The 57,671-nt window shown below is 58.2% G+C and carries 50 protein-coding genes and 1 tRNA gene (1 of these 51 running past the window's edge); 39 read left to right on the forward strand and 12 right to left on the reverse strand.

The window, feature by feature from the left end; all coding sequences use genetic code 11:
* Positions 1–113: 113 nt before the first annotated feature.
* The 3 genes from aroG to ACOYNV_RS03245 all read left to right on the forward strand — a co-directional run bounded on the left by aroG (position 114) and on the right by ACOYNV_RS03245 (position 3,740).
* A complete protein-coding gene (aroG, locus tag ACOYNV_RS03235; protein WP_422898304.1) occupies positions 114–1,193 on the forward strand; it encodes a 3-deoxy-7-phosphoheptulonate synthase AroG in 1,080 nt (359 codons plus the stop codon).
* A gap of 172 nt (positions 1,194–1,365) precedes the next feature.
* Positions 1,366–2,871, forward strand: a complete 1,506-nt coding sequence (locus tag ACOYNV_RS03240) for an ArnT family glycosyltransferase (RefSeq protein ID WP_422898305.1) — start codon at positions 1,366–1,368, stop codon at positions 2,869–2,871.
* Positions 2,868–3,740, forward strand: a complete 873-nt coding sequence (locus ACOYNV_RS03245) for a decaprenyl-phosphate phosphoribosyltransferase (RefSeq protein WP_422898306.1) — start codon at positions 2,868–2,870, stop codon at positions 3,738–3,740. The genes ACOYNV_RS03240 and ACOYNV_RS03245 overlap by 4 nt, the downstream gene beginning before the upstream one ends.
* Before the next feature lie 160 nt (positions 3,741–3,900).
* On the opposite strand, the gene ACOYNV_RS03250 is transcribed toward ACOYNV_RS03245, so the two are convergent.
* Together ACOYNV_RS03250 and ACOYNV_RS03255 are read right to left on the reverse strand one after the other, a co-directional pair.
* Positions 3,901–4,839: an alpha-E domain-containing protein gene (locus ACOYNV_RS03250; protein WP_422898307.1), complete on the reverse strand. Its 939-nt coding sequence runs from the start codon at positions 4,837–4,839 to the stop codon at positions 3,901–3,903.
* Between the two features lie 16 nt (positions 4,840–4,855).
* Complete coding sequence (locus ACOYNV_RS03255; RefSeq protein WP_422898308.1) at positions 4,856–6,283, reverse strand: circularly permuted type 2 ATP-grasp protein; 1,428 nt, start codon at positions 6,281–6,283, stop codon at positions 4,856–4,858.
* Between the two features lie 467 nt (positions 6,284–6,750).
* On the opposite strand from ACOYNV_RS03255, the gene ACOYNV_RS03260 reads away from it, so the two are divergent.
* The 10 genes from ACOYNV_RS03260 (at position 6,751) to ACOYNV_RS03305 (ending at position 15,454) form a co-directional block, all read left to right on the forward strand.
* A complete protein-coding gene (locus ACOYNV_RS03260) occupies positions 6,751–7,227 on the forward strand; it encodes a WbuC family cupin fold metalloprotein (RefSeq protein WP_422898309.1) in 477 nt (158 codons plus the stop codon).
* 66 nt (positions 7,228–7,293) lie between these two features.
* The gene (locus tag ACOYNV_RS03265) at positions 7,294–8,949 is read left to right on the forward strand and encodes a phospholipid carrier-dependent glycosyltransferase (protein ID WP_422898310.1); all 1,656 of its coding nucleotides are present in this window, start codon (positions 7,294–7,296) and stop codon (positions 8,947–8,949) included.
* Positions 8,946–9,317: an SMR family transporter gene (locus tag ACOYNV_RS03270; protein ID WP_422898311.1), complete on the forward strand. Its 372-nt coding sequence runs from the start codon at positions 8,946–8,948 to the stop codon at positions 9,315–9,317. The genes ACOYNV_RS03265 and ACOYNV_RS03270 overlap by 4 nt, the downstream gene beginning before the upstream one ends.
* 4 nt (positions 9,318–9,321) lie before the next feature.
* Positions 9,322–10,455, forward strand: a complete 1,134-nt coding sequence (locus tag ACOYNV_RS03275; RefSeq protein WP_422898312.1) for a DegT/DnrJ/EryC1/StrS family aminotransferase — start codon at positions 9,322–9,324, stop codon at positions 10,453–10,455.
* A complete protein-coding gene (locus ACOYNV_RS03280; protein WP_422898313.1) occupies positions 10,452–11,399 on the forward strand; it encodes a glycosyltransferase in 948 nt (315 codons plus the stop codon). Before ACOYNV_RS03275 ends, ACOYNV_RS03280 begins: the two co-directional genes overlap by 4 nt.
* Positions 11,396–12,319: a formyltransferase gene (locus ACOYNV_RS03285; protein ID WP_422898314.1), complete on the forward strand. Its 924-nt coding sequence runs from the start codon at positions 11,396–11,398 to the stop codon at positions 12,317–12,319. The genes ACOYNV_RS03280 and ACOYNV_RS03285 overlap by 4 nt, the downstream gene beginning before the upstream one ends.
* 85 nt (positions 12,320–12,404) lie before the next feature.
* On the forward strand, positions 12,405–13,448 hold the full coding sequence (locus ACOYNV_RS03290) for a bifunctional UDP-4-keto-pentose/UDP-xylose synthase (RefSeq protein ID WP_422898315.1): 1,044 nt from the start codon (positions 12,405–12,407) through the stop codon (positions 13,446–13,448).
* Positions 13,449–14,351, forward strand: coding sequence for a polysaccharide deacetylase family protein (locus ACOYNV_RS03295; RefSeq protein WP_422898316.1), 903 nt, complete (start codon positions 13,449–13,451; stop codon positions 14,349–14,351).
* A 495-nt stretch (positions 14,352–14,846) separates the two neighbouring features.
* Entirely contained in the window at positions 14,847–15,059 is a 213-nt protein-coding gene (locus tag ACOYNV_RS03300) for an AbrB/MazE/SpoVT family DNA-binding domain-containing protein (RefSeq protein ID WP_422898317.1), read from the forward strand.
* Entirely contained in the window at positions 15,059–15,454 is a 396-nt protein-coding gene (locus ACOYNV_RS03305; RefSeq protein WP_422898318.1) for a type II toxin-antitoxin system VapC family toxin, read from the forward strand. Before ACOYNV_RS03300 ends, ACOYNV_RS03305 begins: the two co-directional genes overlap by 1 nt.
* Positions 15,455–15,794: 340 nt before the next feature.
* Here the strand turns inward: ACOYNV_RS03305 and ACOYNV_RS03310 are convergent, their stop codons facing one another.
* Genes ACOYNV_RS03310 through ACOYNV_RS03320 form a run of 3 tightly spaced genes read right to left on the reverse strand, consistent with a single transcriptional unit; the run spans position 15,795 to position 17,988 of the window.
* Positions 15,795–16,673 (reverse strand): hypothetical protein, encoded by an 879-nt coding sequence (locus ACOYNV_RS03310; RefSeq protein WP_422898319.1) that lies wholly within the window; start codon positions 16,671–16,673, stop codon positions 15,795–15,797.
* 54 nt (positions 16,674–16,727) lie between these two features.
* Positions 16,728–17,336, reverse strand: coding sequence for a 3'-5' exonuclease (locus ACOYNV_RS03315; RefSeq protein WP_422898320.1), 609 nt, complete (start codon positions 17,334–17,336; stop codon positions 16,728–16,730).
* Position 17,337: 1 nt separating this feature from the next.
* Positions 17,338–17,988 (reverse strand): alpha/beta hydrolase, encoded by a 651-nt coding sequence (locus ACOYNV_RS03320; protein ID WP_422898321.1) that lies wholly within the window; start codon positions 17,986–17,988, stop codon positions 17,338–17,340.
* A 407-nt stretch (positions 17,989–18,395) separates the two neighbouring features.
* Between ACOYNV_RS03320 and ACOYNV_RS03325 the strand changes: the two genes are divergently transcribed.
* The 8 genes from ACOYNV_RS03325 (at position 18,396) to ybaK (ending at position 27,862) form a co-directional block, all read left to right on the forward strand.
* Entirely contained in the window at positions 18,396–19,622 is a 1,227-nt protein-coding gene (locus ACOYNV_RS03325; RefSeq protein ID WP_422898322.1) for an HD domain-containing phosphohydrolase, read from the forward strand.
* A 483-nt stretch (positions 19,623–20,105) separates the two neighbouring features.
* Complete coding sequence (leuS, locus tag ACOYNV_RS03330; RefSeq protein WP_422898323.1) at positions 20,106–22,739, forward strand: leucine--tRNA ligase; 2,634 nt, start codon at positions 20,106–20,108, stop codon at positions 22,737–22,739.
* Between the two features lie 18 nt (positions 22,740–22,757).
* The gene (gene lptE / locus ACOYNV_RS03335) at positions 22,758–23,267 is read left to right on the forward strand and encodes an LPS assembly lipoprotein LptE (RefSeq protein ID WP_422898324.1); all 510 of its coding nucleotides are present in this window, start codon (positions 22,758–22,760) and stop codon (positions 23,265–23,267) included.
* 12 nt (positions 23,268–23,279) lie between these two features.
* Entirely contained in the window at positions 23,280–24,287 is a 1,008-nt protein-coding gene (gene holA, locus ACOYNV_RS03340; RefSeq protein ID WP_422898325.1) for a DNA polymerase III subunit delta, read from the forward strand.
* Positions 24,288–24,661: 374 nt separating this feature from the next.
* On the forward strand, positions 24,662–25,918 hold the full coding sequence (locus tag ACOYNV_RS03345; protein ID WP_422898326.1) for a glutamate-5-semialdehyde dehydrogenase: 1,257 nt from the start codon (positions 24,662–24,664) through the stop codon (positions 25,916–25,918).
* Positions 25,919–25,929: 11 nt separating this feature from the next.
* The gene (locus ACOYNV_RS03350) at positions 25,930–26,409 is read left to right on the forward strand and encodes a methylated-DNA--[protein]-cysteine S-methyltransferase (protein ID WP_422898327.1); all 480 of its coding nucleotides are present in this window, start codon (positions 25,930–25,932) and stop codon (positions 26,407–26,409) included.
* Entirely contained in the window at positions 26,396–27,310 is a 915-nt protein-coding gene (gene xerD, locus ACOYNV_RS03355; RefSeq protein WP_422898328.1) for a site-specific tyrosine recombinase XerD, read from the forward strand. The genes ACOYNV_RS03350 and xerD overlap by 14 nt, the downstream gene beginning before the upstream one ends.
* A 63-nt stretch (positions 27,311–27,373) precedes the next feature.
* Positions 27,374–27,862, forward strand: a complete 489-nt coding sequence (gene ybaK / locus ACOYNV_RS03360; protein ID WP_422898329.1) for a Cys-tRNA(Pro) deacylase — start codon at positions 27,374–27,376, stop codon at positions 27,860–27,862.
* 2 nt (positions 27,863–27,864) lie between these two features.
* Here ybaK and ACOYNV_RS03365 read toward each other — a convergent pair whose 3' ends face one another.
* Positions 27,865–28,221, reverse strand: coding sequence for a dihydroneopterin aldolase (locus tag ACOYNV_RS03365; RefSeq protein ID WP_422898330.1), 357 nt, complete (start codon positions 28,219–28,221; stop codon positions 27,865–27,867).
* A 113-nt stretch (positions 28,222–28,334) separates the two neighbouring features.
* Between ACOYNV_RS03365 and plsY the strand changes: the two genes are divergently transcribed.
* A complete protein-coding gene (gene plsY, locus ACOYNV_RS03370; RefSeq protein ID WP_422898331.1) occupies positions 28,335–28,955 on the forward strand; it encodes a glycerol-3-phosphate 1-O-acyltransferase PlsY in 621 nt (206 codons plus the stop codon).
* Here the strand turns inward: plsY and tsaD are convergent, their stop codons facing one another.
* Positions 28,956–29,981, reverse strand: a complete 1,026-nt coding sequence (gene tsaD / locus ACOYNV_RS03375; RefSeq protein ID WP_422898332.1) for a tRNA (adenosine(37)-N6)-threonylcarbamoyltransferase complex transferase subunit TsaD — start codon at positions 29,979–29,981, stop codon at positions 28,956–28,958.
* 134 nt (positions 29,982–30,115) lie between these two features.
* On the opposite strand from tsaD, the gene rpsU reads away from it, so the two are divergent.
* From rpsU to ACOYNV_RS03425, 10 genes are all read left to right on the forward strand, one after another.
* The gene (gene rpsU, locus ACOYNV_RS03380) at positions 30,116–30,328 is read left to right on the forward strand and encodes a 30S ribosomal protein S21 (RefSeq protein ID WP_186412635.1); all 213 of its coding nucleotides are present in this window, start codon (positions 30,116–30,118) and stop codon (positions 30,326–30,328) included.
* A 138-nt stretch (positions 30,329–30,466) separates the two neighbouring features.
* Entirely contained in the window at positions 30,467–30,913 is a 447-nt protein-coding gene (locus ACOYNV_RS03385) for a GatB/YqeY domain-containing protein (RefSeq protein ID WP_422898333.1), read from the forward strand.
* Between the two features lie 103 nt (positions 30,914–31,016).
* Complete coding sequence (gene dnaG, locus ACOYNV_RS03390) at positions 31,017–32,753, forward strand: DNA primase (protein WP_422898334.1); 1,737 nt, start codon at positions 31,017–31,019, stop codon at positions 32,751–32,753.
* Positions 32,754–32,815: 62 nt separating this feature from the next.
* Positions 32,816–34,759, forward strand: coding sequence for an RNA polymerase sigma factor RpoD (gene rpoD, locus ACOYNV_RS03395; RefSeq protein ID WP_422898335.1), 1,944 nt, complete (start codon positions 32,816–32,818; stop codon positions 34,757–34,759).
* A gap of 14 nt (positions 34,760–34,773) precedes the next feature.
* Positions 34,774–34,850 (forward strand) — tRNA-Ile (locus tag ACOYNV_RS03400).
* Between the two features lie 446 nt (positions 34,851–35,296).
* Positions 35,297–36,637, forward strand: a complete 1,341-nt coding sequence (locus ACOYNV_RS03405) for a DNA cytosine methyltransferase (protein ID WP_422898336.1) — start codon at positions 35,297–35,299, stop codon at positions 36,635–36,637.
* A gap of 56 nt (positions 36,638–36,693) precedes the next feature.
* Positions 36,694–38,214 (forward strand): ATP-binding protein, encoded by a 1,521-nt coding sequence (locus ACOYNV_RS03410; protein ID WP_422898371.1) that lies wholly within the window; start codon positions 36,694–36,696, stop codon positions 38,212–38,214.
* The gene (locus ACOYNV_RS03415; protein WP_422898337.1) at positions 38,211–40,466 is read left to right on the forward strand and encodes a Z1 domain-containing protein; all 2,256 of its coding nucleotides are present in this window, start codon (positions 38,211–38,213) and stop codon (positions 40,464–40,466) included. The genes ACOYNV_RS03410 and ACOYNV_RS03415 overlap by 4 nt, the downstream gene beginning before the upstream one ends.
* Before the next feature lie 2 nt (positions 40,467–40,468).
* On the forward strand, positions 40,469–41,464 hold the full coding sequence (locus ACOYNV_RS03420; RefSeq protein WP_422898338.1) for a PD-(D/E)XK motif protein: 996 nt from the start codon (positions 40,469–40,471) through the stop codon (positions 41,462–41,464).
* A gap of 57 nt (positions 41,465–41,521) precedes the next feature.
* A complete protein-coding gene (locus tag ACOYNV_RS03425) occupies positions 41,522–42,364 on the forward strand; it encodes a DUF3387 domain-containing protein (protein ID WP_422898339.1) in 843 nt (280 codons plus the stop codon).
* Between the two features lie 48 nt (positions 42,365–42,412).
* Here ACOYNV_RS03425 and ACOYNV_RS03430 read toward each other — a convergent pair whose 3' ends face one another.
* Positions 42,413–43,516 carry a phosphoserine transaminase gene (locus ACOYNV_RS03430; RefSeq protein ID WP_422898340.1) on the reverse strand — a complete coding sequence of 368 codons (1,104 nt, stop codon included), beginning with the start codon at positions 43,514–43,516 and terminating at the stop codon, positions 42,413–42,415.
* Positions 43,513–44,766, reverse strand: coding sequence for an ATP-grasp domain-containing protein (locus ACOYNV_RS03435; RefSeq protein ID WP_422898341.1), 1,254 nt, complete (start codon positions 44,764–44,766; stop codon positions 43,513–43,515). The genes ACOYNV_RS03430 and ACOYNV_RS03435 overlap by 4 nt, the downstream gene beginning before the upstream one ends.
* 561 nt (positions 44,767–45,327) lie before the next feature.
* Between ACOYNV_RS03435 and ACOYNV_RS03440 the strand changes: the two genes are divergently transcribed.
* From ACOYNV_RS03440 to typA, 3 genes are all read left to right on the forward strand, one after another.
* The gene (locus tag ACOYNV_RS03440; RefSeq protein ID WP_422898342.1) at positions 45,328–46,887 is read left to right on the forward strand and encodes a class I adenylate-forming enzyme family protein; all 1,560 of its coding nucleotides are present in this window, start codon (positions 45,328–45,330) and stop codon (positions 46,885–46,887) included.
* Between the two features lie 499 nt (positions 46,888–47,386).
* Complete coding sequence (locus tag ACOYNV_RS03445) at positions 47,387–49,459, forward strand: YgiQ family radical SAM protein (RefSeq protein WP_422898372.1); 2,073 nt, start codon at positions 47,387–47,389, stop codon at positions 49,457–49,459.
* A 130-nt stretch (positions 49,460–49,589) separates the two neighbouring features.
* The gene (gene typA / locus ACOYNV_RS03450; RefSeq protein WP_422898343.1) at positions 49,590–51,434 is read left to right on the forward strand and encodes a translational GTPase TypA; all 1,845 of its coding nucleotides are present in this window, start codon (positions 49,590–49,592) and stop codon (positions 51,432–51,434) included.
* Positions 51,435–51,509: 75 nt separating this feature from the next.
* Here typA and ptsG read toward each other — a convergent pair whose 3' ends face one another.
* Genes ptsG through ptsP form a run of 3 tightly spaced genes read right to left on the reverse strand, consistent with a single transcriptional unit; the run spans position 51,510 to position 56,023 of the window.
* Positions 51,510–53,297, reverse strand: a complete 1,788-nt coding sequence (gene ptsG, locus ACOYNV_RS03455; protein ID WP_422898344.1) for a PTS glucose transporter subunit IIBC — start codon at positions 53,295–53,297, stop codon at positions 51,510–51,512.
* Positions 53,298–53,326: 29 nt separating this feature from the next.
* Positions 53,327–53,464 (reverse strand): hypothetical protein, encoded by a 138-nt coding sequence (locus ACOYNV_RS03460; RefSeq protein ID WP_422898345.1) that lies wholly within the window; start codon positions 53,462–53,464, stop codon positions 53,327–53,329.
* A gap of 15 nt (positions 53,465–53,479) precedes the next feature.
* Positions 53,480–56,023 carry a phosphoenolpyruvate--protein phosphotransferase gene (ptsP, locus tag ACOYNV_RS03465; protein WP_422898346.1) on the reverse strand — a complete coding sequence of 848 codons (2,544 nt, stop codon included), beginning with the start codon at positions 56,021–56,023 and terminating at the stop codon, positions 53,480–53,482.
* A gap of 236 nt (positions 56,024–56,259) precedes the next feature.
* On the opposite strand from ptsP, the gene ACOYNV_RS03470 reads away from it, so the two are divergent.
* The 4 genes from ACOYNV_RS03470 to ACOYNV_RS03485 form a co-directional block, all read left to right on the forward strand.
* Positions 56,260–56,550 carry a hypothetical protein gene (locus ACOYNV_RS03470; protein ID WP_422898347.1) on the forward strand — a complete coding sequence of 97 codons (291 nt, stop codon included), beginning with the start codon at positions 56,260–56,262 and terminating at the stop codon, positions 56,548–56,550.
* Positions 56,453–56,854 (forward strand): HDOD domain-containing protein, encoded by a 402-nt coding sequence (locus ACOYNV_RS03475; protein WP_422898348.1) that lies wholly within the window; start codon positions 56,453–56,455, stop codon positions 56,852–56,854. Before ACOYNV_RS03470 ends, ACOYNV_RS03475 begins: the two co-directional genes overlap by 98 nt.
* Positions 56,855–56,887: 33 nt before the next feature.
* Positions 56,888–57,130, forward strand: a complete 243-nt coding sequence (locus tag ACOYNV_RS03480) for a hypothetical protein (RefSeq protein WP_422898349.1) — start codon at positions 56,888–56,890, stop codon at positions 57,128–57,130.
* 457 nt (positions 57,131–57,587) lie between these two features.
* On the forward strand, positions 57,588–57,671 hold the 5' portion of the coding sequence (locus ACOYNV_RS03485) for a hypothetical protein (protein ID WP_422898350.1). Its footprint extends 261 nt past the window's final position; only the first 84 of its 345 coding nucleotides appear in the window; the start codon lies at positions 57,588–57,590; its stop codon lies beyond the right edge, outside the window.

The following is a 57,671-nucleotide window of genomic DNA, read 5'->3' on the forward strand; positions in this document are numbered from 1 at the left end:
TGCAGGGAGGCTTCGCGCTGTCGCCGTGGTTTGAACTGCGGTTTTTAGGTTAAACATTATCTTCGAGTAAAATCGGCCCCTTTACGACCAGTTATTCCGCCAGAGGAAGTTTCATGAGTCTGCCAAGCAAGCCGAATACCGATGACCTGCGTATCAGGGAAATCAAGGAGTTGATGCCGCCGGCGCACGTTTTCCGCGAATTTCCCGTCGGGGTCCAGGCGGCGCAGACAACCTATAGCGCGCGCCAGGCGATACACCGCATTCTGCATGGTGCCGACGACCGTCTGCTGGTGGTGATTGGCCCCTGCTCGATTCACCATGTCGAATTGGCCATCGATTACGCCAGGCGCTTGCAGAACGAAGTGCCGCGTTTCGAGAAGGATCTGCTGATCGTGATGCGCGTCTATTTCGAGAAACCGCGTACGACGGTGGGCTGGAAGGGGCTGATCAACGACCCGCGCATGGACAACAGCTTTCGCATCAATGAGGGCGTGCGTCTGGCGCGTCGCCTGCTGCTCGAAATAAACGACCTGGGGTTGCCTTGCGCCACCGAGTTCCTCGATACCATCATGCCGCAATACACTGCCGATCTGATCGCGTGGGGCGCCATCGGGGCGCGTACCACCGAATCACAGGTGCACCGCGAACTGGCCTCGGGCCTGTCGTGTCCGGTCGGCTTCAAGAACGGAACGGATGGCAACGTACGGATTGCCATCGATGCCATTCGCGCCGCGCAGTCGCCGCACCATTTTCTTTCGGTGACGAAAGCCGGACACTCGGCAATTGTGTCCACGTCGGGCAACGAGGATTGCCATGTCATCCTGCGCGGCGGAAAAGAGCCCAATTTCGACGCCGCCCATGTCGATGCCGCCGCCAAAGAGATTGCCTCGGCCGCACTGGCCGCACGCCTGATGGTCGACTTCTCGCATGCCAACTCCAGCAAGGACTTCAAGCGGCAGCTTGCGGTGGCCAGGGATGTCGCGGCGCAACTGGCGGCTGGCGAGGAGCGTATCTTTGGCGCAATGGTCGAGTCGCACCTCGTCGAAGGGCGCCAGAATCTGGTGCCCGACAAGCCGCTCGAATACGGCAAGAGCATTACCGATGCCTGCCTCGGATGGGAGGACTCGGTCACCGTCCTGGAAATCCTGGCGCAGGGTGTGCGCGCTCGCCGCCTGGTCAAGGCGGCGCAGTAATGTTCGAAGCGCTTTCAACGTGCCCTAACGGAAATCCCCTCGGGGGACAGAGTGCGCAGAGGCACAGAGTTCACAGAGAGAAGCAAAACGAAAAACCTCATGGAATATTCTCCGTGCTCTCTGTGTCTCTGTGCACTCCGTGTTGAAAGAGTTGCGTTTTTCGCCGGACCGTATGTCCTGGTTCTGGCTGCTGGTGCTGGTTGTCTTTCGCCTGTGGTTCGCCGGCGCCTTGCCAATGACCGGCGACGAGGCCTATTTCGTTTTTTGGGGCGAACACCCGGCCGGCGGATATTACGATCACCCGCCGATGGTCGGCTGGTGGTTGAGCGGACTGCTGAGCATTTCCCGTGATGAATGGTTTCTGCGCCTGCCGGTACTGGTATTACCCCTGATTCTGGCCGGGGGTGGCTGGTGGCTGGTGCGTCCGCACGGTAGCGAGCGTGCGCGCATGGCGGCGCTACTCATTCTGCTGCAGCCGGTCAATGTGTGGAACGTGCTGATCACCACCGATACGCCGGTGATCCTGTTTACCATGCTTTCGCTGCTGGCTTATGTGGCGGCCTTGCGTGCTGATCCTCGATCACGTCGTGTGCTGGTCTGGCATGCCGTTGCCGGAGCGCTGCTTGGCCTGGCTTTCCTCGGCAAATATTTCGCCGCCTTGCTCGGCATCGCCTATCTGGCGCATGTGCTTTTCATCCGGCGCGATGCTGCTCGCTGGGCGGGGTTTGCGCTGTTGCTCGTCGCCGCATTGCCGGCGCCGTTGTACAACCTGTGGTGGAACAGCAGCCACTGCTGGGTAAACATTCTTTTCAATTTCATGAATCGTCATCAGTCAGCCGGTTTGTCGCTGAACAACCCCTTGCAGTATCTGGCTTCGCTCGTCTATCTGGCAACGCCGTGGGTATTGTTTGAACTCTGCCGGCAGAGGAAGAAGGTGGTTCAAGCCGTGCGCGAGAATCGAGAAACCGGCGCCGTCTTCTGGCTCATGCTGATTCCTTTGGCACTGTTGGCCCTGATGTCGCTGGGGCGGTCGGTCGGGCTGCACTGGCTGGTTTCCTTCGTTCCGCTGCTGGCCGTGCTGGCCGCCAGCGTGTTGCCGCTGGCCGTTCTGGCAAGATTGCTGAGATGGTCGGCGGTGTTTGCTGTCCTGCATGTGCTGGCAATCGTGGTGATTGCTGCTCTGCCAATGCAAACCTGGAAGAACAACAGGCTCTACGACGGCATCGTGCTGACCGTACACGCCGACGAGCTGCTGGCGAATTTGCAGCCATACGCCAGTGATTACCTCTTCGCCATGGACGGCTATTCTCCGGCGGCCACCCTGGCCTATCACGCCCGGCGTCCCTTTGCCGTTTTCGGCGAAGGTTCCTTTCATGCGCGGCAGGACGATTTCATCACCGACTGGCGGGCGCAGGACGGGCGCAATGTGTTGATTCTGCGCAAGAGCGAGCCGAAAATGGACGAATACGCCGCCTTCTTCAACCATGTCGATTCACGCGAATTCGAGCTGTACGGTACGCGCTATTACATCTTGCTCGGGCAGCGCTTCAATTACGCCGTGTATCATGACAAAGTGTTGACCCGCATTCGCGATCGCTTCTACCGCATCCCGGCGTGGCTGCCGCAACGTGGCTGCGCGTTTTGCGAACGCTATTTCCCGGAAATGAACGAACAATGAGCGGAATACGGCCCTACCTCAAACTGCTGCGCCCGCATCAGTGGATCAAAAGCGGTTTCGTCTTCGTCGGGCTGCTGTTCGGTCACGCCTGGCAGGATGTGCTGCTGGTGCACAGCGTTCTGTTCGCCGCCGCCGCCTTTTCTCTGGCCGCTTCGGCGATCTATGTGATCAACGATCTGGCCGACCGCGAACGCGACCGGGAGCATCCCGAGAAGTGCAAGCGCCCGCTGGCGGCCGGCACGGTGAGTGTGACGCAGGCGCTGCTGCTGGCCGGCGCCTGCATGCTGTCGGCGCTGCTGCTGGCGTACGCCGCGTCAACTACGGTACTGCTTATCGTGCTGGTTTATGGCGTGCTCAATGTGGGCTATTCGATGGGCCTGAAGCATTTCGTGTTGCTCGACGTGTTCATCATTGCGGCGGGTTTCATGCTGCGCATTCTCGCCGGCACGCTCGGTGTCGGTATCGCGCCGTCGCACTGGCTGCTGCTCTGCGGCCTGATGCTGACGCTCTTTCTCGGCTTTTCCAAACGGCGTGCCGAGTTGAATGCAATGGCCGGTCGTGGCGGCAGCCACCGTCAAGTGCTGGATGATTACGACCCGGTGTTGCTCGACAAACTGATCAGCATTTGCGCGGCTGGCGCCATCGTTACTTACAGCCTGTACACGGCGAGCGCCGAAACGGTCGCCATGCACGGCACCACGAGCCTGATCTACACCGTACCTTTCGTCATGTACGGCATTTTCCGCTATCTCTTCCTGCTGCACCGTCAGGGTGGTGGCGGTGATCCGGCCGCCGCCCTGCTGCAGGATTTCCACCTGCTGGGCGCGTTTGGCGGCTGGCTTGTCACCGTGCTGGTGCTGCTCGGCTGAGGGGTCGTGAAAATATAAAAAGCCCACCGCAGAGGCGCGGAGGCGCAGAGGAAACGCAGAGTAACCCCATTGTTTTTAAAGGTTTTCTCTGCGAAAACTCTGCGGCTCTGCGCCTCTGCGGTGGGTGTTAAGCATGGTGCCTGAGGCCTGTCTCCGCGCCTCAAGCCGCTGGCATGAGGAAGTCGCGGCCGATGCCTTCGCCGAGATCGTAGATGCGATCCATGAAGTCGGCGAGGTATGAATGCAAGCCTTGCGCCAGAACGTTGTCGATGCGCGCGTAATGAATATGTGAGTAGAGCACGCCGGCGCAGCGCTCGGTTTCGGCCGATTGGGCGTTGGTAATCGCATTCAGTACGCGCACGATGCCGCCGGTGCAGGCGTGCAGCGAGCGTGGCATATCCTTGCGCAGCATCAGCAGTTCGGCAACGCGGGCCGGGGTGATCACGTCGCGATAAACCTTGCGATAGACCTCGAAGGCCGACAGCGAGCGCAACAGCGCTCCCCACTGGTAGAAGTCGGTGGTGCCTTCATCGCCGTTGGTACGCAGCACGTGGTATTTCACGTCGAGAATGCGTGCCGTGTTGTCACCGCGCTCGATCAATCCGCCGAGGCGAATGAAATGCAGCGCTTCATCCTGCAGCATGGTGCCGAAGGTGACGCCGCGCGTCACGGCTGAACGCAGTTTGACCCAGTCGAAGAATTCGCCAATGCCGGCCGAGAGGATCTGCTCGAATTTCTGCTCGCGCAACTCGATCCAGGTGGCATTGCAGCTTTCCCACGTTTCGGCGGTCAGCGTGCCGCGCACGGCGTGGGCATTCTCGCGCGCCGAGCGCAGGCAACTGTAGATCGACGATGGATTTTTCGCATCCGATACCATGAAGCGCAACACGTTCTCGGCATTCACTTCGTCGTAGGCGTCGGAAAAAGCCTTCTCCAGGCTGTTCAGCGCCAGGATGGCGCCCCAGTTCTGGTTTTCGGCAGTAACCGATTGCGGAACCAGCGACATCTGGTGCGTGACGTCAAGCAGGCGGGCGAGGTTTTCGGCGCGCTCGGTAAAGCGTGCCATCCAGTAAAGGTGATCGGCGGTGCGGCTTAGCATTTCAGTTCTCCCTGCCTTAGTTTTCCAGCACCCAGGTGTCTTTGGTCCCGCCGCCCTGCGACGAGTTGACGACCAGCGATCCTTCGTTCAATGCCACGCGCGTGAGGCCGCCGGGCACCATGTCGATGTTTTTTCCGGAGAGGACGAAGGGGCGCAGGTCGAGGTGACGCGGCGCCACGCCTGACTCGACAAAGGTCGGGCAGTTGGACAGCGCCAGCGTCGGCTGGGCGATGTACTTCTCCGGTTCGGCGATGATGCGCGCCCGGAAACGCTCGATTTCCTTTCTGGTCGAGGCCGGGCCGATCAGCATCCCGTAGCCGCCGGCGCCGTGTACTTCCTTGACCACCAGTTCGGGCAGGTGCTCAAGCGCGTACTTAAGGTCATCCGGTTTTCGCAGCATCCAGGTCGGCACGTTGTTGAGCAGCGACTCCTCGCCCAAGTAGAAGCGCACCATTTCCGGCACGTAAGGGTAGATCGATTTATCGTCGGCGACCCCGGTGCCAATGGCGTTGGCCAGTGTCACCTGTCCGGCCCGGTAGGCCGAGAGCAGGCCGGGAACGCCGAGCATGGAATCCTTGCGGAAGGCGAGCGGATCGAGAAAGTCGTCGTCGAGCCGGCGGTAGATTACGTCGACCCGCTGCGGTCCCTGCGTGGTGCGCATGTAAACCGTATCGTCCTTGGCGAACAGATCGCGTCCTTCGACCAGTTCGATGCCCATCTGCTGCGCCAGGAAGGTGTGCTCGAAATAGGCGCTGTTGTAGGCGCCCGGCGTGAGCAGCACGACGGTCGGATTGGCAACACCCTGCGGCGCAACGGTGCGCAGGTTTTCCAGCAGCATGTCCGGGTAATGCTGGACCGGAGCCACCTTGTGCCGCGAGAACAGTTCGGGGAACAGCCGCATCATCATCTTGCGGTCCTCGATCATGTAGGACACGCCCGATGGCACGCGCAGGTTGTCTTCCAGCACGTAGTATTCACCCGCGCCAGCCCGGACCAGGTCGACGCCGGCAATATGGGCATAGATGCCGGCCGGCACATCGACGCCCATCATTTCCGGACGGAACTGCGCATTGTCCAGCACATGTTCGCGCGGGATGAGGCCGGCAGCAAGGATTTCCTGGCCGTGGTAGATGTCGTGCAGGAAGGCATTGAGCGCCTTCACGCGCTGGCGCAGGCCAGCCTGAAGCGCCTGCCATTCGGCTGCGGGAATGATGCGTGGAATGATGTCGAAGGGGATCAGCCGTTCCTTGCCTTCATCCTGCGACGACTCCTCGCCATAAACGGCAAAGGTGATGCCGACACGATGAAAGGCGATATCGGCTTCGGCGCGCTTGCGTGCGATTCGCTCGGGTGAAGTAGCCGCCAGCCAGTCGGCATAGGCGCTGTAATGCGGCCGCAGGGCGCCTGCCGCGTCGTACATTTCATTGTAAAAATTTATGCTCATGATTTCCGCCGGTGCAGTGGGTCTGATTACCTATCAGCAGAAAGCATGCCAAACGAAATCTCCCCGGAAAGGCCGGGTTTTCAGTCTGTTGGTGAAGCGCGATGCACCACTATTGTGCGGGTGCGCACCAAACGAGGAAAAATGCCGAGAGGTTGTGAAAATATCAAGAATCCACCGCAGAGGCGCGGAGGCGCAGAGGTTTCGCAGAGAAAAGCTTTAAAAACAGAACGCTTTCTCCGCGTTTTCTCTGCGCCTTAGCGCCTCTGCGGTAGGTGTATAGGCATTTTTTTCACAGCCTTTGAACCGGGAGCCAAGGCCTTGCTGGATTGCAGGTCGATGGCTTCGGTCGGTTAGATGCAGCCACAGCGCATGACAATTCGGGAGGCCTCAAAATCCGAGGCTGATGAGCACAACAGGGTAAAATGTCGGGCTGAAATAAACTCGAACAATCTCTGTGACCAGGTCAAATGAAACAAATCGCTGCTTCCCGGCTCATTGAACTCATCAAGGCAGCAAAGGCTTCGCCACGCCGCCGCGCTAATCTGAACCTGCATGAAACGCTGGCCGACCCAATCCAGCGGCTGGCCATTGCGATGGAGCCGGATACGCTGATTCGTCCGCACCGCCATCCACATACCTGGGAGTTGCTCATTCCTTTGCGTGGGCGCTTTATCGTCCTGTATTTTGACGATGCCGGCATCGTCACCCAGCGTGCAGTTCTGGGGGAGGAGGCGGCTGTAATTGAAACGCCAGCCGGGCAATGGCATGCCGTATTGTCCCTGGATGAAGGCGGGGTGATTTTTGAAGTCAAGCACGGCCCGTATACGCCGATTGTCGAAGCCGACTTTGCCCATTGGGGTTCGGCCGATGTTGCACCGCAAGAATCCGCGTTGCTGGGTTGGTATGGGTCGGCCAAGCCTGGAGATGTTTTTCTTGAAAATTAGAAGAAATGTTCCTGGAAGAGATTTCCGAGAGCCGATGAGTCGCCTTTTTGCAACGGGTTTCCCGTTGTGCTGAAAAATCCTGGCCAGTTGCCAAAAAATCTTTTTGTATTGTTCTGGGCGATTCTCGTTATTTTCTGGTTTGCCACGCTGGGGCAGAGAGCCTTGATTCATCCGGATGAAGGCCGCTATGCCGAGCTGGCTTTGGGCATGCTCCAGAGTGGTGACTGGATTACGCCGCGCCTGAATGGCATTCTCTATTTTGAAAAGCCGGCTTTACAGTACTGGATGGGCGCACTCAGTTTCATGGCCTTCGGCATCAACGAATTTGCCGCCCGCTTCTGGCCCGGGCTGACTGGCATGCTGTCCGTATTGACGGTGGGACTGACGGCTCGCCGCTTATGGACGAGTGAGCCGTCCGGGCACTATGCGGCGCTGGTCATGGCCGGATCATTCTGGGTGGTGGCCAATAGTCATTTGCTGACGCTGGATACGGGAGTGATGTTTTTCCTGACGCTGACGCTTTGTGCATTCCTCTGGGCGCAGCAGGACAGTGCTTCACCAAGGGAAAGGCGATATGGCATGTGGGTGGCGTGGGCGGCGATGGCCGGTGCGACCTTGTCAAAGGGATTGATCGGCTTGCTGATCCCGGGCTCCGTTCTGGTGATCTACAGCCTGATCAACTGGCAATGGGCGGTGTGGCGACGAATGCAATGGCTGCCGGGCATGGCAATTTTTCTTCTGTTGTCCGCGCCCTGGTTCTGGCTGGTTTCGGAACGAAATCCGGGTTTTGCGCACTTCTTCTTCATTGAAGAGCACTTCGAGCGCTTTTTGACGACCGCGCATCGCCGTGTAGAACCGTTCTGGTATTTTGTACCGATTTTGCTGGTGGGTTTTTTGCCCTGGACCTCCCTGCTGCCACGCCTGATCCGCGAGGCCTGGCCGCGTCGGCAGGGGTCAGCATTTCAGGTTGAAAGGTTCTTGCTGATCTGGGCCATCTTTGTTTTTGCTTTTTTCAGCAGATCGAACTCCAAACTGCCTTCCTACATTCTGCCCATGTTTCCTGCCCTGGCTTTGTTGCTGGGCCAGACACTGGCGCGCGCCAGGCCGGCAGAGCTGAAAAAGCATTTGCTTGTTCCGGTAGTTATATGGGCGATGGTTGCCTGCGCCTACCCGTTTACGGATCGCTTTGCGTCGTCCGGTGCAACCTTGCCGCTCCTGCAGCATCTTGCAATTTATCTCGCGGTGGGCGGCGCCGGGTTCTTGTTGTGTGCTGCGCTGGCCTGGCATTTTCTCTCCAGCGAGCGAACTTTGCCTGCTGTCATGCTATTGGTTGCCGGAAGCCTGTGGGGCGTGCTGATAGGCAGCGCCGGCTATGATGAATTCGGGCAGATCAAAAGCAGCAAAAGGGTTGTTGAACAGGTCAGGCCTTATCTTCGCCCGGATATGGAAATTTTTTCCGTGCGCAATTATGAGCAGACCTTTCCGTTTTATCTGCAGCGGCCGGTGATTCTGGTCGATTATCGGGATGAGTTTGCTTTCGGGCAGAGGGTCGAGCCGAACAAATCCATACCGACCGTGGGCGAGTTCATTGAGCGTTGGCAGGCTGCTCCACACGCCATGGCCATGCTCGATGAGCGAATTTTCCATGACCTACAGCAGCAGGGGGTGTCAATGAAACCGGTGTATCAGGATGTCCGCCGCATGGTGGTGATCAAGCCATGAAGCTGCTGGAATTCGGGTTGATTCTGTTCGGGGTTTTATTGAATGCCTTTGCCCAGTTGCTGCTCAAGGCGGGGGTGCGCCAATTCGGGCATTTCGAATTTTCCCTGGAAAATACCTGGCCGGTCGCCAGTGCCCTGGCGACCAATCCGCCCATTCTCGGCGGCTTGTGCTGCTATGTAGTCAGTGTGGTGGTCTGGATTCTGGCCTTGTCGCGCGTCGATGTCAGCATCGCCTATCCGATGCTGTCGATTGGCTATGTGGTCAATGCCGGGCTGGCCTGGTTCCTGTTCGGCGAAGCGGTCGGGCCCCAGCGGCTGGCCGGGATCGCCGTGATCATTGTCGGCGTCATTATCGTTGCGAGAAGCTGAGCCCATGGATTTATTGCCTTTTACCCGGCCGGACATCGATGAAGAAACCATCGCCGCGGTGGCCGATGTTCTGCGCTCCGGCTGGCTGACCACCGGCCCCAAGTGCCGCGAACTCGAAGCGGCCTTGTCGCTGCGCGCGGGCGGGCGTCCGGTCCGGCTGGTCAGTTCGGCGACGGCGGCTCTCGAATTTGCACTGCGTATCGCCGGGGTTCAGCCCGGCGACGAAGTCATTACCACTTCGCTCAGTTGGGTGGCGACGGCCAATGTGATTCTGGCGGTTGGCGCCACGCCGGTCTTTGTCGATATCGATCCCGTAACCCGGCTGATTGACCTCGCGCAGGCCGAGGCCTCCATTAGCGGGCGTACCCGCGCCATCATCCCGGTCGATCTGGCCGGCTTTCCGGTTGATCGCGACCGGCTGTACGACCTGGCCGGGCGACACGGGCTGCGCGTGATAGAGGATGCCGCGCAGTCGCAAGGAGCGCGCTGGCATGGGCGGGAACTGGGCAGCTTTGGCGATCTGGTAGCCTTCAGCTTCCACCCGAACAAGAACATGACCACCGGCGAAGGCGGCTGCCTGGTCATGAATTCGGAACTGGAAGCCCGCCACTTTGAAAAACTGCGGCTGCAAGGGGTGACCCGTTGCGCCGATGGCACTTACGACTGCGACCTCCTCGGGGGTAAAGCCAATCTGACCGACATCGGCGCGGCCATTGGTCTGGGTCAGTTGAAGCGGCTTGACCAGTTCAACCGGCGCCGGCGTGAACTGGCTCGCCTGTATTTTCCCCTGTTGGCTGGATTGTCCCTGGATTTGCCGCCGGCCGACTTCGAATGCAGCAACTGGCACATGTTCCAGGTGCTGTTGCCGGCCACGCTGGCCGGCCAGCGTGGCGAACTCATCCGCCTGCTGCGCGAATCCGGCATCGCCGCCGGAGTACACTACCCGGCAATCCACAAGACGTCGCTGTACAGGGAACTGGGGCTGGATACGGCCAAGCTGCCGCACACCGAGTCGGTGGCTGCCCGCATTCTGACCTTGCCGCTCTTTCCGGCCATGCAGGACGCGGATGTAGAGCGTGTCGCATCGGCGCTGGCCGTGGCGATGGGTCATCTGGGTACAGCTGAGGAAAAAGCATGAGCGCTCCGAAACTGACGGTTGTGATTCCGGTTTTTAACGAAGAAGCCACGCTGGAGGCTTTGTTTGACCGGCTTTACAAGGCGCTGGATGCTTTGAACCTGAGCTATGAAATCATCTTCATCAACGACGGCAGCCGCGACAAGTCGGCGGCCATTCTGTCAGGGCAATATCATGCTCGCCCGGAAGTGACACGGGTGATTCTGTTCAATGGCAATTTTGGCCAGCATCGAGCGATTCTGGCCGGGTTTGCTCATGCGCGTGGCGAATGCATCGTCACTCTCGATGCGGACCTGCAGAATCCGCCAGAAGACATCCATCTGCTGCTGGCCGAGATGGACAAGGGATACGACTATGTCGGCTCGATCCGTCGCCAGCGCAATGACAGCTGGTGGCGCCGAGTGGCCAGCCGCGCCATGAACCGTCTGCGCGAACGTATTACGCGTATCCACATGACCGATCAGGGCTGCATGATGCGCGCCTACAGCCGGCACATTATCGACACCATCAACCAGTGCAACGAGATGAACACCTTCATCCCGGCGCTGGCCTATTCATTTTCGCAAAATCCGACCGAGGTGATTATCGGCCACGAAGAGCGCCATGCTGGCGAGTCGAAATACTCCCTGTACAGTCTGATCCGGCTCAATTTCGACCTGATGACCGGGTTTTCGCTCGTTCCCCTGCAACTGTTCTCAATGCTGGGCATGCTGGTTTCACTGGGCTCGGGCTTGCTGGTCGCGTATTTGCTGGCGCGCCGCGTGTTTCTCGGGCCCGAGGAAGGCGGTCTGTTCACCCTGTTTGCGATTGCCTTCTTCCTGCTCGGCATTGCCCTGTTCGGGATCGGCATGCTGGGCGAATACATCGGGCGGATTTACCAGGAGGTGCGCGAACGCCCCCGTTACCTGATTGCCGCCATTTTGCAAAACAAGGAAAACCGGGAATGAGCAGCGCCGTTGTCTTCGCCTATCACAACGTAGGCATTCGCTGCCTGCGGGTATTGCTGGCCGGTGGCGTCGATGTGCGACTGGTCGTGACGCACGAGGATGACCCGGCGGAAAATCTCTGGTTCGGCTCGGTACGCCAGGTTTGCCTGGAAAACGGCATCCAGTGCATTACCCCGGCCAGCCCGAATACGCCCGAGGTCGAGGCCCAAGTGGCGGCACTGGATGCGGATTTCCTGTTCAGCTTTTACTACCGGCAGATGCTCAAAGCGCCGCTGCTGCAAGCGGCTCGGCTTGGCGCCTACAACATGCACGGTTCGCTGCTGCCGCATTATCGTGGGCGTGCGCCGGTAAACTGGGCGGTGTTGTGTGGCGAACGGGAAACCGGTGCCACGCTGCACCAGATGAATGTCAAACCGGACAATGGCCCGATCATCGACCAGTTCGCCGTACCCATCCTGCCCGACGACACGGCGCAGGAGGTCTTTGAAAAGGTGACGGTGGCGGCCGAGCTGTGCCTCTACCGGACACTGCCGAAACTGATTGCCGGCACGGTGGAGCCGCGCCAGCAGGATTTGTCGCAAGGCGCCTACTTTGGCGGCCGTCGACCGGAAGATGGCCGCATCGACTGGCAACAGAATGCCCGCCAGATCCACAACCTGGTGCGCGCCGTAACCCGGCCCTATCCCGGCGCATTCAGCGATTTGCCGGCCGGTCGGCTGGTGTTGTGGCGTACCCGGGTCGTTGCTGACCTGGGCGTGAGTGCGGCCAGCGGCAAGTTGCTGTGCTGCGCAGGCCGCATTGAAATACATCCCGCCGGCGGCGGCATCCTGCAGCTACTGGAAGCCGAATTGTCCGGTGCCCCCTTGAGTGCGCTTGACGATAGAGGTCTGCCGGATGGGATGAGATTCATTGCTCCGTAGGGGCGCGCCGTGCCCAAGGCACGGCGCGCCGTGCCCCTACGTCGTGTTCTTCGTGGTTTAACTGCTTAACTAACGGATATTACCCATGAAAAAAGTCCTGATCCTTGGCGTGAACGGCTTTATTGGCCATCACCTGACCAAACGCATTCTGGAAACGACCGACTGGGACGTTTTCGGCATGGACATGTATGCCGACAAGGTCGGTGAATTTGCGGCCAATCCGCGTTTCCACTTCTTCGAGGGCGACATCATGATCAACCAGGAGTGGATCGAATATCACGTCAAGAAGTGTGATGTCGTGCTGCCACTGGTCGCGATCGCCACCCCAGCGACCTATGTTCAGGCCCCGCTGAGCGTTTTTCAGCTCGATTTCGAAGCCAACCTGCCGATCATCAAATGGTGTGTGAAATACAAGAAGCACGTGGTGTTCCCGTCCACCTCAGAGGTGTACGGCATGTGCAAGGACAGCGAATTCGATCCGGAAAACTCGGAGCTGGTCTACGGCCCGATCAACAAGCCGCGCTGGATCTATGCCTGCTCCAAGCAGTTGCTCGATCGCGTGATTGCCGCCTACGGCCAGCAGGAAGGGCTGAATTACACCCTGTTCCGTCCGTTCAACTGGATTGGCGGCGGCCTCGATTCGATCCATACTCCGAAGGAAGGCTCCAGCCGCGTGATCACGCAATTCTTTGGCCATATCGTGCGCGGCGAAACCATCAAGCTGGTCGATGGCGGCAACCAGAAGCGGGCGTTCACTTACATCGATGACGGAATCAACGCGCTGATGAAGATCATCGAGAACAAGAACGGCATCGCCAGCGGCCAGATTTTCAATATTGGCAACCCGGATAACAACTACTCGGTTCGTGAACTGGCCACCATGATGCTGGAACTGGCCAGGAATTATCCCGAGTACGCCGAAGGCCTGGCCAAGGTGACCGTGGTGGAAACCACTTCCGGCGAGTATTACGGCAAGGGTTATCAGGACGTGCAAAACCGGGTGCCGAAGATTACCAATACCCGGCGCGACCTGGACTGGTCTCCGGTCGTGACCATGAGCGATGCGCTCAAGGAAATCTTCGACTACTACCGCAGCCAGGTTGCCAATGCCAGGGAGTTGGTGAATTAAGTGAGCTGCAAGCGGCTCGCCCTCAAGATCGACGTTGATACCTGGCGCGGCACCCGTGAAGGCGTTCCGCGCTTGCTCGACATCCTGCAACGGCACCAGGCGCACGCCACCTTCCTGTTCAGCCTCGGGCCGGACCATACCGGGCGGGCCATCAAGCGGGTCTTTCGCAAGGGCTTTCTGCAGAAGGTGTCGCGCACCTCGGTGGTCGAACATTACGGACTGCGCACCCTGCTTTACGGCACCCTGCTGCCGGGGCCGGACATCGGCCGCCGTGAAGCCGCGCTGTTGCGCTCGGTGCGCGATGCCGGCCATGAGGTGGGGATTCACTGCTGGGATCACATCCGCTGGCAGGATCATGTGGCCGGGCAAAGCGCGGCCTGGACGCAGCGCGAAATGCACCGGGCCGCCGAGCGCTTCCAGGAAGTCTTCGGCGTTCCGGCTCGCACGCACGGCGCCGCAGGTTGGCAGATGAATGACGCCGCCTATGCCTTCGAGCGCGAGTTGGGCCTTGACTATGCGTCCGATGTTCGCGGCGCGCATCCATTCCAGCCGGTCGATGAACATGGCGCAGACCTCGGCGTCCCCCAGTTGCCGACCACCCTGCCGACGCTCGATGAACTGATCGGCCTCGATGGCTTGAGCGCAGAGAACGTGCATCAACACCTGCTCAAGCTTACTGTCGGGCAGAAACAGTCGCACGTTTATACCTTGCATGCCGAACTGGAAGGAATGCGTCTGGCAGCAACGTTCGAACGCCTGCTGCAAGGCTGGCAGGAACAAGGCTATCGCCTGGCGAGTTGCCACGAACTGTTCTCCTCGCTCGACACCGCCGATTTGCCGCGCCAGCGCGTGATCAACGGCGAGATCGCCGGGCGCAGTGGTAATCTGGCGCTGCAGGTTTAGCAGGTTATTGCAGGTCGGACTTCAGTCCGACTGCGGCGCGAAAATGTCGGGCTGAAGTCCGTCCCACAAGTGCCTTCCATGAAAGCCGCGTGAGCAGTGGATCTACAGAGCTTACACATGAAGAATGGCGTAAACAAAGGCGACTCAGCAACTGCCTCCGTAGATTTCCATTTGACAGGGCTTGCAGGGCAATACGATCGATGTCATGCGGAAATTACGCCATTGTTGGCTCAGGAAGGGAGCCAACACCAAAGCCGCCGCGCCGTTCCGCCAATCGCGAAGAAATAGGGGACAGACCCCGATTTTGAGATTCATAAAATTGGGGTCTGTCCCCTATTTCTTCTATTTCTTGCCGGGCGCAGTGGCAATCTGGCGTTGCAGGGTAAGCAACCGGTTTTTCTTGATTGATCTGCTCTTCAGTCTTGCTTCTCGCGTTCAGGCCCATGACTCGCTATACTCTTACCATCGAATTATCCATAGATAAAAGGTAAGAATATGGCATCTACGGCGACGCTATCCAGCAAGTATCAGATTTCCGTGCCAAAAATAATTCGCGACGAACTGCATTGGGAAGCCGGGCAGGAGTTCGTTTTCATCCCCAAAGGCAAGGGGGTACTACTGATGCCGGTACCCGAGCTGGAGCAACTCGCCGGCATGGTCAGCGGCGCCCGGACTGAAGACTATCGCGACCGGGAAGACCGGTTCTGATGCGCGTCGTAGATACGTCGGCCTGGATTGAGTGGCTTACAGGCAGTTCGTTGCATGCAACGCTGGCACAAGAGATTCCTGAAAAAACACAGTGCGTTGTTCCCACTATCGTGCAGTTTGAATTGGCGAAATGGCTGATCCGGGAAAGCGGTGAGGCGCAGGCGGATCAGATGATCGCTTACACTCAGAAATGCGTTGTAGCTCCACTGGACACGCGCATCGCCCTACGAGCCGTCGATCTGCACCGTCAATACAAACTGGCCACTGCAGATGCCGTGGTGTATGCGACAGCTCAAGAATTCGGCGCTGAATTGCTCACTTGCGATGCTCATTTTGAAAATCTGCCGGGCGTTGTTTTTATCAAAAAGGTGGCAGCGAATCAGGCGGGCTTGTAGCGCACGCGGGCAAATTGAGGCCATCAGAGCGGGGGCGCCACGCTCCAGCCAGTGCAGGCTTTCGAGTGCATTCAGGAGTTGTGGGCAAAGACTTTCATGTGCTCTGCAGAGCTTATGAATAGGCGTCCTGCATGGCATGCGCCTGAAGACTGGCGTTATATAAGGCTCTTCAGCCATGACCTCTGTAGATCGCCATTCGGCGGTGCTTGCAGGCCGATGCGTTGTCAACCCGCTGTCAGGGGTCGAAACTTACCGTGTCGCGAAGACCGTCCTGCACAACAAAGGGGCCCACAACAAAGGGGCCAGGATCGAATCATTGATTGGTTACAAATATTTTTGGCTAGTCCTTGCATTCTTGAGCGCCAAAAATTCGTGAGAAACCACTGCCTCCTCCCGCATGCGCGGGGTAAATGCACATAAGGATGAGCAACGAATCGCTGACATTGCGGATATCGGGCGGAAAAGCTGCAAACGGTGACGCGCGGTCAAGTACACTTTTTATATAGGCAATCTCCGCTTCCTGATCTCCTGAACGAACAACGCGGTAGCCTTTTAGGGATCCGTCCGAATTCAGTGTTATTTGTACCAGTGCTTTGCGTGACCCTCGTACTCGCGGATCATTCTTGACGAAGGCGGCACTGCGGTTCAGTTTGCGGACAAAGGCATCGAAATACATCTCAAGACTGAAGGGTTCGATCATTTTGCCAGTGGCGGTCGGCTGAACCAACGCCTCGTCATCACCGTTGCCCTGCGGATTCCGCCCCATCTGCCGTGCCATGGCCAGGGCCCTTTTTGATAGCTCCCGGCCGGTTGGCGGCTTGGCTTGCGCGGCCAGTTCGTTGAGGAATTTATCCATGTCCGCACGTTCAGCGCTAGACCATGAACGGGCTGCCCACACCCCGGTGGGGGCACTCAATTTTCGTTTTTCTACCTGTTTACCTGATGAGGCGACTTGTTTTTTAGCTTCACTTTTCGGCGCCGCCTCTTCATGTGAGGAAGGCGGAACCCTCAGCAGGGGCTTGGCGGGCGCGACAATGGCGGCGAGAAGGCGCGGGTGATTTGCCTTGGTCGAATTGTCGGGATTCGTTGCCGGCCCGCTTGTCGGGTCAGACGAGGAGAAACCGAGGAAAAGAACGGCTGAATGAAGTAGCAGGGAGATTGCGACAGCCAGCCGGAGCGACTGCCTTGATTGCGCGTTACGGGATTCCATGTCGCGCATTCTATATAAATACCAGGAACTGACTCGTAAAACTCGAAATCCAGCCCTGCCTGGTTAATGCGACCGAACGCTGCGCGCCCATGCCCGGTAAAGCACTAGCGCTACGTGGGCATCATTTGCCGCATAAAGTTGCTGGCGCTCGCTTAACTGGTGGTTTGCCCAGTTGCTGGTCCCTGTTTTCTTTGATTTATTGAATTTCTGACCGAAGAAGTGCGCCACGGCAACTTTTGCTCCGACCGTACCCCGGTGCCCCGATCCGCGCAGAACTTCACCGAGATCAAGTACGTTAGTCAGGCTGATGTCCAGCCTGGATTTCAGAGCGCTACGGTCATTCCCCAAACCCATGCCGACTTTCAGGACACGGGGCGATTCCAGTATGATTTTCAATGCGTTCGTGACGTGCAAGCCAGAAATCGGAAATAGATACGCACGACTTTCTGTGGCCAGTTGAACAAGATGCGGGCCGGTCGATTCTTCCCCTTTCAGAAAAGTCGGTTTCGATTCCGTATCGAATCCGATCACTTCGGCGGCCATCAGCGCATCAAGAGCCTCGCGCGCAAGGCATTCCGAATCAATCAAGCTTACATCAGCAATCGAAATACCCTGATAGGATGGAAGGTCGGTTGTGCTCAGGGATGCACGATTGAAGACTACGTTGCTCAAATCAGCACTCTTCCATCCTGGCCTGAAGCCATTTCCCGAGCGCGATGATTTCCTCAAGGCAAACTGAGTGCGGCATCGGATAGGTGTGCCAATCAAGTTGATAGCCCCTGGCATTCAATGTCTCTTTCGCGCGCAGACCCAAGCCAAAGGAAACGACATCGTCCTGAGTGCCGTGAGCCGCGAAAATCGGGATGGTCTTGTTCGCATCGCTCAATTCCTCATCCAGCAGCCGTGCTGATGGAATGTAGGCCGACAGGCAGATAACCCCGGCCAGCTTCTCCGGGTAAGTTAGAGCGGTCGTATAGGCAATGGCTCCTCCCTGGGAAAATCCGGCAATGAAAATTCGCTGGCTCGGGATGCCGCGCTCGATTTCACGAACAATCAATTTCCGGATAGCTGCGCATGAATGAACTATTCCTTCTTCGTCCACGCTGCGGGATGTGCTGTCCAGCGAGATGATGTCGTACCAGGCACGCATGACGTAGCCACCGTTGCAGGTGACTGGAATCATCGGCGCATGCGGGAATATGAAACGGACAGCCGTGGCTTTATTGAGTCCCAACTCGGGAACAATGGCCTCGAAATCCGAGCCATCCGCCCCAAGGCCATGCATCCATATGATCGAGAATGCAGGGTTGACTCCAGTTTCCACTTCAATTGCCGGCAAGTTTTCCAAAACATTTTCCCTGTAAGGCTGCGGTGATGAAATCTGCAAGACAGCAGTTCGTAATAAATCCTCGTTGATGCCCTGTCGAGCATTATGGACCTCCAAGGCCTTACGGACCCTGAAATCATCAGCTTGTCAATCGACTGCCAACAGTCGATGCTCAGAAACAAGCTGCCTGTAAGCGCCGACCAATGCAAGAATAGTGATGGATTGAAGCATCGTCACATCATTGGCACACGACTTTCCCTGTGGTGCTGCAATCGTTTCTGGGGCAAATGCGCTTGGTGTTGATGGACTTCCAGTCTACTATCAATTTCTTCGCCTTCCTTATGCCCATTCATGCAGCACTGGCATTTTCATCGGGGGCGTGGGTGCAACTTTTTGAGCCTGACATGAAAATCAATCTGCAGCGTGCGATCACCTCACTGACTAATGCCCTCGATTTTGTCGGCACCGATGAATTTCAGCACGGCAAGCGCGTGGCGCTCATGTCGGCGGCGATTGCCCACGAAATGAACTGGTCGCAATCTCATCGCGTGAGAATGCTCTACGCCGGGATGCTCCATGACTGCGGCGTCTCGCGCGCCAAGGAGCACCGCGCCATTACCGAAACACTCGAATGGGAAGGTGCCCAGAAGCACTGCTTGCGGGGTGCCGACTATCTGGCGGCTTGTCCGCCACTGGCGAACTTCTCATCCATTGTTCTCTGGCATCACACTCGGTGGACCGCACTTCTTCAAGAAGACCTGTCCGAAGATGTGCGCCTTGAAGCCAATCTGATCTTTCTCGCCGACCGCACCGACGTTTTGCTGGCCCCTTATTTCGTGGGTGCGGCACTGAAGAATGAGATCCTCTGGGAATACCCCGAGGTCATCAAGCGCATCGCCGACATGGGCGGCACCTTGTTCGCACCTCTGCTCGTCGATGCTTTTCGTCGTGCGGCTTCCCGAGAATCGTTCTGGTTGGCGATGGACCCAACCTACATCGAAGACCAGATCGACGACCAGTTGCACAGTAGCCGGCCAGTCGAACTGGATACGGTCGGAGCGTTGGCCATCGCAGGATTGTTCGCGCACACTGTCGACGCCAAGAGCTCCTACACACTTGAGCATTCCACCCGTGTCGCCGGCATCGCCCGTCATCTGGCCGAGGCTTCCGGCATTCGCGGCGAACATCTCGACATGGTCGAAATTGCCGGCCTGCTGCACGACATCGGCAAGCTGCGCGTTCCGGAGGAAATCATTGACAAGCCGGGACCGCTGACGCGCGAAGAGCGTGCCTTCGTCATGCGCCACAGCTATGACAGCGGTCACATTCTGAGGAAAGTTTTTCCTGGTCAGCCGATTGCAGAGTGGGCCGCCTTGCATCACGAAAATCTGCTCGGCACCGGCTATCCATTCCATTGCCAGGCAACGGACATCCCGCTTGAAGCGCGCCTGATAGCCGTCGCTGATATTTTCCAGGCGCTGTCACAGGAACGGCCATACCGCGAACATATGGCCAAGAACGATGTAATGTCACGCATTGACAGCCTGAGTAACCAAGGGCGCATCGATCCGGAAATGGTCAAGCTGCTGCATAGCCAACTTGACCGCTGTTTTGAACTGGCGGTGGGCTAGGAGAGTTCGTCATCAGTTGCGCCAGCCCGGTTTGCGCAGGTTGGAACTGGAACTTATCTCACTGAAACCCGCGTCTCTGGCGTTTTATCCTAGAAAAGGCAGTTGACCACAGCGAACACGGCGAACACAACGGGAAATCAATGACTTGCAATATTTTCATAATTCACCCTTTGGGTGAGCCATGAAATCCTAAAAAACTGAGGCTTTTCGCTGTGCCCGCCGTGTTCGCCGTGGTTAAACTGAGGTTTTAAGGTTTATTCCACGCTGTTCCATCAGCATTCAAGCGTTTTCCAGTAAAGAATTTTTGCCCAAGGTTTGATCGGAGCACCGCATGGATCGAATCAGAAGGAGAATCGTCAGACTTCATCGCCGCTCCAGCTTCCTGATGACCAATAGATCTCGCAGCAAAGCTCCTGGCGGACGGGACCCCGCTGCAAACCGCGTATAATTCGCGGTTTAGTTCATTTCTGACCTTAGCCAGCCATGCAGGAAAAATACCAGCCCCAAGAGATTGAACTCGCCGCCCAGTTGCACTGGAACAAGACGGGTGCAGCGCGTGCAGTTGAAGACGTCAGCAAGCCCAAATACTACTGTCTTTCGATGTTCCCCTACCCCTCGGGCAAGTTGCACATGGGTCATGTGCGCAACTACACGATTGGCGATGTGCTGGCACGCTTCCACCGGATGCTCGGCTTCAACGTCATGCAGCCGATGGGTTGGGACGCTTTCGGGATGCCGGCCGAGAATGCGGCGATTCAGAACAACGTGCCGCCGGCACAATGGACCTACGCCAATATCGAGTACATGAAGGGGCAGCTCAAGCGGCTCGGCTTTGCCATCGACTGGGATCGTGAGCTGGCCACCTGCAAGCCGGACTATTACCGCTGGGAGCAGTGGCTGTTTACGCGCCTCTACGAGAAAGGCCTGATCTACAAGCGCCTTGGCACCGTCAATTGGGATCCGGAAGATCAGACCGTGCTGGCCAACGAGCAGGTGATTGACGGTCGAGGCTGGCGTTCGGGCGCGCTGATCGAGAAGCGCGAAATCCCGATGTACTACATGAAGATCACCGCCTACGCCGACGAATTGCTGGCTGACCTAGACCAGCTTGGGGGCTGGCCGGAACAGGTCAAGCTGATGCAGAAGAACTGGATCGGCAAGAGCTATGGTTGTGATGTTGGCTTCCCCTACGATGTGGCTTCGATCGGTGCAGAGGGCGTGCTCAAGGTGTTCACCACGCGCCCGGATACGCTGATGGGTGCGACCTACGTGGCCGTAGCCGCCGAGCATGCGCTGGCTGCCCAGGCTGCAGCCGGCAATCCCGAACTTCACGACTTCATCGAGGAATGCAAGCGCGGTGGCGTGGCCGAGGCTGACATGGCGACGATGGAAAAGAAGGGCATGCCGACCGGCCTGTTCGTCGTTCATCCGCTGAACGGCGAGAAATTGCCGGTTTGGGTCGCCAACTACGTGCTGATGGGCTACGGCGAAGGCGCGGTGATGGCCGTTCCAGCACACGATGAACGCGACTTTGCTTTCGCCACCCGCTATGGGCTGGAGATCCGCATGTCTATTGGCTCTCCGACCGGTGTGTATGTCGCTGTGGCGGCGCCCTGGCAGGAGTCTTATGCCGAGCTTGGCGTTTGCGTCAATTCCGAAAAATACGACGGACTCGAATTCCAGGCGGCGTTTGACGCAATCTCCAGCGATCTCGCGGCGAAAGGGCTGGGCGCCAAGCGCACCCAGTTCCGTCTGCGCGACTGGGGCATCTCGCGCCAGCGTTACTGGGGCTGCCCGATCCCGATCATTCATTGCCCCGCTTGCGGCGATGTGCCGGTGCCGGACGAACAGTTGCCGGTGATACTGCCGGAAAACGTGACGGTCACCGGCGCCGGCAGTCCGCTGGCCAAGATGCCGGAGTTTTACGAGTGTAGCTGTCCGAAGTGCGGCAAGCCGGCGCGGCGCGAGACGGATACGATGGACACCTTTGTCGAATCCTCATGGTATTTCCTGCGCTTTTGCTGCCCGGACAACGACCAGGCGATGGTTGACGAACGCGTCGCCTACTGGTGCAAGGGCGGCATCGACCAGTACATCGGCGGCATCGAACATGCCATCCTGCACCTTCTCTACTCGCGTTTCTGGACCAAGCTGATGCGCGATACCGGCTTGTTCGGCGATACCCGACTTGGTGAGCCGTTCGCCAATCTGCTGACGCAGGGCATGGTGGTGGCCCCCACCTTCTACCGCGAACTGGCCAACGGCAAGAAGGAATGGATCAACCCGGCCGACGTCGACCTCACCAGCGACGAGCGCGGTCGTGCCATCGGCGCCACCTTGCGTACCGACGGCCTGCCGGTAGTCATCGGCGGCACCGAGAAGATGTCCAAGTCGAAGAATAACGGTGTCGATCCGCAGTCGTTGATCGACCAGTTTGGCGCCGACACGGCACGCCTGTTCATCATGTTTGCCTCGCCCCCGGATCAATCGCTGGAGTGGTCCGACGCGGGTGTCGAAGGCGCTTTCCGCTTCCTCAAGCGCGTCTGGCGCATCGTCTTCGAGCATGTTTCCGGTGGCTTGGTTGCCGCCTATGCGGGTGGCGAAGGCACCGAAACCCTTTCGGCCGAATTGAAAACCTTCCGTCGCCAGTTGCATCAGGCCATCGGCAAGATCACCGATGACTATGGCCGGCGCAAGCAGTTCAACACGGCCATCGCGGCCGTGATGGAACTGCTCAATGCCTATGTCAAACTCGTAGACGATTCAGCGACAGCCCGCGCGGTCAGACAGGAAACGCTGGAAGCCGTTGCGCTGCTGCTCTACCCGATCGTGCCGCATGTCTGCGAAGCACTCTACGCCGAGCTCAGGCCCGGTCAGCAAGCCGGTGTGCAGCGCTTCCCGAAGGTTGATGCCGCCGCTTTGGTCCAGGACGAAATCGAACTGATGCTGCAAGTAAACGGCAAGCTGCGCGGCAGCCTGCGCTTGCCCGCCGGTGCCGACAAGGCAAGCATTGAAGCGGCCGCGCTGGCGAGTGAAGTAGTGCAGAAGCACCTTGAAGGAAAATCGCCCAAGAAGCTGATCGTCGTTCCGGGGCGGCTGGTTAATATTGTCGTTTAGTGCTTCGGGGAGTGCGCCATGCGCGTTTTGCTTCATTCGGTCGTAGTGATACTGGTACTGCTGCTTTCGGCCTGCGGATTCCAGTTGCGCGGCGCCTATACGCTGCCCTTCGAGAGCCTCTACCTTGGCGTGCCTGATACTTCGCTGATCGGCGCCGGGCTCAAGCGTCAGATCCGCGCCTCCGGGGCGGTTCGCCTGGTTGACACCCCGAAGGAAGCGCAGGCGAGCTTTTATATGACCTACGACGCCCGCGAGCCGGTGATACTGTCATTCTCCGGCTCCGGAAATGTGCGCGAGAAACGCCTGTATTATCGCTTTGGCTATCGTGTGGTGGACAGCAAAGGACTCAATCTGATCGTGCCCGGAATGATCGAGCTGTCACGCGACCTGACTTATGCCGACTCTGCCGTGCTGGCGAAGACTCAGGAAGAAGAACTGCTGTGGCGGGACATGGAGTCGGATGTGGTGCAACAACTGATGCGCCGGCTGTCAGCCGCCAAGCCAATGCCGCCACCTGCCATCGAATAGGGCTGGCAGAAGATGCAACTCAAGGGCGAGCAACTTGCAGCCCACCTTGAACGCGAGCTGAAGCCGGTTTACGTCGTCTATGGCGATGAGCCCCTGCTGGTAATTGAAGCCGCCGATTCAATTCGCGCTGCAGCCCGCCGACGCGGATTCGACGAGCGTGAGGTTCTAACGGCCATTTCCGGGTTCAAATGGGTTGAATTGCACCATGCCGCAGGCAATATGTCGCTGTTTGGCGGTCGTACGCTGATTGATCTGCGCATTCCGACCGGCAAGCCGGGGCGCGAGGGGGGCGCGGCAATCAAGGACTACTGTGACCATCCTTCCCCCGATGCGTTGCTGCTGGTAACGCTACCCGGGCTCGACTGGACCGAGGAGAAAGCTGTCTGGCTGAAGGCACTGAATGAGGCAGGTGTGGCCATCAAGCTGATCCCGCCCAATCTGGCAGAACTGCCGGCCTGGATTGCCGGTCGCCTGCGCCGCCAGCAGCAAAGTACTGATAGCGACGGCCTGCGTTTCATTGCCGAACGTGTCGAAGGCAATTTGCTGGCAGCCCATCAGGAAATCCTGAAACTCGGTCTGCTCTATCCGGCTGGCGAAATCACGCTGCAGCAGGTGCAGGGGGCGGTACTCAATGTGGCACGTTATGACCTCGACGGACTGCGAGAAGCGCTTCTGGCCGGTGATGTCGCGCGCCTGACACGCACGCTTGACGGCTTGCAGCAGGAAGGCGAGGCACCGCCGCTGGTGCTCTGGGCGATGACCGAAGAGGTACGTGCGCTGGCCCAGGTCAAGTCGGGGCTGAAGGAGCGTCAGTCACTCGACGTGCTGCTCAAGGAAGCTCGGGTTTGGGGCGCACGTCAGGTTTTGTTCAAGCGTGCCCTGCAACGCATGGATGCCGCCAAAGCCAATTCTGCGTTGGCGCATGCGGCACGCATCGACCGCATGATCAAGGGCGCGGCCGGTGCAGGGGACGTGTGGGATGAATTTCTTCGACTGGGCCTCAACCTCGGCGTTAACTGAAACCCCGGAAACACTTATTTGTCGTTAGTGATCGGTGGCTCGTCAGGAGCCAGATGCTCCCAAAGGCAATCGTTTATCCATTTGCCCTCGTTTGTAAGGCCTTGGCAGCATTTTCCCTGCACCAGGCACTCGCCCTCGCAACTGTCATCGATTACGACCACTCGAAGGTCGGGGTCGATCTTTCGTTCGCCATCCCAATAACTGCAGGTTGCGCAAACTTTCACTTCAGCGGGGACAATCAGTTTTGGGCTCATCATCAATCATTGGCAAGATTCAATAGCGGTAAGAGTGTACCTCTTTCCAATGGTTCCATTCAGTGTTTTATTTCATCGATAGCTATAATTGCATTTTGACCTGAATAAAGCAGGGTAAACATGAATATCAAGGAGTACGTACACCAAGTCGGGCAGCAGGCACGCGAAGCCTCCCGGTCCATCGCGAGGGCCGATAGCAAGGTCAAGAACCAGGCCTTGCGCACCATCGCTGCCGCCATCAGGCGCGAATCCGCCGCGCTCATCTCGGCCAATCGGGAAGATCTGACTGCAGCCCGTGCTGCCGGGCTTGAGCCAGCCATGCTCGACCGCCTGACACTATCCGAAAAAGGCGTCGAGGCCATGGCCGAGGGTGTGGAACAGGTCGCCGCGTTGCCCGACCCGGTCGGCGAAATCAGCGACTTGAAATTCCGTCCGAGCGGCATTCAGGTTGGCAAGATGCGCGTCCCGCTTGGTGTCATCGGCATCATTTACGAAGCCCGCCCCAATGTTACGGCCGATGCGGCGGCGCTATGCCTGAAGTCGGGCAACGCCGCCATCCTGCGCGGCGGCTCAGAGGCCATCCGCAGCAACCGCGCCATCGCCGCACTGGTGCAGGAGGGCTTGACCTCGGCCGGCCTGCCGGCCAACGTCGTGCAGGTGATCGATACCACCGACCGCGCCGCTGTCGGCCACCTGATAACCCTACGCGAATACGTCGATGTGATCGTCCCGCGCGGCGGCAAGGGGTTGATTGCGCGCCTGCTGGCCGAGTCACGGGTGCCGATGATCCAGCATCTGGATGGCAACTGCCATGTCTATATCGATGACGATGCCGATGCCGACAAGGCGCTGAGAATCGTCGAGAACTCCAAGACGCAGCGCTACGGCACCTGCAACACCGCCGAATCACTGCTCGTTGCGCGCAATGTGGCAGCCCGTCTGCTTCTGCCGATTACCGCCATGCTCTTGGCCAAGGGCGTTGAAATACGTGGCTGCGTCGAAACGCAGGCACTGGTGAAAGAAGCCAAAGCAGCGACCGAGGAGGATTACGCCACAGAATTCCTGGCTCCGATCATTTCGGTCAAGGTGGTTGCCGGGCTTGACGAAGCGATTGATCACATCAATCGTTACGGCTCACATCACACCGAAACCATCGTCAGCGAAAACTACACTAAATCCATGCGCTTCCTGCGTGAGGTCGATTCGTCATCAGTCATGATCAACGCTTCGACACGTTTTGCCGATGGCTTTGAATATGGATTGGGCGCTGAAATCGGCATCTCGACCGACAAGATTCACGCACGCGGCCCGGTTGGCCTCGAAGGACTGACCAGCCAGAAATGGATCGTGCTCGGTAACGGGCAAGTGCGTAGCTGAGAGCACCAACCATGCACCAGCAACCCGCTAGAGTGTACCAAGCCGTCGTTGCAGCAACCGGTTTCTGCCTTGGAGTGCGCTGTGGCGACACTGAAATTCACGGAGTCGACTTCCTCGAACCATGTGCCGAACTCTCGCCTTCAAACGTCTTGGCCGCTGAAGCTGTGCGCCAGTTGCGAGCCTATCTGGCTGACGCCGACTTCGATTTCAGCTTGCCCCTGCACCCATCGGGAACCCTCTTTCAGCGCCGCGTATGGGAACAGATCGCCGCCATTCCAAAGCATCAGACACGCACCTATGGCGAACTGGCCAAAGCCCTGCACAACGCGCCGCGTGCGGTTGGCCAGGCCTGTGGTGCCAACCCCTTTCCGCTCGTTGTTCCCTGTCATCGGGTAATCGCCAGCGGCGGCGGGCTGGGCGGCTTTTCACGGCACGGAGGCGGCTTCCTGCTCGACGTGAAGCGCTGGCTGCTGGCGCATGAAGCTCGCTGAAGCCAACCAGACTGATCGAGCGGAGATTGATGCCTTCTGCGACATCCTGTGGCTGGAAGACGGACTGGCCAAAGCTTCGCTATCGAGCTACCGCAGCGACCTGATTCACTTATCGAACTGGTTGAGCGAACAGAAACTCGCTTCGCTGTGCAGCGCCGACGAGCTCGCGCTGATGCGTTTTGTCGCCATGCTCTCGCAAACACTGCGTGCCTCATCGCAGGCACGCTACATTTCGACCTTGCGCCGCTTCTATCGGCACCTGATGTCACGCGCCAGGATCAACATCGACCCGACGCTCAAGATTGCCATGCCGGTGAAGCCCTCGCGCCTGCCCAAAGTGCTTTCCGAAACTCAGGTTGACGCCCTTCTGGCCGCGCCCCCGACCGACACGACACTTGGCCAGCGCGACCGTGCCATGCTGGAAACACTTTACGCAACCGGTTTGCGCGTAACGGAACTGGTCGGGCTCAAAATGCACGAAGTGAATTTCGACATGGGTGTGGTTCGGGTTTTCGGCAAGGGTAGCAAGGAGCGTCTGGTTCCGCTCGGCGAGCAAGCCATCGACTGGCTACGCAGCTATCTTGCAGAAGCCCGTCCGGCCCTGCTCGACAGGCGTCAGAGTAACGACCTCTTTGTCACAGCGCGAGGTGCTGCGATGACCCGTCAGGCGTTCTGGCAACTGATCAAGCGCTATGCTCTGCTGGCCGGAATGGATCCTTCGCGATTATCACCCCATGTCATGCGCCACGCCTTTGCCACTCATCTGCTCAATCACGGTGCAGACTTGCGCGTGGTGCAGATGCTTCTCGGGCATTCCGATATTTCAACTACACAGATTTACACGCACATCGCCCGCGAACGACTGAAATCGCTGCATGCGGCGCATCATCCACGCGGATGAATGTTGAACTTAAGCGACTCTGCTATGCTTGGTTCGGGAAGTCATGCTTCAGGAGAAAAAACCATGAGATCAGACAACGCCCCCGAAACTCCGGCGACAAAGTTTCTGCGCCAGCACGGTATTGCCCACTCCAATCATCTTTATGAGTATGAAGAGCACGGCGGTACCAACGTTTCGGCGCGCGAACTGAATGTCGTTGAACACGCCGTAATCAAGACGCTGGTGATGGAAGACGAGACGGCCAGGCCATTGATCGTCCTGATGCATGGCGATTGCAAGGTGTCGACCAAGGAACTGGCCAGGCAGATCGGCTGCAAGAAGGTCGAGCCGTGCAAGCCGGAAGTCGCCAATCGGCATACCGGTTTTCTGGTCGGCGGAACCAGCCCGTTCGGCACCAGAAAGCAAATGCCGATATGCCTCGAGAAAAGCATCCTTGATTTACCGCTCATTTATATCAACGGCGGCCGACGCGGTTTTCTGGTCGGAGTGCATCCGCATGACTTGCTGCGGGCACTGTCGCCGACGGTTGTGACCGTGGCACTAAAAGGGTGAAATCAGGCAGATGTGCCGCGCTCGATGACCACACCGACGCGCCGCACACCGCGCATCATGCCCAGTTTGGCAATCGAGACACGCACCCAAGTCGCGCCGAAGTCTTCGAGCAGCAGGTTAGCCACGTATTCGGCGAGCTTTTCGAGCAGGTTGAAATGACGCACAGCCAGTTCGCTGCGCAGCCGTTCGACGACCAGCGCATAATCAATGGTGTCGCCGATATCATCAGTGTTACCGGCGTGTGCTGTTGAGGAGCCGATCTGCAAGGACATCTCGACCGTCTGTGGCACCGCCTTCTCACGCGGGTAAATCCCGATCAGTGTCGAGATGCGAAAGTCGTCGATAAAGATGATGTCCATTTGGCAGCAGGTCGGGGCAGTGTAGAATTATTGGCCGGGCGGAAAGGCCGGGCCCGATAGATTTCGCATTTTAACCTTTAACGCAACCGCCCTTCGAGTTTCCGGGATTATCCATGTCCAATGCTCCACTCGCCCTGTTAGCCGTCGTTATGGCCTATCTTCTGGGCTCCGTCCCGTTTGCCGTGCTTTCCAGCCGTGTTTTCGGGCTGGCTGACCCGCGCAGTTACGGATCGAAAAATCCGGGGGCAACCAACGTACTGCGTAGCGGCAACAAGGGCGCAGCCGCAATGACCTTGCTCGGCGATCTGCTCAAGGGCTGGGTGGCGGTTTTTCTTGCCCGGAAGTACGGTGCGGACCATGGGTTCGAATCGGGCTTGATCGGGCTTGTCGCGCTGGCCGTCTTTTTCGGACACCTGTACCCGGTATTCCTGAAATTCAAAGGCGGAAAAGGCGTGGCGACAGCGGCAGGAGTGTTGTTGGCTATCGATCCCTGGCTTGGTGCGGCAACGCTGGCAACCTGGCTGTTCGTTGTCTTTACTTTGCGCTATTCCTCGCTGGCAGCCTTGGTTGCAGCAGCGGCCGCACCGGTTTTCGCATTTTTCCTCTGGGGCAGCGACACGATGTTACTTGCCGTGGGCGTCATCTCAATGGCCCTGATCGGCAAGCACTGGCAAAATCTGCAACGCTTGATGGCAGGAGCCGAGGCGAAGATCGGCGCCGGGAAAAAGGCCTGATCAGCCGGTAATATCAGCCAGCGGCCAGCGCGGACGCACGGCAAAGGCGCCCGCCGGCTTGCTCGACACGCCGGATAGCATGCGTAAAGCGCCGGCCAGCGCGATCATCGCGCCGTTATCGGTACAGAACTCCAGTTCCGGGTAGAAGACCGAAATGCCCGCGTTTGCCGCCAGCGCATCAAGCTGACGGCGCAGTTCGCGGTTGGCACCAACGCCACCGGCCACGACCAGCCGTTTCAAGCCACTTTCCTTCACCGCCCGCATCGATTTTTTGACCAGAACCTCGACAATGGCGTCCTGGAAGCCACGCGCAATATCGGCGCGCTGCTGTTCGTCGGGCGAGCCAATCTCGCGCACTTTGGTCAGCACGGCCGTTTTCAGGCCACTGAAACTAAAGTTAAGATCGCCTGATTTCAGCATCGGGCGTGGGAATTTCACCATATCTGGCTGGCCGCGCTCAGCCAGATCAGCCAGCGCCGGGCCGCCGGGGTAAGGCAGGCCAAGCAATTTGGCAGTTTTGTCAAAAGCTTCGCCGGCTGCATCGTCCAGGGTTTCACCGAGAAGCTGGTACTCGCCAACGCCGGTCACGCGCATCAACTGGCTATGTCCACCAGAGACGAGCAGTGCGATAAAGGGAAAGCGCGGCGGCCGGCTCGAAAGCAGCGGCGAGAGCAGATGACCTTCGAGGTGATGAACCGGCACCGTCGGTATGCCGAGCGAGGCGGCCAGTCCTTCAGCAAATGCAGCACCGACCAGCAAGGCGCCCGCCAGCCCGGGGCCTTGGGTGTAGGCGATGGCACCGACCTCGGAGAGCGTGCGTCCGCTATCGGCCAACGCCTTGCGCAGCAAGGGAACGACACGCCGGATATGGTCCCGTGAAGCGAGTTCGGGAACCACCCCGCCATATTCACGATGCATCAGAATCTGCGAGTGCAAGGCGTGTGAAAGAAGCGCACCGCCAGCATCGGTACTATAAAGCGCAATCCCCGTTTCGTCGCAGGAGGATTCAATTCCAAGAATCAGCATGGGCGGCATTCTAACCTGGCGACCACCGGCTCCGGGCAAAACAAAAAACAAAGGGCTTGGAATTTTCATCCGGCTTTGTTTATAATGCCCGGCTGCGTTGTAAACAGTCGATTATTGAAATTAGGATAGAGTTAATGACCGCCATTCGTCTGAAGGAAAATGAGCCGTTTGAAGTAGCGATTCGCCGTTTCAAGCGCACCGTTGAAAAAACCGGACTGCTGACCGAACTCCGTGCCCGCGAGTTCTACGAGAAGCCTACGGCTGAGCGCAAGCGCAAGCTGGCCGCTGCAGTCAAGCGCCATCACAAGCGCATGCGCAGCCAGACTCTTCCGCCAAAGCTTTTTTAAACCAGATTTTGATTGCCGACCAGCCGCCCGTTTAGCGATGGGCGGCTTTTAGCATTTGTTGGCTGAAGCTTGCCTGATGTTTGCCTGTTGTTTGCCTGTTGTTTGCCATTTCGCCGCCGCAACCCAAGGAGACTCGCGATGACCCTGAAAGAGCGCATCACCGAAGACATGAAGGCCGCCATGCGTTCAGGAGAAACGGGAAAGCGTGACGCTATCCGCCTCCTGCTTGCGGCAATCAAGCAGCGGGAAGTCGATGAACGCATCGTGCTTGACGATGCGGCGGTCGTCGCCGTCATCGACAAGATGCTCAAACAGCGCCGCGATTCCATCACGCAATATGAAGCCGCCGGGCGCAAGGATCTTGCCGATGCCGAAAAGTTCGAGGCCAATCTGCTCACCGCCTATATGCCGGCGGGACTTTCGGCCGATGAAATCGCCGCCGCTGTTGCTGCCGCTGTAGCCGAAGCCGGCGCGGCTGGTCCCTGCGACATGGGCAAGGTGATGGCCGTACTCAAGCCGAAACTGGCCGGGCGTGCCGACATGACCGAAGTATCGAAGCTGGTCAAAGCCGCTCTCGCGAAGTAAGGGGGCAGGAGAGAAGCGTGAGGAGCAACAGCAATTTGGGGAACGTAAGACCAGTGCTCTGGTGTTACTCCTCACTCTTGACTCTTAATTCCTCACTATCCCAATGATCCCGGAATCTTTCATCCAGGAACTGCTGCACCGCGTCGACGTCGTCGACCTGATCGACGGCTACGTCCCGCTCAAGAAGGCGGGAGCCAATTTTGCGGCGTGCTGCCCGTTTCATAACGAGAAATCACCCTCGTTCACTGTCAGCCCGACCAAGCAGTTCTATCATTGCTTTGGTTGCGGAGCACACGGTACGGCCATCGGCTTTCTCATGGAGTATTCCGGACTCGGCTTTATCGATGCCATCAAGGAACTGTCCAACCGCGTTGGCCTGCAAGTGCCTGAAGACGAAGGTCGGCGACCCCATGACGGCCCGAAAATTACCGCGCTGACCGAAATCATGGCGCGTGCGGCAAAATACTACTATGAGCAGTTGAAGCGATCCGAAAAGGCCATCGACTATCTCAAGGCGCGGGGCGTCAGCGGTGAAATCGCCCAGAAATTCGGAATCGGCTATGCCCCGGAAGGCTGGCAAAACCTCGGCACGGCTTTCGAGGATTACACCATCAACGAATTGCAGATCGCCGGTCTGGTGATCAAGAACGAGCAGGGGCGCCTCTATGACCGCTTCCGTGATCGAATCATGTTCCCGATCATGAACCAGAAGGGCGAGGTTATCGCCTTTGGCGGTCGCGTGCTTGGTGCAGGCGAACCAAAGTATCTGAATTCGCCTGAAACGCCACTTTTCGAGAAGGGGCGGGAAGTTTTCGGTCTGCCGCAGGCGCGCGGTGCATTGCGCGACAAGGACACGGCGATCGTCGTCGAAGGCTACATGGACGTCGTGGCGCTTGCCCAGCATGGCATCGGCAACGCGGTGGCGACACTCGGCACGGCCACAACGGCGACACATGTGCAAAAGCTGCTGCGCCAGGTTGATCACATCGTCTACTGCTTTGATGGTGACTCGGCCGGTCGCAAGGCCGCCTGGCGGGCGCTGGAAAACAGTCTTGAAGCCTTGCCCGAGCAGAAAAGTATCGGTTTTGTTTTTTTGCCTGAGGCCGACGATCCCGACAGCTTTGTACGCAGCCAGGGAACCGAGGCTTTCGAGCGCATGGTCGTTCAGGCCACACCGCTTTCCGAGTTTTTGTTGCGCGAACTAGCATCACATTGCGACATGACCAGTGCCGAGGGACGCGCCAAATTGGTGGCTGAAGCCAAACCACTGCTAGGCCGCTTGCAAACTCCATTATTGCGGCTACAGTTGGTCAAGAGACTCGCGGAAGCCAGTGGGTTCTCGCAGCCAGAAGTTGAACGCCTGTGCGACCTGCGGCCAATTGCACGACCTGCACCGGCGCGAGTTCCCAGGCAGGCGCCCTCGTTGTTGCGCCCATTGCTGCGTTTGTTGCTGCAAAAGCCGGAATTGGCGAACGGCCTGCCAGTAGACGCGTTGCCAACCAATTCCGCCGAAGCACGTGCGGTGAGGAGTTTATGTGAAACGATTATGGCGGCAGGCGATCCAACGCCGCCCTACGCGGCATTGCTGGAACGGCTGCGCGGGAGTGAAGATGAAAATATTTTGCGTGAAGCCGCAGCCGAACTTATGCAACAACCCTTTGCCGAAGAAGATATCGATGCCGAGTTTGACGGTGCTATTAAACGCCTGGTCGAGGGTGAGAACAAGCGTGCATTCGCGCAGCTGCAGGAGAAAGTTTCAAAGCTCGGCGTTGCCGGGCTTTCGGGCGAAGAAAAGCTGCATTACCTGCAAGCATTGAGCACACGCGGGCGAACGGGCTAAAACAAGGCAAGTTGTGGTAAAATTTTGGGTTTTTCCAGTATAACGCACACCGGGAATTGGTCATGGCAAGGGAAAAGGCAACAACCAGCAAGACGGCAAAGGCTAAAGCAGCCGAGTTATTGGCACAAATCGGCAATCAGCCTTCGCCGGTTGACGACGAGACGCGCAAGACGCGGCTCAAAACGTTGATCAAGCTGGGCAAGGAGCGTGGCTTCCTGACCTACTCGGAAGTCAACGACCATCTGCCGGATGACGTCGTCGATGCCGAGCAGATCGAAAACATCATCAGCACCTTCAACGACATGGGAATCCAGGTCTTCGACGAGGCTCCGGATGCCGAGACGCTGCTCATGTCCGACGCCGCGGCGCCGGTGGCTGCCGACGACTCCGACGTTGAAGAGCAGGCCGAACAGGCGCTGTCTACCGTCGATTCAGAATTCGGCCGCACGACCGACCCGGTGCGCATGTACATGCGTGAGATGGGTTCGGTCGAACTGCTGACGCGCGAAGGCGAAATCGAAATCGCCAAGCGTATCGAAGACGGCCTCAAGCACATGATCCAGGCCATCTCCGCGTGTCCGACGACAATTGCCGAAATCGTCAATTGCGCCGACAAGATTGCCTGTGACGAAATGCGCATCGACGAATTGATCGACGGCCTGATCAACCACAGCGCCGACGAAGTCATCGAAGAACTTGCTGCCGACGAAGAAGCCGAAGTCGAGAGTGATGAAGCAGAAGACCTTGAAGCAGCCGAAGGTGCTGCGGCGGCAGCTTCCCTGCTCAAACTCAAGACAGAAGGTCTGGAACGGTTAACCGTTATCAAGTCGCTCTACACCAAAGCGCATAGCATCCTGATCAAAAAGGATTCGCAAGACAAGGCCTATCTCAAGCTCCAGGAAAAAATTTCGGAAGAGATGATGGGCATGCGCTTCACTTCCAAGACCATCGAACGCCTGTGCGAATCGGTGCGCGCCATGGTTGAAGAAGTACGCGGTTGCGAGCGCAAGATTCAGCGCATCTGCGTCGATACCGTGCGTATGCCTCGTCCGCACTTCATCAAGGTATTCCCGGGCAACGAACTTAACCTCGGCTGGGTAGACACCGAACTGGCCTCAGCCAGCAGCAAGGCTTATGCCCCGACCCTTACACGCAATGCCCCCAACATCAAGGAAGAGCAGAAAAAACTGCTGGCCCTGCAGGACCGCATCGGTATTCCGCTCAAGGAACTGAAGGACATCAACAAGCAGATGTCCACCGGCGAAGCCAAGGCGCGTCGCGCCAAGCGCGAAATGACCGAAGCCAACCTGCGCCTGGTCATTTCGATTGCCAAGAAATACACCAACCGCGGCCTGCAATTCCTCGACCTGATCCAGGAAGGCAACATCGGCCTGATGAAGGCGGTCGACAAGTTCGAATACCGCCGCGGCTACAAGTTCTCGACCTACGCCACCTGGTGGATCCGCCAGGCCATCACCCGCTCGATCGCCGACCAGGCGCGCACCATCCGCATCCCGGTGCACATGATCGAGACGATCAACAAGATGAACCGCATCTCGCGGCAGATTTTGCAGGAAACCGGCCTCGAAGCCGATCCCGCAACGCTGGCCAAGAAAATGGAAATGCCGGAAGAGAAGATTCGCAAGATCCTCAAGATCAGCAAAGAGCCAATCTCGATGGAAACGCCCATCGGCGATGACGACGATTCCCATCTGGGCGACTTCATCGAGGATTCATCGACGCTGGCCCCGACCGACGCCGCTCTCTATTCCAGCCTGCGCTTCATCACCAAGGACGTGCTTGACACGCTGACACCACGCGAAGCCAAAGTGTTGCGCATGCGTTTCGGCATCGAAATGAACACTGACCACACGCTGGAAGAAGTCGGCAAGCAATTCGACGTCACCCGCGAGCGTATCCGCCAGATCGAAGCCAAAGCCCTGCGCAAATTGCGTCACCCGTCTCGTTCAGACAAGTTGCGCAGTTTCCTGGATAGCGGTCAATAGCAAACCGGTTTTCAGGGCCTGTAGCTCAGTTGGTTAGAGCAGAGGACTCATAATCCTTTGGTCCAGAGTTCAAATCTCTGCGGGCCCACCAACACCGCCTTGAATAATAAGGCATTTTCGGCTGTTCCGGTCAACCAGGACAGCCGATTTTATTTCTGGCCGCCTTTCTACAGCCTGGTTAAAGTCAGAACGTAGAACCCCTCGAACTATCGGCTGTCGCGGCGAAAAGCCGAAAGCGAGTCTCGGTTGCCAAAGTTTCGTGAGACCATTTACCCAGTTCGGGCCATCGTTCCCCGTATCCCATGCAGAGTCCGCTGGCACAGTTTGCGCGTCATATTGTTGGCATTTAGCGCCTGTTTTTAGCACAAGCATTCGCCTCTGGGGGCCTCCAGCGATCAGGAGCGGCGGCAAGCCTACACCACTATCCCGGGCCGGGCGAAGGGGCGTAAAGTGCTAATATGGTGCGATCATTGTAATTCGTTATAAGGCCGAAGTTGGTCCACCCTCCCCCGCGGATGGACTGGATAATTTATACAAATGTCAAAATTCCAATTTATAGACCTTTTTGCGGGGCTAGGTGGATTTCATGTGGCGCTTGAGCGGCTGGGTGGGGAGTGCGTCTTCGCCGCAGAGATTCGGCCGCACCTGCAAACAATCTACGCCAGAAATTTCGGAGTGACTGCAGTCGGGGATATTAGGGAAGTCATGCCAGCCGACGTGCCTGCGCACGAGGTGCTCTGCGCGGGATTTCCCTGTCAGTCCTTTTCCAAGGCTGGTGACCAAGCTGGGTTCAACTGTTCCCGCCAAGGGACGCTCTTTTTTGACGTTGTGGCTATCCTGAAAGAGAAGCGCCCGCGACATTTTATCCTTGAGAACGTCCCCAACCTCCTAAAGCATGACGGAGGCAACACGTTCCAACGCATCAAGAAGGAACTGGAGAAATTGGGTTATGCAGTGGATGAGGCAAAGCTCTCGCCCCACCACTTCGGCATCCCGCAGATCAGAGAACGAGTGTATATCGTGGGGCGACTGGAATCCCTGGATGGCTTTAAGTGGCCGGAAAAGGAAAACCACTCCACCAGCATTACACATGTGCTGGAGCATTTCCCGGCCGATGCGAAGACGCTCTCGCAGAAGACGCTTCACTGCCTGACAGTATGGAACCGCTTTCTCGAGTTGTGCCCGAAGGACGTAGCCTTGCCTTCCTTCCCCGTCTGGTCCATGGAGTTTGGGGCCACCTATCCCTTCGAGAGCACCACGCCCTTCGGCGAGCGTGCACGCTTGGGGGGCAGCGCCTTGAACGGCTATCTAGGTACTCATGGCATAGCACTTGCGAAGCTGCCGCCCGATGAACAATGGAAGGCGCTGCCCAGCCACGCGCGTACGCTGCAAGCGGAATTTCCCAAATGGAAGAAGGATTTTATCCGCTCTAACCGGAAATTCTACGCGGATAATCGGCATTGGATTGACCCTTGGCTACCGATGGTCAAGCCCTTCGTGTCGAGCCACCAAAAATTCGAGTGGAATGCACAGGGAGGTAATCGAAATCTGTGGGATTACGTCATCCAATTTCGCGCCTCAGGGGTACGGGTTAAGCGGCCCATCACGGCTCCCAGCCTTGTGGCGATGACTGATACGCAAGTACCCATCATCGCATGGCAGAAGCGCTACATGACGCCTCGCGAGTGCGCAAAACTTCAGAGCTTGGGTGAACTCAAGCACCTGCCGGAACCACAAGGACGAGCGTTCGAGGCCCTTGGCAACGCCGTGAATGCCAAGGTCGTCGAGAAAATTGCCCGTTTGCTGCTTCGTCACGACACCCTTTCGCCCGCTCAGGCGCCACCTCCTGAACTGCTCCCCCTTCTTGAACCGGCATAGCCATGAATATGACTGAACCAGTCGCCCCCACCATTAATATTCGGCCCGAAGTGAACATGCTTTCGGTGTTAAAACACCTCAATTACAAGGCCTGGTTCGCCGTCGCAGAATTTGTTGATAACAGCATTCAGAGCCATATTGCAAACATAGATGCACTGCGGGCGCAGGAAGGGCCACATTTCAAGCTGCGAATCCGGGTCCGCTTGGACCCAGAACTCTCTATGATTGAAATTACCGATAACGCGGCCGGCATCTTCATAGGAGACTTCGCCCGGGCCTTCCGGCCAGCAGAGATTCCGCTTGACCGGACCGGGTTATCGGAGTTCGGCATGGGCATGAAGGCGGCAGCATGCTGGTTTTCTGACCTGTGGAGCGTGCGCACGAAGGCTCTTGGGGAATCCGTCGAACGCACTGTGCGCTTTGACATTGGCGCCATCGTCAGCAACCGCACAGAAACGCTTGGGGTCGAGGAACGTCCAGCGGCTCCCGGCGAGCACTACACAATCGTTACTCTGGAGAAGCTCGGAGCGAAGTTCCCGCAGGCGCGGACCCAGAAGAAACTCAGGGAGCACCTTTCCAGCATCTACCGTGTGTTCCTGCGCAGGGGAGACATAGAACTGCTCTGGGATCGAGACGCCGACCCCCTTAGCTATACCGGCGCCGCCATCCTCGAAGCAACGCCCGCTGCCTCGCCTGATGCACCGTCTATGGAATGGCGAAAGGCGGTCGATATCGATTTCGGGGAGGGAAAGCGCATCCATGGCTTTGCAGCCTTGCGCGCGGAGGGGTCCACGACGCACGCGGGCTTCGCACTGTTTCGCCGGAACCGGTTGATTGTCGGTAGCGATGACGAACCCTTCCGGCCCTTGGAGATTTTCGGCAACGCCAACAGCTACCGATTCCAGCGCTTGTTCGGGGAGTTGCACGTTGAGGGCTTCGAGGTCTCTCACACCAAGGACGGCTTCAAGTGGGACGAGCATGAGCAGGATGTACTCGACAAGCTCCGCAACGCAGTCGAGGACGAGCCGATGAATCTCCTTCGTCAGGCGGAGCAGCACCGTGCCCGGCCTTCGCGGACAGTCATAACGACCGTCGCCGATACGGCGACGGTCAGTGTCACAAAGGCGTTGGAACGTACAGCCGGCCCCGTACTGAGCGGCGAGCCCGTCCCTCAGGAGTTGGTGCAGGTTGCCCCGCCGACCCCGCCGGCGCTAGACGTAGCACCAGTATCACAGCGTAGCGTGGAAATTTTGGTGGACGGCAGCCGTTGGGTCATTAATCTGCGCATGACACTTGACCCGAATGTCGCTGACTGGCTACGCTTTTCGGACCAGACCACGTCTGACCTATTCGAAGAACTCGAGGAGCACCGGATTACGGTGGACGTTTCACTGGCACACCCCTTCGTTGAGCGCTTCATTGGTCCCGAAAACGGCAACACGGAACTCATTCTACGTTTCGCCACAGCCATCTCCGTAGCACTGGTGCGCATGCAGCGAGGTGGCACCTCTGCAGCGGTTCCTCTCCATTGGATTAACAAGCTCCTGCGGGAGACCCTTTCAGGCTCACTCCCATGACCGTTACCATAGAAGAACTGTCAGGCATAGAACCCGACCTGCGCTGGATGCCCAGGCAGGGGGACGTTACGGCCGACTTTCTAAAGCGGAAGGTTCTCGCTGGGGAGGCAAGCGAGGAGGCTCTTCACACTGTGGCGTTCGAAGCTCACCGGATACTCGGTCGCTGCGTACCCCCCAAAGATCCTGACGCCGAGGCAACCGGCCTTGTAGTAGGCTACGTGCAGAGCGGAAAAACCCTGTCTTTTACCACCCTTACAGCCCTCGCTAGGGACAACGGATTTGGCGTGGTTATCCTCATCGCTGGTACCATCGACAACTTGAAGTCACAGTCCGAGGATCGCTTAAAGCAGGACTTGGCGATATCCGACGAGCCTGGACAGCCATGGGTGCTAGTTGACAACCCCGCGCCGCACAACAGTGGCTTCGAGGCGTTGAAGCTGCAACTCGGCCGCTGGCGCTCACCGTCGGTGAGCCAGAGAAAGAAGAAGACCATCCTCATCACGGTGCTCAAGCAACATCAGCGACTGGCAAATCTCGTAGAATGCCTCCGCCACAGGTCTATCAACCTCCATGGCGTGCCCTGTCTTGTCATTGATGACGAGGCAGACCAAGCGAGCCTGAATAATTGCGCCGCCAAGAACAAAAAGACGAACCAAAACAACTTGAGCGCCAACTACAGGGAAGTCACCAACCTGAAAGCGGTGCTGCCCCACCATACATACATCCAATACACGGCCACGCCGCAAGCGCCACTGCTCATTGCTCTCGCCGACATCCTTTCGCCAGATTTCGCCGAAACGCTCACTCCAGGGCAGGGGTACGTTGGCGGGGATACACTATTCGCTAATGGCTCGCGTTACGCAAAAGCCATCCCGTCAGCTGAGGCGGTAGCCACGGCAGCGAGCTATCCGACGGCACCACCGTCGTTGATGGACGCCCTGCGTGTTTTTTTGCTGGGTGCATGTGCGCACGCGTTGGCCGAGCAGAATTCGAACCGGACCATGATGGTGCATCCGTCCCAGCAAACTGCTCCGCACACGCAATATCTCGACTGGATACGAACGCCGCTACGGGAATGGAAGTCATGGCTGTCTGACCCCGTGTTGCGTGCCACACTCCAGGAGCAATTCGTCGTCACGCATGCCGACCTTATGATTACCGTCGGCGAGAAGCTGCCAGGCTTGGACGTGCTGTTCGTGAAAATGGATGAGGTGCTCGACACAGTTATGGTTCGCGAGGTCAATTCAACGGGAAAGGGTGCCGCGCCGATTCGCTGGGGCGATAACGAATACTGGATACTGGTTGGTGGACAGAAACTCGATCGAGGATACACGGTGAAGGGGCTCACCGTCACCTACATGCCGCGCCCGCTCGGCGTAGGTAACGCCGACAACATCCAGCAGCGTGCTCGGTTTTACGGCTACAAAGCGGGCTACCTCGGATATTGCCGCGTGTATGTCCGGACGGAGGTGAAGACCGCATTTGAGTCCTACATAGAACACGAGGACTTCATCCGCAGCGAATTGGAGGGCATGCGGGGCCAGCCACTCAAAGAATGGAAACGAAAGTTTATCCTCGCGGACCGTCTTCAACCGACGCGGCGGAGCATCATGGGTATCGGGTTGGATGAGGTGGCGGCAGCTGACTGGCTGCACCCGAAAGCAGCCCACGTAAACCGGACGGCTGTTGCCCACAACCGAAGGGTGTTCGATGATTTCGTTGGACAACTCCGCAACCGCTTTGAGGAATCGCTCGCGCATGAAGTGGCTCCGGACCGCTACCTCGACAAGCGCAAGAACTCGCCGCGCAACAAGCTTTTCGAAGCGGTTCCGTTAATAGATGCCTATGAGCAGCTACTTTCTGCCGTTCAACTAGGCACTCCCGAGGATGCGACCGAGCGCACGGCTATGCTCGTGGTCCTGGGGCGACTGCTGGCGGAAAGTCCAACTGAGATTTGCGATGTCTTCCTTGTCGGGGACCTCCAGCCGCAAAACCGCTCACTTCGAAAGCAGTCCATCAACCAGGTGTTCATGGGCAAATCCCCAAACACTCCCGATCGCGCACTGCTCAAATACTGTGGGGACCGGGAGCTTCACTCTGAGGAACGCGTCACACTTCACCTACGCTGTTTCGAATTTCTCAAGTCGGCGATACCCGTCGGTCCTGAGGATGCTAGCTCTGACGTGCCTTGGTTTGCCATACATATCCCGGACAACCTGAAGAAGCGCATCTTGCTTCAGTCCGAGACCTGAGCATGGACGGTATGAGCATTTGGGAGAAGTTCGAGGCCCTAGAACATGACACAAGTAGTGGTTTGGCTCTGTCAGCTCTGTCGTTGCCGAGCGCTGGTGCGCATTACCTTGCGAAGGGCAGTGCGGGCGAACCTATCCTACTACTGAGGGTCCAGAAACGTCGCGTGCCACGCATTCCGCTTGGTCTTCGCCATGTACAAGTTGAGTTTGAGGTGGAATGTGCCGTCAACGACCGGGAATCTGCCGATAGTTACGTCACGGCAACGTTCTGTCGTGCGGTTTGCGACCCAACAGCGCCGGGCTTGCATGCGCTGTTCATCCATGCGCTGGCGGGGGCCGTGGAGGGCTTGCCGCCCAATCTGACGCCCGGAGAGGTCGACGGGTTCTTCGAGGGCGCCGTTGAACTATTCCGTTCGTTCTCATCACCCGCGAAGACATCTGTTTTGGGCTTGTGGGGCGAATTACTCGTAATCATAGCCGCTCCGAGCAGGGATGTACTCGTAACAGGGTGGCATGTAACCCCCGAGGAGACCTTCGATTTCGCATTCCCCGGCGCCCACTTGGAAGTCAAGACGACCGCCCGCCCAAACCGCCAACATGATTTCGCCCTGACACAGTTGCGGGGAGAGTTAGTGCCGACGTTCGTCGCAAGCATCGTGGTGGAACAAAGTGATGCAGGGGAAAACGTCTTCGAGTTGGCCTACGCACTTCAGGATAGCTTGACGCCGCACAATCGCGCCAAGCTGTGGCGGTTGTTAGCCCAGTCTGTCGGTAGCGAGGCGGAAGGGGCGGGAGATATTCGTTACCTGCGGACTGCCGCCTTAAACTCGTTGCGGTTTTACGATGCTTCGACCTTGCCCGCACCGGAGATTTTCGCACCAGCAACCCTGTGCATCTCAAACGTACGGTTCAGCCTCGACCTTGACCGAGTGCCATCTCTCCCAGTGTTCGTGCCGAACGAAGTTTGGTCGATGGTTGGCGTTGAAAATAGATGCTGATAGGGGAACTTCGTTCAGGATGAACTCTTAGTCAATGGCCGGTATGCTGTGGTTGGCGTGGCGATATGTTCAGTCCTTGCCTGCGCCGCAGCAATACGCCCGCACATCTACAGCGCACAGATCAAGAAGCGGCTGGAGAAGCGCTTCAAAGATCCGGCTGCCCCGCTACGTCTGGTGGCCTTCTTCCAAGCCGTCAAGATCATCCTGACCAAGCGCGAGATCAGTGCCCAGAAGCGCACCGTCGAGGAACGCGAACTGGCAATCCGCCAGATCATCGGCTCGGCGGTGGTGTCGGAGGAAGTTGTCGATATCTTCGATGCGGTGGGGCTGGACAAGCCGAATATCGGCATCCTCGACGACAACTTCCTCGCCGAAGTGCGCAATCTTCCGGAGCGAAATCTGGCGGTCGAACTGCTGGAACGGCTGCTCGAAGGCGAGATCAAGTCACGCTTTGCCGGCAACGTGGTGCAGTCGAAGAAATTCTCCGAACTGTTGAGCGACGTCATCAAGCGTTATCAGAACCGCGCCATTGAAACCGCACAGGTGATCGAAGAATTGATCGAGATGGCGAAGAAGTTCCGCGAGGTGGCCGGGCGCGGGGAGGAGCTCGGGTTGAGCGAAGACGAGATCAGATTCTATGATGCACTGGCTGATAACGAGTCGGCGGTGCGTGAGTTGTCGGACGAGACTTTGAAGAAGGTCGCCCATGAACTGACCGAGAATCTGCGCGCGAATTTGAGCGTCGATTGGTCGCAACGGGAGAGCGTGCGGGCCAAGCTGCGGTTGATGGTCAAACGGATTCTGCGGAAATACAAGTACCCGCCGGATCAGCAGGATGCGGCGGTGACGCTTGTGCTGCAGCAGGCGGAGGCTTTGGGTGAAGCTTGGACAGTGAGCTAGTCCAAACTGGCTGGAGCTTTTCCTTGCATCCTGTTCCTGGTTGCGGAATTACCTGGCTTGCCGGCGTTGGAATTCTTCCATAAAACCAGCAAGTTCCTCAACCGCCGCAAGCGTCAGGCCGTTGTAAATGGACGCTCGAATGCCACCGATCGCGCGATGCCCGGCAAGGCCGGAAAAGCCCGCCGCCAGCGCCTCGGCAATGAACAGTTTGTCCAATTCCGGGGTAGCCAGGTTGAAAGCGGCATTCATCACGGAGCGATCCCTAGGCTCGGCACGGCCGCGATAAAAGCCATCGCTTCCATCGAGCAGGCGATAAATGAGTTGCGCCTTATTCTGATTAATCTCGTCCATCCGCGCCAGGCCACCGATTTCGTTGATCAGCCAACGCGTTACCAGCAGGACGACGTAGATGGCGAATACCGGCGGCGTGTTGAAGTTGGAATGCGCCTGAGTGTGACTGCGGAAATCAAGGAACCCAGGCAGATCGGTCGGTGCATCCTTGAGCATCTCATCGCGAATCAGAACCACGGTGACTCCGGCTGGTCCGATGTTTTTCTGGGCGTGAGCATAAATCAGGGAAAACCGTTCGGCCGCACAAGGCTTCGACAGGAAATCCGACGACATGTCACACACCCTTGGCACGTCGTCGCGGCCCGGCACCCGATGGAACTGGAGCCCCTCGACCGTTTCATTCGAAACATAGTGCAGGTAAGGAGCATCCGGCGAGAAGGGAAGCTCTTCGTCGCGCGGCAGACACCGGAAGCCGTCTGCTTGGCCGCTCCAGAGCACACGAACCGGCCCTTGACGCTGAGCTTCAGGGAGGGACTTGCCGCTCCAGTAGCCGGTGTGCAGGTAGTCTGCCGGATGCGTTTTTCCGCGGAGCAAGGTCATCGGGATCATCGAGAATTGTTGCGTCGCTCCACCTTGCAGGAACAGCACGTGATAATCACCGGAGAGACCCAATAATGTCCGGATATTGTTTTCCAGTTCGGTGACGACAGCGGCGAACCAGTCCGAGCGGTGACTGATACCGAGCACCGACAGGCCAATTTCAGGAACCTCGATAATCGATTCCCGGGCCTGCAGCAAAACGCTTTCCGGCAAAACGCCGGGGCCGCCGGAAAAATTCAGGCGATTAAGAGGCTTCATCATTTCGCCGCCGTCAGGCGGAAAAGATAATCCCGGAAAGCGTTTTTGACCTTCAGCATATGCGGCTGCTTGTAGGGGAACTGGTGTTCCGGGTCCATGGCGTGCACCACCATGGCATGGTCGATTTCGAACACCAGGAGCTGGCCGTCAGGGGTTTCTGCACAATCGATGCACAGATAGTCGAGCTTCGTGCGTTGGTAAATGGCCTCCAGGGCCAGACGGTGGCGTTGGGCAAAATCATCGAAATGTGCCATGAAATTGGCCTCTTCATCTCGTTTCCAGGCCTCCTCATACATCCCGGCATTCACGTAATGGATCATCCAGTTCGAAGAAACGCCCATATGGCAGGCAAATGCCGCGCCATCGATCAGCGCCACGCGCATTTTTCGGAACAGTCCGTCTTTTCCGCTGTAATCGATGAAGCGCGACATGAAGAATTCTTCTTCATCAACCCGGGAAAGATAATTGGCGATGGCCGCTGGATCATCAATCTTGTTCAGATCACGCCCGGCATGCGAGCCGACGGGGCGCAAAATGACCGGAAAATCACAGCCGTCAAAGAGCTCGGGAAGCCGGGCGACGCCAGACGCAATATCCAGCAATACGGCACGCGATGCCCGCAGGGTTGGCGGAATCAGCAATCCCGGCGCATCTTGCAGCAGCGCACTGGCAAGCTCGCGCCCGGTTGACGGAATATGCTGCGCGGCGTTGATGACGGGTTTCGGCCAAACGGCCAAGGCATGCTCCAGCGCACCAAGAATCTCGCGGTTTTCGTCGCATTCGCTCATGGCCACGATCAGAACGTCGTGCTCGGGAACGGGCAAGGCCAACGGCGAGTTGGTGGAATTGGGGGCGTTGCCGGAATCGGGATAAACGTAGTAGAAATCCAGATCGATATCGCTGGCTTCGAGCAAGCATTCGAGCGGCGTATTGGCCGAAAGATCACCCGGCACCATGAGCATCAGCAAACGCAATCTTGCCGGCTGTTCAGCCGCGGCGAGGTGGTAGATACGCTTCAGTTCCAGCGCCTGGGCCTGGATGGCCAAGCCCAGGTCGCGCTGGCCGACACATTGCATGGCCAGGGACAGATTCATCCACAGGTTGGCATCATCAGGACGTGCCCCAGCCACGGCCAGCATCTCCTGGCCGATGGGCAGCAAATCCGTGCCGGCAATGCTCACGCGCAGAAAAGGGGCCAGACCGATGAAAGGCGTCTCAAACTGGCTCGCGGGGTCGGGGGAAGCGAAGGTCATCAATGAATTCCAGTGTTTTAATTTTTATGGGCACCCGAGAAAGCAAGAGTCTCCATCAATTTTTTTCATCTTGTGATTTTAATATTAACCAGCAAAGAATTTGCCCCATTTTTCAGATATTCGGTGCTCGGTCAGGGTGGTGCCAATTGATCTGGCGGTTTTTGTCCGTCACCCAACATTGAGTTTGGACAAAAGCGCGACGTAAAACACGCCCCGGCCAGCGAGAGCCGTTTCGCCCTCTCCGAAGTCGCCGAACTGCTCGGAATATGTCAGTCCAACTTGGGCCCAAGGTCCAATACGATCAGCGTGCCGCCTGGTAACGAACAAATGTTCCCTTGTGATAGGTGGTGACAGTCTGCCTCAATCAGGGATTTTGAGATGAAAACAGACATTGACCGGGGTACGGCGGACGAGGATACTAAAAATTATGGGGTTGAGATTCCTGTCCTCATCCTTCAGAACCCGGAATAGATAGTACGAAAAAGCATTTCATGCTTTCACTACGGATTCTGCGCTCTGGAAAATATCGCTTTTTGCCGAAAACGACCGAAGGAGATTCCAATGGGACCCATTCAGAACTACGACGACCTGCCGATGAACTGGGTTGGCGATTGGGCGGGGCGCCGCGCTGCCCTGACCCCCCAGCGAACGGCACTGTATGACTCATTCACCGAAAAGGCTTACACCTTTCAGGAAATGAACGAGCGGGCTTGCCGGGTGGGGGCCTATCTGAACGACGTGCTGGGCCTGCGCAAAGGCGATGTGCTGACGCTGATTTGCCGCAACCGGATTGAACCCATCGATCTTTATCTGGCCTGCGGGAAATTGGGGATAATTTTGGCGCCGCTGAGCCAGCGTCTGAAAAAGCCGGAACTGGATGATCTGATGGCGCGCCTTCAGCCCAGCGTCCTGGTTCACGAAAATCAATTTGCTGAACTGATCTCTAGCTTGTCGGTGCCCTCGTCGGTTCGATCGGTGATCAACATCGATGATGACGCAAACTTTTTTGAAAACGTCATCCTGAAGACCGATCCCCGGGAGGTGAACATTCCGCTGGCGATGAATGATCGTTGCTTGTACGTCCATACGGGCGGCACGACGGCGGTGCCGAAAATCTGCATCGTGTCTTACCGGCAGATGGTCTGGAATTCGGTCGACATTCTCTTTACCGGCGTCGTCGGTTCCTTCAAAAAGGTGCTGATCACCTTTCCGTTCTTTCACATCGGCGGATGGAATACCTTCACGCCGCTTTTTCATGCGGGGCTTACCAGCGTCCTGATGCGCGAATTCAATCCCGGCCTGGTGCTTGATCTGATCCATGAAGGGCGCATCCAGAATTTCGGCGCAGTTGAAGCCATGCTGCAATTCCTGATCGCCCATCCAAAATTCGGGGAAACCGATTTTTCCCGTTTGCAGGCGATCACCACTGCCGCCGCGCCCTGCTCGAAAGCCGTGATGCAAACCTTCCTCGACAAGGGCGTTCCGATCAGCCAGACCTACGGGATGACCGAGGCCGGCCCCTCCAATTGTGCCTATATCCCCCGCTCAGATTCCATGGAAGATTTGCTCGCGAATTCAGCAAGCATCGGCACGTCCATGTTTCATTGCGATTCCAGAATCATCGATCAGGAATCAGGGCGCGAAGTCAAACCCGGCGCAACAGGCGTTCTGTGCCTACGCAGTCCGCATAACTTTGACGGCTATCTCCATGACCCGGAACGGACCGCGAAAACACTTCTTGAGGACGGCTGGATTTATACCGGAGACTTGGCACTGCAGGGTCAGGACGGCTTGATTTTCATCAAGGGACGGGCCGACAACATGTTCATTTCAGGGGGAGAAAACATTTCCCCGGAGGAGATCGAAAACGCTCTGATGAAACATCCGACTGTCGCTGGAGCGATCTGTGCCGGCATTCCCGATCCAAAATGGGGACAAGCACCCGTTGCGCTCGTGATTTTTCACCGTGGCAAGAGTGCCGACGAAGATGAACTCAAAGCCTTCTGCCGGAACTCTTTAGCCGATTACAAGGTTCCCAGGCAAATCCGTCCAGTTACCGAATTGCCGCTGACCAGCGTTGGAAAACTGAACCGGAATGCCGCCGCCGCCTTGTTTTCCTGAGAGGCTGTGAAAAATTCATTTCAGCCTATGCTACCTACTCGTCACCCCGGCGAAGGCGACCGAAGGAAGTGCAGAGCCCGTGGTCCAGTTCGTCTATCTGATTGTTTTCATGAATATTAGAGGTACGCACTGGCTCTGCATTTCCTTCGGTCAGATTCCGGCCTTCGCCGGAATGACGGTCTTGGATGGTTGTCCCAATTAATTCACAGCCTCTGAGTCAAACTGCAATCGTAGCGGATCATTCAAAAATGCTCCTTCGCCGCCATGACTCTACGCACCACGGTGGATGTGTTCCTGTTCCAGATGGTCGGGGAAGGTTGGCTAGGCAATCGACACCTCCGTGCCATAAGGATGGTGTCCTGAAATCATTGTAGAACATTGTAAAATCCGCCCCCTCATGATTAATGCCAAGACAGACATGCACGCCAGCGCCCCCAAACCCCTTTCTTCCTACCGCAAGTACTGGGCCAAGCGCTTTGGCGTGGCGCCCTTTCTGCCCATGTCGCGTGCCGAGATGGATGAACTCGGGTGGGATTCCTGCGACATGATTCTGGTGACCGGCGATGCCTACATCGATCACCCGAGTTTCGGCATGGCGCTAGTCGGTCGCTTGCTTGAAGCACAGGGTTTTCGTGTCGGCATCATCAGCCAGCCCGACTGGCTGTCAGCCACAGCGTTCAGGACGCTGGGCAAACCGAACCTGTTCTTTGGTGTGACGGCCGGCAATATGGATTCGATGGTCAATCGCTATACCTCGGATCGGAAAATTCGCTCGGATGATGCCTATACGCCGAATGCCGAGCCGAACAAGCGGCCGGATCGTGCCGTGGTGGTTTATGCGCAACGTTGCCGCGAAGCTTTCCCGGAGGCTAATGTAGTCATTGGCTCGATCGAAGCCAGTCTGCGCCGGATCGCCCATTACGATTACTGGTCGGACAAGGTGCGGCGTTCGGTTCTGCCCGATTCAAAAGCCGACATGCTGATCTTCGGCAGCGCCGAGCGCGCCCTTGTTGACCTGTCGCATCGCTTGGCGGCGGGCGAAAAGATTTCAGAAATTCGTGATTTGCGCGGTACCGCCTTCATGGTGCCGCGCGGCTGGTTGCCGGGTAACGATTGGTCGGAAATTGATTCGACCGACGTCGATACGCCGGGGCCGCTGATCCGTCACATTGACCCTTACGCCATGGAGCCCGAGCCGGACAAGAATGCGGTCTGTGCCACGCCGGCGCCAGGCGCCAGTCAGACGCAGGTCATCCAGTTCAAGTCGCCGATGCGGATGCCGAGGATGGATCGGGCGCGGACGGCGATTCGCCTGCCGTCCTACGAGCAGGTGGTCAATGATCCGGTGCTGTATGCCCATGCCTCGCGTACCTTTCATGTCGAATCGAATCCGGGCAACGCCCGCGCCCTGATCCAGGCGCACGGCGAGCGCGATGTGTGGCTCAATCCACCGCCAATGCCGCTGACCACGCCGGAGATGGACGGCGTCTTTGCCGCACCATTCCAGCGCAAGCCGCACCCGTCCTATGGCGAGGCGAAGATTCCGGCGTTCGACATGATCCGCTTTTCGATCAACATCATGCGCGGCTGTTTTGGCGGTTGCACCTTCTGCTCGATCACCGAGCATGAAGGGCGCATCATCCAGAGCCGTTCGGAAGAATCGATTCTCAAGGAGATTGAAGAAATCCGTGACAAGACGCCGGGCTTCACCGGCACCATCTCCGATCTCGGCGGGCCGACGGCCAACATGTACCGCCTGGCCTGCAAGGACCCGAAGATCGAGGCCTCGTGTCGCCGCCTCTCCTGTGTTTTCCCCGGTATCTGCGAGAACCTCAATACGGACCACGTGCCGCTGATCCAGCTCTATCGCAAGGCACGCGCCATCAAGGGGGTGAAACGGGTGCTCATCGGTTCCGGTTTGCGCTACGACCTTGCCGTGCGCTCGCCGGAATACGTCAAGGAACTGGTCACGCATCACGTTGGCGGTTACCTGAAAATTGCCCCGGAACATACTGAAGAAGGGCCGCTGGCGCACATGATGAAGCCGGGCATCGGCGCCTACGACGAGTTCAAGCGGCTGTTCGAGAAGTTTTCGAAGGAGGCGGGCAAGGAGCAGTATCTGATCCCGTACTTCATCGCAGCGCATCCGGGAACCAGCGACCTGGATATGCTTAATCTGGCTCTGTGGCTCAAGCAAAACAATTTCCGTCTCGATCAGGTGCAGACTTTCCTGCCGACGCCGATGGCCATTGCCACGGCGATGTATCACACGCAGCGCAATCCGCTGAAGAAAATCACGCGCAATTCGGAACTGGTTGAGACCGTACGCGGCGGGCGGCAGCGCCGCCTGCACAAGGCTTTTTTGCGCTACCACGACGCTGAAAACTGGCCTTTGCTGCGTGACGCACTCAGGCAGATGGGCCGTGCCGACCTGATCGGCAACGGCAAGAAGCACCTGATTCCGGGTTTTCAGCCGGCCGGAACGGGTTTGCACCATCAGGAAACACGTTATCCAAAAGTGTCGCCGCGTGCGCCGGGACGCTCTACGGCGAAGCCGGTCAGGAAGCGCTGATCGACCTGTCGGCAAGGCTTGCAGCCTGCTTTCCTTCGTTTTTCCTGAACTGTAAATAGTTTTTGCAGTGCAACAATCGAGGCCTTGGCTGTGCTAAAATTGCCGCCTTTTATCAAAGAGTTGCCCCACCATGTCCCGTCCTGTTCGTAACATCGCCATCATTGCCCACGTCGACCACGGCAAGACCACGCTCGTCGACAAACTGCTGCACCAGGCGGGTACTTTTTCTGCCCACCAGCATATCGCCGAACGAGTCATGGACTCGAACGACCTGGAAAAGGAGCGGGGCATCACGATTCTCGCCAAGAATCTGGCCGTCGATTATCAGGGTGTGCATATCAATATCGTCGATACGCCGGGACACGCGGACTTCGGTGGTGAGGTCGAGCGCGTGCTGTCGATGGTTGACGGTGTGTTGCTGCTGGTCGATGCCGTCGAAGGGCCGATGCCGCAGACGCGCTTCGTCACCAAGAAGGCTCTGGCGCTCGGACTCAAGCCGATTGTCGTGGTCAACAAGATCGACCGTGAAGGTGCGCGTCCGGATTGGGTGGTCGATCATACCTTTGACCTTTTCGACAAGCTCGGCGCCACCGACGAACAACTCGATTTCCCGGTGATCTACGCTTCGGCGATTAACGGCTATGCGACGCTTGATCTGGCTAAACCTTCGACTGACATGCGGCCGATGTTCGAGGCGATCCTCGAACATGTTCCGCCACCGCACGCCGACGAAATCGAGGGCCCGCTGCAACTGCAGATTTCGGCGCTCGATTATTCGACCTATGTCGGCCGTATTGGCATTGGCCGAATTCAGCGCGGTCGCCTGAAACCGGCGCAGCAGATCACCGTGATGTACGGCCAGGCCGATGCTGACGGAAAATTCGAGCACGGAAATCCGAAAACGGCAAAGATCAATCAGGTTTTCGGTTTCCGCGGCATCGAACGGGTTTCGCTGGATGAGGCGGTTGCCGGCGACATCGTGCTGGTCACCGGTGTTGAAGAACTCTCGATTGGCTGCACGATCACCGATAACGAGAAGCCCGAAGCCTTGCCGATGCTGAAAATCGACGAGCCGACGTTGAACATGACCTTCATGGTCAACAACTCGCCGTATGCCGGTACCGAAGGCAAGTTTGTCACCAGTCGCCAGATCCGCGAGCGACTGACCAAGGAATTGCTGACCAATATGGCGCTGCGCGTCGAGGAAACCAGCGATACCGACTCTTTCCTGGTTTCCGGTCGTGGCGAACTGCACCTGACCATCCTGCTTGAGACCATGCGCCGCGAGGGCTTTGAACTGGCCGTCGGTCGTCCGCGCGTGATCTACAAGATGGTCAATGGTGTGGAATGCGAACCCTACGAAATGCTCACCCTTGACGTGGAAGAAGCGCATCAGGGCGGCATCATGGAAGCGCTTGGCTACCGCAAGGGCGATCTGCAGGATATGGTTTCCGATGGTCGCGGACGCGTCCGTCTCGAATACCGGATTCCGGCGCGTGGCCTGATCGGCTTCCAGGGGGAATGCATGAACCTGACGCGTGGAACCGGCCTGATGAGCCATGTGTTTGACGAATACGCTCCGGTCAAGGGCGACATTCCGGGCCGCCGCAACGGCGTGCTGATTTCGGCAGAGCAGGGCGAGGCTGTCGCTTACGCGCTGTGGAAGCTGCAGGACCGTGGCCGCATGTTCTCGGTTCCGGGTGACCGTCTGTACGAAGGCATGGTCATCGGCATTCACTCGCGCGAGAACGATCTGGTGGTCAACCCGATCAAGGGCAAGCAACTGACCAACGTTCGTTCCTCCGGGACCGACGAAGCCGTGCGACTGGTGCCGCCGGTTGATGTGACGCTGGAGAGCGCCGTCGAGTTCATCGACGATGACGAACTGGTCGAAATCACTCCGAAGAGCATCCGCATCCGCAAGCGCTTCCTGACCGAACACGAGCGCCGTCGTGCGTCGCGTAGCGAGGGGTAAATAACCCCGGAACAGCTCCGCAGGGTGAAGCGGGGCTGAGGCAACAAGCCTGCAGGCCAATGAATACGGGCGTCTTCAGGCACTGTTCAGGGCGCTGGCAAACTGTTCTGCCTTGTCCCCGATGATCAGGTGCAGCACGCCGGGGGCGGCTGTCATGAAGGCGACAACGCCGGAGAGCCTGGCAGCAGGCTCGTCGAACTTCGCTGCGTCAGCCAGTTCAACGCGCAGGCGGGTGAAGGCGATGGCTTCCAGTTTTCGCACATTGGCGCGACCACCGAGCGCAGCCAGCATCGGACCAGCCGCTTCGCGTACCCAGTCTTCTACTTCGGCCGGTGTGGCGGCTTCGGCGGCGACTTGCTGGACGGGCGCAGCAACCGGCACCGCTTCGCCATCGGCTTCCGCGCCGGCGACCTTGAGGTAGTCCTCCATTTCGCCCTTCAGGTTTTCCGACAGCGGCCCGAAGATCGCCTGGAAGCCATTGCCTACGGTCATCACGCCCGAGGCACCGAGCGCCTTCAATCTGGCCTGATCGACCTTGGCCGGCACCTTCACGGCCACGCGCAGGCGGGTGATGCAGGCATCCAGACTGGTGATGTTGCTGCGCCCACCAAACGCCAGAACCAGGTCGCGCGCCTTGCCGTGCTTGCCTACGCTGACAACTGCCGGAGCGCCGCCGACAACCTCGTCTTCACGGCCGGGAGTCTTCAGGTTGAACTTCTGGATGACGAAGCGGAACACCGTGTAGTAGATCACCGCGTAGATCGGGCCGAGGATGAACACGTAGCCCGCGTTCTGTGCCTTGCCGCCGATCAGGTTGAACATCAGGAAGTCGATGCCGCCCTGCGAGAAGGTGAAGCCCATGTGCATTTGCAGCGTGTTGGCAACGAACTGTGCCGAAGCCGCCAGACAGGCGTGGATGAAATAAAGGACCGGGGCCACGAAGAGGAAGGCGAACTCGATCGGTTCGGTGATGCCGGTGAGGAACGAGGTCAGCGCAGCGGAGACCATGATGCCGCCGACGGCCACCTTGTTTTCCGGCTTGGCGCAGTGCCAGATGGCGATGGCCGCTGCCGGCAGGCCGAACATCTTGAACAGGAAGGCGCCGGAGAGGATGCCGGCGGTCGGGTCGCCGGCGAAGAAGCGGTTGATGTCGCCGCTCACCACTTTGCCGGAGGCATCGGTGAAGGCGCCCATTTCGAAGAAGAAAGGCACGTTCCAGATGTGGTGCAGGCCGAAGGGAATCAGCAGACGTTCGATGAAACCATAGACGGTCGCCGCCGTCCGCGGATCACTGACTGCGGCCCAGTGCGAGAAGGCCTTGATGGCGCCGCCGATCGGTGGCCAGACGACGGAAAGAATGGCGCCCAGCGCAATGGCGCCGACGGCGGTGACAATCGGCACGAAGCGCTTGCCGCCAAAGAAGCCGAGGTAGGACGGTAGCGCGATGCGGAAGAAGCGGTTGAACATGTAGGCCGCCAGGCCGCCGGCCAGGATGCCGCCGAAGACGCCGGTCTGGATCGAGGGCATGCCGAGGATGATGTCGGGCTTGATGCCCATCAGTCCGGCCATGACGCCGAGGGTCACCGTCATCACCAGGAAGCCGATGGTCGCGGCGATGGCCGACACCCCGTCATTTTCGGTAAAGCCGAGCGCCACGCCGATGGCGAAGATCAGCGGCAGGTTGCCGAAGATCACGTCGCCGGAGTTTTTCATCAGTGACAGGATGGCCAGCGCGAGTTCGTTGCTGGTGTGGAAGTCGGTGGCGCCGATACCCAGCAGCAGGCCAGCCACAGGCAGCACGGCCACCGGCAGCATCAGCGCCTTGCCGATTTTCTGCAGGACGGCAAAAGAATTCTGGAACATGGTTGGAATCTCCTGAAGGTGGCTAGTAGTCAGTCAACGTGAAACTGGTGGATAGTCGTCATTCCGGCGAAGGCCGGAATCCAGAGGTGCACCACTGGCTCTGCATTTCCTTCGGTCAGATTCCGGGTCAAGCCCGGAATGACGGTGTTATCCATAGATTTCAGCATGACTGACTCCCAAAATTAATCGGCGAATGCAGCCAGTCGCGCACGCACTTCGCTGGCGGTGCCCATTTGAATGACTTCTTGTGCCAGTAACTGGCACTCGGCGAGCGAAAGTCGTTTGACCAGGGCCTTGATTGCCGGGATCGCCGGGACCGAAACCGACAGTTCATCGACACCGAGGCCGATCAATACCGGCACGGCCATGGTGTCGGAAGCCATGCCGCCGCACACGCCGACCCACTTGCCATGCTTGCGTGCGCCTTCACAGGTCAGGGCGATCATCTTCAGTACCGCCGGATGCAGGCCGTCGGCCTTCTTGGCCAGCTTGGGATGGCCGCGGTCCATGGCCAGCGTGTACTGGGTCAGGTCGTTGGTGCCGATCGAGAAGAAATCAGCCTCGCGGGCGAACTGCTCGGCCATCACCGCCGCCGAAGGCACCTCGATCATCACCCCGACTTTCACTTCGGTGCGGCCGCTGGCGGTCTGTTCCTCGGCGAGGATGGCGGCAAGGATCGCCTTCGACTCGCGCAACTCTTCAAGCGTGGCGATCATCGGGAACATGATGTGCAGCTTGGCCAGCCGGGCCGTGCGCAGGATCGCGCGCAGCTGGGTGCGGAACATTTCCGGCTGGTCGAGACTGACGCGCACGCCGCGCAAACCAAGGAACGGGTTGTCTTCCTTGGGCAGCGGCAGGTAGGGCAGGGGCTTGTCGCCGCCAACATCCAGGGTGCGAATGACCAGCGTGCGCTCGGGACCGAGCGCGGCGGCCACGGCGCAGTAGGCGGCGGCCTGTTCTTCCTCGTCGGGCGCCGTTTCGCGCTCGTCGAAGAGGAACTCGGAACGTAGCAGGCCGACGCCTTCAGCACCGTTGGCCACGCCTTCGATCGCGTCCTCGGCGTTGCGCACGTTGGCCACCACTTCGATGCGCTGGCCGTCTGTCGTTACTGCCGGGGCGCTGGCGCCGGCCAGTTCTTCTGCGCGTTTGGCGGACTGGCGGGCCACGCGTTCATAGGCCTGGGTGATTTCGGCTGCGCTCGGATTGCGCTGCAGAATCCCCTTCGAGCCGTCGAGCACGACCAGCATGCCCTCCTCCAGCGCCAGCGCGCCTTCGTCGATGCCGCAAATGGCCGGAATGCCGAACGAGCGGGCGAGAATCGCCACGTGACTGGTGGCGCCGCCGGTTGTGGTGCAGAAACCGAGCAGCTTGCTGCGGTCGAAGGAGGCCGTATCGGACGGCGTCAGTTCTTCGGCAATCAGGATCGAGCCTTCGGGCACCACGATCTGCGCATGCTTGACTCCGGCCAGCAGCGACAGAACACGGCGGCCGACATCGCGGATGTCGTTGGCGCGTTCGCGCAGCAGGGCGTTATTGACGCCTTCCAGCGCTTCGAGGCGACGCGCATATTCGGTGAAGGCGGCGCGCCAGGCAAAACCGGCGCTCCGGCCCTGGTGGCCTTGGTTGAGCCCCTTGATCGCCAGGTCCACCAGGTCGGGGTCTTCCAGCAGTTCCTGGTGCGCGTCGAGAATCTGCGCCTTGGCCGGATCGGCAAGCTGGCTCTTGAGCGCTTCGATCTGTGCTCGCGCTTCATGCAGCGCGGCGTCGAGCTTGCTGCGCTCCTGGGTCGGCGTGCCACCGGTTTCGGCAACCTCGATCGCTTGCAGGCGGTATTGCACGATGCGCCCGACCGCCAGGCCGGGCGAAGCTGAAACGCCGACCAACTCATTGGCCGATGCGGCAATGGCGCGTACTGGAGCAACGCCGGCAGTAGCCTCTGGCCCTGCGCCGGGTTTCTCGCCACAGCCCTCGGCGAGCAACGCCGAAATCTTGCGCATGGCCTCGTTGGCGTCAGGGCCGGTGGCCTTGACCCGGATGGCGTCGCCGAGCTTGGTCGCCAGCCCCATCAGTGCCACCACGGATTTCGCGTTGGCTTCGTCCGTACCTCGCAACAGGCGGATGTCGGACTTGAATTTCTTGGCTTCGGCCGCCAGCACCGCCGCCGGGCGGGCGTGCAGGCCGGAGGGATTGGGCAGGCTGACCGCCTCGCCGGTGAGGGCGTCGCCCGCAACGACTTCGACGGCGGCGCCTGCTGCCGCCAGTTCCAGCGTCAACACCACCGACTTGCCGGCGACCACGAGGCCGCTGGCCGGAATGAAGCGGGTAACCTTTTCGACGTTGGCGATCAGGATCTGCGTCAGCAGGCACGGTGCCTTGCGCGCGACAAGATCGACGTCGAAACTGATCAGCGTCTGGCCGACTTCCACCTGATCGCCCTGGCGCACCTTCGGCGTGAAACCCTCGCCCTTGAGCATCACCGTATCGATGCCGATATGCAGCAGCACCTCGATGCCCTGCGCGGTGGAGATGGTCAGCGCGTGATGCGCCTTGTGCAGTTGCGTCACGGTACCGGCCACCGGCGAAAGCAGGACGCCGGACGTCGGATCGAGCGAAACACCGTCGCCGACCATTTTCTGGGCAAACACCGGATCGGGTACCGTTGCCAGCGGAACCAGCACACCGGAGAGCGGGGCGACCAGTTCGAGTCGGTTCGTGGGGTCGGGCATTGATCACCTCCAAAATTGGTTCAAATCTTGTTTGGGTCAGCCCGGCGTCAGACTGCGGGAAGCAATTCATCAGGAAGGACAGTGAATTCGAGGTAACGTTCGTGAGCATCCAGCAGACCGTCCACAGGGGTCAATCAACGGATAGCCGGCGAGAGGCCTTGAGATAGCCGGGCTTTTTCCATGGAGCAAGGTCATCGACAACCGAAATTTTGCATGACCCGGAATGTTTTGTTAACTTGGAGATCGACGCTGAAAGGAGAATCAAGACACCCATGAATGCCAACCCGGAACCGACCACCGACAAGTCCGGTGAATCCCTCACTGCCCAGCGCTTCCAGATGCTTGAGGAAATCGCCCGTGAACTGGCCGGCGACATAATCTTTCCCACCTGCTTCGACGCCGCTTTCCGCCTGCGCAAGGAACTGCAGAATGCCGATCTGCCCATTTCGCGCATGGGCCAGCATCGTTGGCGTCGAACCCCTGGTCGCCAACAAGCTGATGCAGTTGGCCAATTCCGCCCTCTATAAAACCGACGGCACGCCGGCGCGGGATCTCAAGGCCGCCATCAACCGCCTTGGCGTTGATCTGGTGCGCACCACCGCACTGGCCATTGCCATGCGCCAACTGATGCGCTCCAAGGACATGGCGATTTTCAGCGAACTCACACACGCGCTCTGGATCCATTCCCTGAAAACTGCGGCGACCGCCCGCATCCTGGCCGGACCGGTGCACGAACTGGGGACCTTTTACATGCTTTACCGCGCCGCCAAGTACCCGGAATTACGCGTCCGTCCGGACACGGTGAAATACCTCATCATGCAGTGGCACTAAGGCATCGGGGTTACGCTGCTCAATTCCCTCGGCATGCCCGGGCAAATCGTCAACGCCACCATCGATCACGACCAGCCACGGGCCGCACCGGAAACGGTGCAGACGCTGGCAGACATCGTTTATGTCGCCAATATTCTTTCCGGAACCCATTCCGAATGGCGGCATCAGGACTTTGATCAGGATGCCGGCGAAATAGACACCGTCCGCCGTCACTTCGGCGACCTCCTGCCGGAAATCGAGGCCGCCAGTCATGAAATGCAGGGCGTATTCGCCTAGCGCTCGGCGCAACAGAATGAAGGTTTCGCGACGGCTGCCTGGCTGACCCCGGAATGACGGGGGTTTTATACGCAAGATTCAAGTTGACTGACTACCAGGGCAGAACCGGAAGAACAATCCCGCGAAAAGAGACATGGGCAGGAAACTGCCAGATCAAGTAAGTCACGCATCAAGAATCCTTCGTACCTTCTTGAATCAATGCCGATTACGGGCGCTTTCACTGATGACTAAAGTTTCTTAATGAGATATAATTTTCACATAAGGTAACTAGCCACTCCTTTTTTGGAGCTTCGATGAGAATCAACACGATTGAATCATTACCCGCTGTGTCGCTTGAATGGACGATTCAGTGATGGATTGCTTTCAATACACGCCAAGTTGCGGTCAATGATCCCTAGAGATTAACTAACCATGCCATCGTGCAGCAAAAGAAATAAATACCAGTAAAGGAAAATCCATGGAAAGCCTACCCTTAGAGCGTGAAACTGCATTTCAGCTCAAGTTTGCCGGCAAGTTGACGCGTGAGTTTTACCGGGAACTG

Origin of the sequence: Propionivibrio sp. (assembly GCF_049316945.1) — a bacterium.
Lineage (GTDB): Bacteria > Pseudomonadota > Gammaproteobacteria > Burkholderiales > Rhodocyclaceae > Propionivibrio.

Excerpts from the sequence above, each read along its gene's own strand:
- ptsG (WP_422898344.1), bottom strand. The coding sequence starts at position 53,297 with ATGTTCCAGAATTCTTTTGCCGTCCTGCAGAAAATCGGCAAGGCGCTG.
- typA (WP_422898343.1), top strand. The coding sequence starts at position 49,590 with ATGTCCCGTCCTGTTCGTAACATCGCCATCATTGCCCACGTCGACCAC.
- ACOYNV_RS03385 (WP_422898333.1), top strand. The coding sequence starts at position 30,467 with ATGACCCTGAAAGAGCGCATCACCGAAGACATGAAGGCCGCCATGCGT.
- ACOYNV_RS03460 (WP_422898345.1), bottom strand. The coding sequence starts at position 53,464 with ATGCTGAAATCTATGGATAACACCGTCATTCCGGGCTTGACCCGGAAT.
- ACOYNV_RS03275 (WP_422898312.1), top strand. The coding sequence starts at position 9,322 with ATGGATTTATTGCCTTTTACCCGGCCGGACATCGATGAAGAAACCATC.
- ACOYNV_RS03280 (WP_422898313.1), top strand. The coding sequence starts at position 10,452 with ATGAGCGCTCCGAAACTGACGGTTGTGATTCCGGTTTTTAACGAAGAA.
- ACOYNV_RS03285 (WP_422898314.1), top strand. The coding sequence starts at position 11,396 with ATGAGCAGCGCCGTTGTCTTCGCCTATCACAACGTAGGCATTCGCTGC.
- ACOYNV_RS03345 (WP_422898326.1), top strand. The coding sequence starts at position 24,662 with ATGAATATCAAGGAGTACGTACACCAAGTCGGGCAGCAGGCACGCGAA.
- ACOYNV_RS03410 (WP_422898371.1), top strand. The coding sequence starts at position 36,694 with ATGCTTTCGGTGTTAAAACACCTCAATTACAAGGCCTGGTTCGCCGTC.
- ACOYNV_RS03435 (WP_422898341.1), bottom strand. The coding sequence starts at position 44,766 with ATGACCTTCGCTTCCCCCGACCCCGCGAGCCAGTTTGAGACGCCTTTC.
- dnaG (WP_422898334.1), top strand. The coding sequence starts at position 31,017 with ATGATCCCGGAATCTTTCATCCAGGAACTGCTGCACCGCGTCGACGTC.
- leuS (WP_422898323.1), top strand. The coding sequence starts at position 20,106 with ATGCAGGAAAAATACCAGCCCCAAGAGATTGAACTCGCCGCCCAGTTG.
- ACOYNV_RS03310 (WP_422898319.1), bottom strand. The coding sequence starts at position 16,673 with ATGCGCGACATGGAATCCCGTAACGCGCAATCAAGGCAGTCGCTCCGG.
- plsY (WP_422898331.1), top strand. The coding sequence starts at position 28,335 with ATGTCCAATGCTCCACTCGCCCTGTTAGCCGTCGTTATGGCCTATCTT.
- ACOYNV_RS03475 (WP_422898348.1), top strand. The coding sequence starts at position 56,453 with ATGCCGATCTGCCCATTTCGCGCATGGGCCAGCATCGTTGGCGTCGAA.
- ACOYNV_RS03305 (WP_422898318.1), top strand. The coding sequence starts at position 15,059 with ATGCGCGTCGTAGATACGTCGGCCTGGATTGAGTGGCTTACAGGCAGT.
- ACOYNV_RS03240 (WP_422898305.1), top strand. The coding sequence starts at position 1,366 with ATGTCCTGGTTCTGGCTGCTGGTGCTGGTTGTCTTTCGCCTGTGGTTC.
- lptE (WP_422898324.1), top strand. The coding sequence starts at position 22,758 with ATGCGCGTTTTGCTTCATTCGGTCGTAGTGATACTGGTACTGCTGCTT.
- ACOYNV_RS03480 (WP_422898349.1), top strand. The coding sequence starts at position 56,888 with ATGCCCGGGCAAATCGTCAACGCCACCATCGATCACGACCAGCCACGG.
- ACOYNV_RS03290 (WP_422898315.1), top strand. The coding sequence starts at position 12,405 with ATGAAAAAAGTCCTGATCCTTGGCGTGAACGGCTTTATTGGCCATCAC.
- ACOYNV_RS03260 (WP_422898309.1), top strand. The coding sequence starts at position 6,751 with ATGAAACAAATCGCTGCTTCCCGGCTCATTGAACTCATCAAGGCAGCA.
- ACOYNV_RS03430 (WP_422898340.1), bottom strand. The coding sequence starts at position 43,516 with ATGATGAAGCCTCTTAATCGCCTGAATTTTTCCGGCGGCCCCGGCGTT.
- ACOYNV_RS03420 (WP_422898338.1), top strand. The coding sequence starts at position 40,469 with ATGGACGGTATGAGCATTTGGGAGAAGTTCGAGGCCCTAGAACATGAC.
- ACOYNV_RS03245 (WP_422898306.1), top strand. The coding sequence starts at position 2,868 with ATGAGCGGAATACGGCCCTACCTCAAACTGCTGCGCCCGCATCAGTGG.
- rpsU (WP_186412635.1), top strand. The coding sequence starts at position 30,116 with ATGACCGCCATTCGTCTGAAGGAAAATGAGCCGTTTGAAGTAGCGATT.
- ptsP (WP_422898346.1), bottom strand. The coding sequence starts at position 56,023 with ATGCCCGACCCCACGAACCGACTCGAACTGGTCGCCCCGCTCTCCGGT.
- ybaK (WP_422898329.1), top strand. The coding sequence starts at position 27,374 with ATGAGATCAGACAACGCCCCCGAAACTCCGGCGACAAAGTTTCTGCGC.
- ACOYNV_RS03445 (WP_422898372.1), top strand. The coding sequence starts at position 47,387 with ATGTCGCGTGCCGAGATGGATGAACTCGGGTGGGATTCCTGCGACATG.
- ACOYNV_RS03415 (WP_422898337.1), top strand. The coding sequence starts at position 38,211 with ATGACCGTTACCATAGAAGAACTGTCAGGCATAGAACCCGACCTGCGC.
- holA (WP_422898325.1), top strand. The coding sequence starts at position 23,280 with ATGCAACTCAAGGGCGAGCAACTTGCAGCCCACCTTGAACGCGAGCTG.
- ACOYNV_RS03300 (WP_422898317.1), top strand. The coding sequence starts at position 14,847 with ATGGCATCTACGGCGACGCTATCCAGCAAGTATCAGATTTCCGTGCCA.
- ACOYNV_RS03325 (WP_422898322.1), top strand. The coding sequence starts at position 18,396 with ATGAAAATCAATCTGCAGCGTGCGATCACCTCACTGACTAATGCCCTC.
- tsaD (WP_422898332.1), bottom strand. The coding sequence starts at position 29,981 with ATGCTGATTCTTGGAATTGAATCCTCCTGCGACGAAACGGGGATTGCG.
- rpoD (WP_422898335.1), top strand. The coding sequence starts at position 32,816 with ATGGCAAGGGAAAAGGCAACAACCAGCAAGACGGCAAAGGCTAAAGCA.
- ACOYNV_RS03350 (WP_422898327.1), top strand. The coding sequence starts at position 25,930 with ATGCACCAGCAACCCGCTAGAGTGTACCAAGCCGTCGTTGCAGCAACC.
- ACOYNV_RS03405 (WP_422898336.1), top strand. The coding sequence starts at position 35,297 with ATGTCAAAATTCCAATTTATAGACCTTTTTGCGGGGCTAGGTGGATTT.
- aroG (WP_422898304.1), top strand. The coding sequence starts at position 114 with ATGAGTCTGCCAAGCAAGCCGAATACCGATGACCTGCGTATCAGGGAA.
- xerD (WP_422898328.1), top strand. The coding sequence starts at position 26,396 with ATGAAGCTCGCTGAAGCCAACCAGACTGATCGAGCGGAGATTGATGCC.
- ACOYNV_RS03270 (WP_422898311.1), top strand. The coding sequence starts at position 8,946 with ATGAAGCTGCTGGAATTCGGGTTGATTCTGTTCGGGGTTTTATTGAAT.
- ACOYNV_RS03255 (WP_422898308.1), bottom strand. The coding sequence starts at position 6,283 with ATGAGCATAAATTTTTACAATGAAATGTACGACGCGGCAGGCGCCCTG.
- ACOYNV_RS03365 (WP_422898330.1), bottom strand. The coding sequence starts at position 28,221 with ATGGACATCATCTTTATCGACGACTTTCGCATCTCGACACTGATCGGG.
- ACOYNV_RS03250 (WP_422898307.1), bottom strand. The coding sequence starts at position 4,839 with ATGCTAAGCCGCACCGCCGATCACCTTTACTGGATGGCACGCTTTACC.
- ACOYNV_RS03440 (WP_422898342.1), top strand. The coding sequence starts at position 45,328 with ATGGGACCCATTCAGAACTACGACGACCTGCCGATGAACTGGGTTGGC.